This window comes from Moheibacter lacus (assembly GCF_014042165.1).
GTDB classification, from domain to species: Bacteria; Bacteroidota; Bacteroidia; order Flavobacteriales; family Weeksellaceae; genus Moheibacter; species Moheibacter lacus.
The window spans coordinates 115,344-173,014 of sequence record NZ_JACDZE010000003.1; the positions used below are offsets into that span (position 1 = coordinate 115,344).

Consider the following 57,671-nt stretch of genomic DNA (forward strand, 5'->3'; position numbering starts at 1 on the left):
AATGGTGTAATCAGTGCAATTCCCGTTCCTGTAAGTGCTTTCATCTCTGCAAATTTAGATTGTAATAAATAAATAATAAAAGATTTTCAAGATTTAGAATTCAACTAAATCTCAATAAAAATTAGGCTCAAATTTAGCGGTAAAAAACTGAATATACCTAAAGCTTTTTGAGAATGTTCCATTTCATTCTTTTGAAACTAATGGCGCAGGATTTAATTAGATTTTGTCATGATTTTTGATCGTTTCACATCAAAAATACACGCCAAATTTTTAATTAGGGTTAAGATTTTATTAGGCCATTAACCAATTACTCCTCTGGAATATCGCTTTATTTTTTGATGACTTTTTCAGTCTTTGTTTTTCCTTTTGATTCGATGGTAATAAAATATACTCCTTTTGGATAGTGCGTAAAATCGATTTCTATTTTTGGAGCATTTGCACTTTGTTGGAAGATGTGTTTCCCACTTGCATCGGTGATTTTGATAGATTCAATTTCCAGTTTCGGGTTTTCGATGGTGAGTTTGTCGAGAACGGGATTGGGGTAGATGGAAACAGAATTTGAGGGCAAATCATTTGTATTTAGTACTTCAGTTGTGAATTCGGCACCCATAAAAATGTCATTTGAAACCAAAAGTTTGTAAAAACCATTTTCTTCTGTGATGGTGTAATCGTATTCGCCATTCATGGCACATTGGAAGCCTACTTCATAGTTTTGGTTTATGGGATTAACACATTCCTCACCTTCCGTATTTGTGATGTCAAAATTAATTTCTGTATCATTCATTTCAACTGTTCCATCAATGGATTGGCACATTTCAGTATGGAAGGACAGATTTCCGCTTTCTTCTGAAAAAGTCAAAAGAATATTGTTCGGGTCAAATTCACCATCTTCTATTGGACCAAAGCCAAAACATTCATTATCAAAACTGATTAACCGCCATGTATGATTCAAAAGAATTTCTGAATTGGTTTGAGCGCTGACGAAATTGATACTGGAAAATAGGAATAGAATAAATAAATATTTCATGATGAAAGGTTTTAAAATTGAGAGAATTAAAGTTAGGATTTAAAATTTGAAATTGAAAATGAATTAATTTTAACTTGAAATTTATTTTAAACCAAATAGATTGCTGAAATTTGTCAAAGATTTGATTTACATGAAAAAATTATCTTTTTCTTTATTGTTCGTTTCAATTTTATTCAGTAGTTGTTCTAAACAGCTTTATCAAGTTCAAAAAGCGAATTTTACTGAAAACACTTCCATTAATTCCAATTTAAAGGAAGATCAAAAAATGAATACCATGATTGCTCCTTATAAATTAGAGCTCGAACAAACGATGGACAAAGTCATCAGTTATACGCCGATTGATTTGCCAAAAGACGGATTTAACAGTGCACTTGCCAATTTGAGTTGTGATATGGTTTTGGAAGAATCCAATTTGATTTTTGAACAAAAACATGGAGAGGAAATCGATCTTTGTGTATTGAATTGGGGTGGAATCAGAAGAAGTTTTACCAAGGGGGATTTGACTGTGAAAAATGTGTATGAGCTGATGCCTTTTGACAACGAAGTAGTGGTAGCTACAGTTTCCGGAGAAAAAATAAAAGAAATGTTTCAATTCATGTCCAACGCAAGTTTGGGGCATCCGCTTTCCGGAATTCAATTCATTTCAAACGATGAAAATTCGATTTTGATCAATGGTGAAAAATTGGATTTGAATAAAAATTATACCGTCGTAACCAACGATTTTCTTTTAAAAGGAGGTGATCAGATGAATTTTTTTATCGATCCAATTTCGGTTGAAAACCTTAACATCAAACAACGTGATATCATGATGCAGTATTTTGAAAAATATGATACGGTTCAGGTAAATTTGGACAAAAGAATTTTAGATAAGTGATTCTTGAGGAATTAGTAAAATTGATTAGTAATTAGAAACATGGAAAATCGTAGAACATTTTTGAAAAAAGCCGGAGCTGCTTCATTATTGACGATGATGCCAGTGGGAAATCTTTTGGCGGAAGAATTGAATGCAACACAAAAAATTACGATTCTTCATACAAACGACCAACATTCTAGAATTGAGCCGTTTGAAGTTTCAACCGATGAGAAATATTCGAACAAAGGCGGATTTTCACGTCGTGCGGCTTTGATTCAAAAAATTAGACAAGAGGAAGAAAATGTTTTGTTGCTTGACGCCGGTGATGTCGTGCAAGGAACGCCTTATTTCAATATGTTTGGTGGAGATTTGGAGTACAAATTGATGTCAAAAATGGGTTATGATGTGGGAACGCTCGGAAATCATGAATTTGACAATGGTCTGGAAGGAATTCAAAGCAGAATTCAACATGCTGAATTTGAAATCGTCATTGCGAATTATGATTTTGAAAATACAATTCTGGAAAATCTGTTCAAACCTTATAAAATTATCAAAAAGTCGGGTGTTAAAATCGGGATTTTTGGTGTGGGTGTGAATCTTAACGGTTTGGTTTCAAAAGATGCTTATCGTGAAATGAAATATTTGGATCCGATCGAAATTGCACAGGAAATGAGTCAAAAATTGCGGGAAGAAGAAAAATGCGATTTGGTGATTTGTTTGTCACACATCGGTTACGAATACAAACACGATGAAACCATCGTTTCCGATAAACATTTGGCAATAAAAACTTCCGGAATCGATTTGATCATCGGCGGACATACGCATACCTTTTTGCCTCAACCTGAAGAATTTATGAATAAAGAAGGAAAAACGGTTTTGTACAACCAAGTCGGTTGGGCAGGATTATTTCTGGGACGAATTGATTTCTATCTTCAAAACGGAAAAATCAAACAAACAACAGCGTATCAACTGAGTGATTTTGAAGTAGATGGGAAGTTGGGGTGAATTATTCCTTATCCTCACATTTACTCTCATCTTTTTCCAGTAAAACTTCGCCTTTGTGTAAATCCGTGTCTTTTCCGGGGTTGGTAACGACTTCTGTATGTTTTACGAGAACAGCGTAGGGGGAAGGTTGAATTCCGTTTTCATAAAATTTCGCATGTTCTTTGGTAAATTCCGCTCCGAAATAGAGAATCGCTGCCGAATAATAAATCCAAACCAATAAAATGATCACCGATCCCGCTGCTCCAAATGCACTTGCTGTAGCATTATGTTGCAAATACAAGGAAATCCCATACCGACCCAACATAAATAAAATCGCTGTGAAAACCGCCCCACCTACGATGTGTTTGGTGTTTACTTTTGCGTCCGGCAACATCTTGAAAATCAAACCAAATAGTAAACTTATGACCAAAAATGTGATGCCCATATTGATCCAATTCAACATATTGACTGTCATATCCGGTAAAATCCGATTGATATAGTTCATCAATAATTGAATGATAGAATTGATCAATAAGGAAGCGATTAATAAAAATCCCAATCCCAAAACCATCGAAAAAGAAAGCAATCGGTCTTTGATGTATTTCAACCAACCTTTTTTTGGTTTGGGTTTCACGCCCCAAATCGTATTGATCGAATCCTGAATTTCGACAAAAATGGTGGTAGAAGTAAAAATTAAAGTAGAAACTCCGATGATGATGCCTATGGTTCCGGAATCCTGCTGACTGATTTTATCGATGTAGGTTTGGATTTGTATGGCGACTTCAGGTCCAAATAATTTGACCAATTCTTCAAAAACTTCAGCTTGGGCAGTGGATCCTTCTCCTTTGATTTGTTCACCATAAAAAAAACCGATGCACCAAATCACAATTAATAACAGTGGACCGATGGAAAAAGTAGAATAATAAGCCAGCGAAGCGCTGAGTTTCATGCATTTATCATCGCTAAAACTGATAGCCGCCTTGTAAATCAGTTTGGCAGTATTTTTCCAAAAATCAAGCGTAAATTTATTTCGTATCATTTCATTCATCTTTCCATTTGGTTTTCATTTTTAAAAAACACATGATGACAAAACTCATGCAAAATGAAGCGCCCATCGCGAGGGTCGAAACCTTCATTCCATCTGTCATTTCGATAATCACACCGAACAAGAAAAGTCCCAAACACAATGCCAGTTTTTCAAAAACATCATAAAAACTGAAATAAGTCGTATGATCATCAGTAGGCGGTAGCAATTTAGCATAAGTCGAACGAGAAAGCGCCTGAATTCCACCCATCACAAGTCCCACCAAAGCTGCCATGATGTAGAATTGCATTTCTACAGTTGGACTGTTTTTTTTGATCAAATATCCTATGATACAGACTATTACCCAAATGAAAATACCGATTAAAAGTGTGTTCCGGTTTCCAATTTTTCCCGAGAGAAATGAAAACAACCAAGCACCCAAAATCGCTTCCAATTGAATCAATAAAATCGTCATGATCAATTTATCGGTCGTCAACCCGATTTCCGATTGACCAAACAAAGCTGCGATTAAAAAAATCGTTTGCATGCCCAAACTATAAAAGAAAAATGAGCCGAGGAAAATCCGCAGTTGTGAGAATTTATTGAGTTCGTTTGCAGTATTTCGTAATTCTTTAAAACTCGATTGGATGATATTTTTTGGGATTTTTTTGTTGTGAATATTATTGGGAATTCTTCGAAATGTAATTTGCGCAAAACCCATCCACCAAAGGCCCACGAACACAAAACTCAATCGCGTCCAGAACCCTTCGTTTCCTTTTCCTACGATTTGAATCAAAACCAAACAAATGACCAATAAAATCACAGAACCGACATATCCGACCATAAATCCCTGAGCAGAAACTTTGTCCATTTTGTCTTCCGAAACGATTTCAGGTAAATACGAATTGTAAAAAACCATACTTCCCCAGTAACCCAACGCCGCCAAAAGATTAAGCAAAAGTCCCAACCAAATGTTTTCTTCCGTAAAGAAAAACAATCCCATACAACTCAGAGAGCCGAGATAACAAAAGAATTGTAAAAATCTTTTTTTATTGCCGATTGTATCAGCAATCGAACTTAAAACCGGCGACAAAAGGATGACCAGGAAAAAACAAATCGCCAAAGTAAAATTAAATGCGGCATCTGGATGAAATCCTAAAAACGTAATCCGAGTTCCGCTGTCGGCAACGGTGGTTACTGCACCATAATAAATTGGGAAAATCGCCGATGCAATCACCAACGAATGAACCGAATTGGCCCAATCATAAAATTTCCAAGCATTGACGATTCCTTTGTCGTTTTTTTGAATCATATTCCCGTTTTAGCGTTGTAAATATAAACAACCCTATATTTATTTGGGATTAAATTATGTGGAAGAATTCAATTCTTGAAAAACTTCAGCCGTAATTTTCAACGAATTCAATTTTGCTTCGAAATCAAACATATTGGTATACACCATAATTTCGTCCAAATTCAAATCGGTTACAATTCTTCCGATTTTTTCTTTCAGAATTTCCTTATTTCCAATCATACTCAAAGCCGTCATCCGATGAACGCCGGCTTGCAATTCCGGACTTAAATTCTCCAAATTTGTATATTCAGGTGAACAAAGTGGCTTTCGATTATCGGTCAATAAATTCACAATCGCTTGAAATTGCGGAAGCGAATGGTAAACCGCTTCGTCTTCCGTTTCGGCCGCAAAAACGCTCAAACAAAGCATGGAATAGGGTTTATCCAAATACTGACTCGGCGTAAAACGACTTTGGTAGATTTCAAAAGCTTGTTGGAATTGTCCCGGTGCAAAATGTCCGGCAAATGCATAGGGTAAACCTAGTTTTGCAGCAAGAAAAGCACTATCTGTACTCGACCCGAGGATGTAAATCGGAACATTTGCGCCTTCCCCCGGAAATGCGCGAACTTTTGAATTCTCATTGTCAAAACTGAAATACCGAAACAATTCTTGAATATGAAATTCGAAATTATAATTCAAATTTTGGTCACCACGACGCAAAACGCTCGCGGTCAAAGGATCTGTTCCCGGCGCACGACCCAATCCCAAATCAATTCTACCCGGAAACATCGCTTCTAGTGTTCCAAATTGTTCCGCAATGGAAAGCGTAGTGTGATTGGGCAACATGATGCCGCCTGAACCGACTCGAATTTTTTTCGTTTGTTGGGCTACATGACCGATAAGTAGGGAAGTGGAGGCACTGATCACGCTTGGCATATTGTGATGTTCTGAAAACCAATAGCGTTCATAACCCAAATCTTCTGCAAACTGAGCTGATTTTACACTTTTATTAAAGGTCTCCTTGTAAGTGTCTCCTTCTACAACTGAAGCCAAATCAAGGATGGAATATTTTATGGAAGTGGAATTCATTTTTATAATTTGACACAAATGTATCGTCAAAGATTGATTTATTCTTTAAATTCAAATTAAAAGAATCAATTTCGAAATAAAGTTTGGCTATGAAAGAAATTCTGACTTTGTGATTCTGTACAAAACTCCCGGATGAAGTGCGCATTCCATTTCGCTTTCGTATTTCATCCCAATTTTCTCCAAAACTCGAATCGAAGCATGATTCTCGTGCATAGCTCGTCCTATGATTTCTTCTAAATTTAATTTGGTGAAACCAAATTCTAAACAAGCTTTTGCACTTTCCGTGGCAAATCCTTTTCCCCAATGCTCTTCAAAAAAGCGGAAACCGATATCCGTTTCTTTTCCGTCAAATTTCAATCCGCACCAACCGAGAAATTCTCCGGTTTCTTTTTCGATTACCGCCCATCGACCGTAGCCGTATGCTGCATAAGGTTTGTAGTTTTTCAAAAATTCCTCAGCCTCAGAAATGCTCTGAAATGGTGGATCACCTGTGTATTTTACCACATTGGGATTTGAATTTAATGCGTAGAAATTTTCTGCATCATCAACGGAAAGTTCACGTAAAATCAATCGAGGAGTTTGGAGGATGGTTTTCATAATTAACTAATCCAAGACATATTTTGATCAATCAATTTCCATTTTCCATTTATCTTTTTGAATAATAAGGTGTTTCCAGAACCGCATAAAACTCCACAATTAATATCAATTTGAATTATCGCAGTATTTCCATCACTTGAAAGTATAGGCATGGAAATAGCAACGTTTGATGGTGTTATTTTTGTATTTTTTTGAACTAATCCATCTCCTGTTTCATCTTCCCACTCAAAATCACATTTATTAAGAATCTTTGAAAAATGTTTCTCTCCATTTTCGTTTGAATACTTAATTTTTTTGGGTTTTATTTTGTTTATTTTCCAGTTTCTAAAATCTGAAAAACTTTCAAAGAAATTTTGAATCCAATATTGAAAATAAACGGAAGGTTTGTCAATTAATGAAAACTGATTAAATTGTTCAGTATGAGAATAGACATACGTTTTGTTAATGCATATATAATCATAATTATAATTTAGATCTGAAAAAATTTCATTCAGAATTTCATATTTCTTATTTTCAGAATGATATGAATAAAGATAATATCCTGCGAAAATAACAAAAGAAGAAAGAAATATTTTGGATTTAAATTTTAACTTTTTCATCTCTCCAAATTTAGTCATTTATTAAAAAAGACCTCACAGGTTTCAAAAACCTGTGAGGTCTAAATTTTCAAATTACCTAATTTTCAAATTATTTTTTATACGCTTCATTGTGCACATTGGCAACCGCACGCCCCGAAGGATCGTTTAGATTTTGAAATGCGGCATCCCATAAAAGTGCTTGTGGTGTAGAGCAGGCGACCGATTTGGCATAGGGAACGGTTAACGCAGCCGTATTGGATGGGAAATGTTCTTCAAATATACTTCTGTAGAAATATTCTTCTTTGCTCATCGGCGGATTGACTGGAAATCTTGATTCTGCATTTAGCAATTGATTGTCAGACACTTTTTCGTTGACCATTTCTTTTAGCGTATCGATCCAACTGTAACCGACACCGTCGGAGAATTGTTCTTTTTGTCGCCAAGCGATTTCTTCCGGTAAATAATCTTCAAATGCTTTTCGGACCACCCATTTCTCCATTCGTCCGTTTTTGATCATTTTATCGTCAGGATTCAGACGCATCGCGACATCGATAAATTCTTTATCCAAAAACGGAACGCGGGCCTCGATGCCCCAAGCTGCCATGGATTTGTTGGCACGCAAATTATCATACAAATACAATTTGCTCAATTTCCTTACGTTTTCTTCGTGGAATTCTTGCGCATTGGGTGCTTTGTGGAAATACAAATACCCACCAAATAATTCATCAGAACCTTCACCCGAAAGCACCATTTTGATTCCCATGGATTTGATGACACGCGCCATCAGATACATCGGAGTAGAAGCGCGAACTGTCGTTACATCATAGGTTTCCAAAAAATAAATCACATCACGGATGGCGTCAAGACCTTCTTGAATGGTGAAATGAATTTCATGATGAATCGTTCCGATATGATCGGCAGCTTTTCTCGCCGCTTTTAAATCGGGAGAACCTTCCAAACCAACTGCAAATGAATGCAATTGCGGATACCAAGCTTCATCTTGATCACCTGATTCGATCCTTTTCGATGCAAATTTTTTCGTAACTGCTGCAACAACAGATGAATCCAAACCTCCCGAAAGCAAAACACCATAAGGAACATCTGACATCAATTGTCTGTGAACCGCTTTTTCCAATGCATCTTTTAATACCGGAATTTCAGTTGAATTGTTTTTTACATTTTCAAAATTTTCCCAATCGCGGCTGTACCATTTTTGCGGTTCCAAACCTTCCGGACTGTAAATATAATGGCCGGGAGGAAAGGTTTTGATCGTAGAACAAATGCCTTCCAAGGCTTTCAACTCAGAAGCGACATAAAATTGTCCATCATTATCGGTTCCGTAATAAAGCGGGATGATGCCCATGTGGTCGCGTGCGATGAGAAAAGCATCTTTTTCTTCGTCATACAAAGCAAATCCAAAAATTCCATTCAAATCATCTAGAAAATCTTTTCCTTTTTCTTGGTACAATGCTAGAATGACTTCGCAGTCTGATTGGGTTTTAAAAGGATAATTGGGGAATTGATTTCGGAGTTCATTATGGTTATAGATTTCGCCGTTTACGGCCAAAATAAATTGGTTATTATTGCCAAAAAGAGGTTGTTTTCCAGAAGTTGGATCTACGATTGCCAAACGCTCATGCGATAAAATCGCACGATCATTGGTGTAGATTCCAGACCAGTCAGGACCTCTATGCCGAATTCTTTTCGACATCTTCAAAATTTGAGGGCGGAGTTTATCCAAATCGTCGTTTATTAAAAACGCTCCTACTATTCCACACATAATTGTAAAAAGTTAAATTATTTTAAATCTTAATTAAATAAATCAACGCAAATTAAGAATTATGTTAGGATATTATCAAAATTATTGTCAGGAATTTTTCTTTTTCTGAATTGGTGTTTTCCTGATGGATGCTTTAGAATTGAATTCATCATTTTCTTTATTAAATTTGTGAAACTATACACAACAATATGCATCGTTATTTTTTTCTTTTTTTAATTCTATTCACAACTAACCTTTTTTCTCAAATCAATTTCGAATCCGATAAATTAACCAAAATCACTTATTTGGTCAGCAGCAACGGAAATACGGATGAAAACCAAAATCCGATTTGGGTTTTGGCGGATAAAGAAAAAACTTTGATTACTTCACGAGACAATTTTCAAGGCAATGGAAGTTTTCCGTTTGAGATGACTTTTATTCAGCCGGATGTAAAATCCTATTCTCAATTTGCTTTTCTTAATTCAACTGAATCCATTTCGATGAAAGATTTGGAATCCATTGGAAAACAAGAATTTGAGTTGATCGATGAAACGAAAAAAATACTCGGTTACAATTGCAAAAAAGCCAAAACGATGATCAATTCCAATACGATTGAAATTTGGTATACAAATGATTTGAGAATCAAAGGAGGACCAAGCGTTTTAGGAGCTGATTTGGGATTGGTTTTGGAAATGGTTCGAAATGGAAATTATGCAATACAAGCGATTGAAATCAAAAAGGAAAAGGTGAAAATTCCTGAAATTATTTTGAATTCGAAGCCAATTCAATTGGAAAAAATCGATTATCAGGATAAAATTTGGAAAAGTAGATTTACCACCATTCCGGTTTTTGAAAATCAATTGATCCATTGGTCGGAAGAATTTGAACCAAGAGAAAATGTCATGCGTTTTGCCAACGGAACCATTGCGGTTAAAAAAATAAAATTCCCAAAATTGAATACTAAGGACCAAATTTTTGTTCAACTCATCGAACAATCCAACGGCGATGCTTATGACCGTACAGGAACGGTTTTTTTGATTCCGACTGACAAGAAACAATCTTTTCTTGACGGACTTCAAAACGGAGCAAAATATTTACCGGTTTTTTCAAATGGAAACGGAAAAGAATATCAGGGAGTTGTGGCAACTGAAAATTTTGAACCTTTGGTAGAATTGATGCGTTTTTTTACGCCTTTCGGTGTGAAGCATTTTAATGACCGATTGACACTAAAAGGTAAAGTTTGGCAAGATTCTGTGATGTATAGACAAGATATCGCTCATTTTGCTGATTTGATGAGTGAAAAAGAAGCATACATCGGGGTTTTTATAGGGAATTATGACAAAGGAGGTCATCAAATTTCCATGGAAATTACGATTCACAAAGAGGAAGCATCGAATAGTCCGTTGAAAAAAATCGTGCCTTTATTCAATACGTTGAATGTGATGGAAATGGCTGGGCAAGAGTATGGGACGATGTTTGATTCCGAAAATGGGTTGATTGTGGAATTTGAATTGAAAGAAAATTTGAAAAACACAAAACTCCGCTATACAACGACGGGTCATGGCGGATGGGAAAACGGAGATGAATACCTTCAGAAGAAAAATACGGTTTCATTGGACGGGGAAATTGTTTTTGATTTGACTCCTTGGCGAGAAGATTGTGGTTCTTATCGTTTGTACAATCCGGTTTCCGGTAATTTCCCAAACGGACTTTCTTCTTCGGACTATAGCCGTTCCAATTGGTGTCCGGGAACGGTTACCAATCCGTTTATCATCGATTTAGGAGATTTGAAAAAAGGAAAACATAAGATTCAAGTACAAATTCCACAAGGTAAGCCGGAAGGAAGTAGTTTCAGTGCTTGGAATGTTTCAGGTGTTTTGGTTGGAGATTAGGATTTGTTTTCAAAGAGTTTTTCAAAAAAACGTTCACAATTATAAACGGGAATTTCTGAAAAATAAAAGTCTGAAATATCTTCTGTTACGATTGTTTCGCAGCCTGAATTTATGGCCGAATAATATTCCAAACCGTCTTCGAAATCATTGATTTTCGGATTTTTGATAGTTGATTTTACGGTAGAAGCATCTGTGTTTGTAATTTGGATATTTTGGGAAATCAAATCCATTTTTTCCTTTGCGCGCTGGGTTCCACATTTTTTCTCTGCAAAATAAAAAGCGATGGCCAGACAAATAGGAGAGGTGTAGATTTGAAATTTAGGATTGGAACTTAAACTCAAAATTCTGGCGGCATTTGGATATAAAGGATATTGACGATTCAATACCGCCACCAAAACATTGGCATCCAAAAAAACTTTCATGTGTTTATTTTTTGGAATCAAAGAAGTCGGATTTCATTTTTTTACGGGAAAAGGATTTTCCATATTCCGGTTTTTCTTCTGCAATTTGATTTACCCAATCTGCAATGGGAAGATCTTCTAGATTTTTATAATTGTTTGAAGTCATCTGTCTATAAATGAATTCGGTAAGACGCGACAAACTGATGTTGTTCTTTTCAGCAAATTCTTTGGCTTGTTTGATGACTTGTTGGTCAAAAGATAAAGTGATTTTTGCGTCCATGATGGTAGATTTAGTTATACGACAAAGATATTAAATCTATACGTATAATTAGAGATTTCAAAGAATTAATAAATAATTAGAAAAATAATAAGTTTTCACCCAAAATTATTTACACAAAATATTTTATTTAAAGCATTGAAAATTAGCCTAAAAAACGTTTTCAAACAATTATAAACGACTGTAAATATTTTCTTACCGACTAAATTTTGGTAGAAGTGAAATCTTTGCATCAGAGATTTGAGTTGGCAAATCGATACTCTGATCTGAATGTTTAATTTTTTAAAATCTAAAGCCATGTCACTAAGAAACAAAGTTACCCTAATCGGTAGAACAGGAAAAGAAGTCGAAACCGTAAATTTTGAAAACGGATCACTCGCAAAAGTAAGTTTAGCTACTTCGGAACATTACACCAATGCCAAAGGTGAAAAAGTTGAAGAAACCCAATGGCATAATTTGGTAGCCTTCGGGAAAACAGCCGAAATCATGCAGAAATATGTAGAAAAAGGCAAAGAAATCGCAATTGAAGGAAAAATTATCTATAGAAATTATGATGATAAAGACGGTCAAAAACGTTACATCACCGAAATCAAAGTAGATGAACTCGTGATGGTCGGTGGAAAATAACCTCTCTAATTCCACTAACTAACTTTAACCAAAAAGCCATTCTGAGAAATTTCTCAGAATGGCTTTTACACTTATACAATGAAAAATTAATTCAAATCATATCGATCTGCATTCATCACTTTCGTCCAGGCTTTTACAAAGTCTTTTACAAATTTTTCTTGGTTGTCATCTTGCGCATAAACTTCTGCATAGGAACGCAAAATAGAATTGGATCCAAATACCAAATCTACTCGGGTTGCCGTCCATTTGGTTTCACCTGATTTTCGGTCTACGATTTCATAGAGATTCTTTCCCGTAGGTTTCCAACTGTATCGCATATCGGTCAAATTCACAAAAAAATCATTGGTCAAAATTCCTTCTTTATCTGTAAATACACCATGTTTAGTTCCGCCATGGTTGGTTCCGAGCACACGCATTCCACCGATTAAAACGACCATTTCCGGCGCAGTAAGTCCCATCAATTGGGCTCTGTCGAGCAATAATTCTTCTCCATTGACAGCATAATCTTTTTTGATCCAGTTTCGGAAACCATCATGAACCGGTTCCAAATCCTCAAACGATTCGATGTCGGTTTGTTCTTGCGTTGCATCGCCTCTTCCGGCTGAAAAAGGAACTTTTACATCATATCCGGCTTCTTTTATCGATTGTTCAAGCGCTGCACTTCCACCGAGAACTATCAAATCTGCGATGCTCACTTTTTTTGACAAACCAGACTGAATTTCAGTCAATTTAGACAAAACTTTTTCCAGTCTCGCAGGTTCATTTCCTTCCCAGTTTTTCATGGGCTCTAATCTGATTCTCGCTCCATTAGCTCCACCGCGGAAATCCGAACCTCTAAATGTTCTCGCCGAATCCCAAGCCGTATTGATCAAATCTATTCTCGAAAGACCACTGTTCAGGATTTTAGATTTTAATTCTTCAACTTCATTTTCAGATAAAGTATAATCGACAGTTGGAATCGGATCTTGCCAAATCAAATCTTCAGTAGGAACATCTGATCCCAAATATCTTGATTTTGGTCCCAAATCTCTATGAGTCAATTTGAACCAAGCTCTTGCAAAAGTTTCAGAGAAATACTCAAAATCATTGTAAAATCGCTCCGAAATCTCTCTGTAAATCGGATCCATTTTCATCGCCATATCGGCATCGGTCATTATTGGATTTCTGCGTATCGATGGATCATGCGCATCAAAAGGTTTTTTATGTTCAGGCATATTGACTGGTTCATATTGCCAAGCTCCGGCAGGACTTTTTTTCAATTCCCAATCAAAATTTAACAATAAATCAAAAAATCCATTGTCCCATTTCGTAGGATCTGTCGTCCAAGCACCTTCAATTCCACTGACCATAGTATTTCCACGATTTCCAGTTCCTTCTGAATTATGCCAGCCTAATCCTTGGTGTTCAAATTCGGCTAATTCTGGGTCACCACCCAGAAAATCAGCTTTACCATTTCCATGACATTTTCCTAAAGTGTGTCCTCCAGCTGTCAATGCAACTGTCTCTTCATCATTCATCGCCATTCTTTCAAAAGTAACACGAATATCAGCAGCAGTTTTTAAAGGATCGGGTTGTCCATCCACGCCTTCCGGATTGACATAAATCAATCCCATCATCACGGCAGCCAAAGGATTTTCCAAATCTCGATCACCCGAATAACGTGTTCCTTCACTTCCTGTCGGTGCCAACCATTCTTTTTCAGATCCCCAATAAATATCTTTTTCCGGATGCCAAATTTCTTGTCTTCCACCTCCAAACCCAAAGGTTTTTAGTCCGGCAACTTCATAGGCAACCGTTCCTGCCAAAACGATTAAATCCCCCCAGGAAATCTTGTTTCCGTATTTCTTTTTGATCGGCCAAAGCAATCGCCTTCCTTTGTCAGTATTCACATTGTCCGGCCATGAGTTTAGTGGTGCAAAGCGTTGATTTCCAGTGTTGGAACCGCCACGGCCATCCGCTTTCCGATACGTTCCGGCTAAATGCCAAGCCGTACGGACAAACATTCCGGCGTAACTTCCCCAGTCTGCCGGCCACCAGTCTTGACTGTCGGTCATCAATTCCCGCAAATCTTGTTTGACTGCATCCAAATCCAATTTGGCAAATTCTTTCTTGTAATCAAAATCCTCCCCCAAAGGATTGGTTTTTGAATCGTGTTGTGAAAGAATGTCTAAGTTTAATGATTTTGGCCACCATTCCGTTACCGAATCATGATTGGTTGCATTGGCGCCATTGAAAAAAGGACATTTGTTGATGTCTCCTGAATTGAAATCCATTGTATTAAATTTATTGAGTTACGAAATTATTTTTTTCAGTTTCGTAAAGTTAAATGTTAATACTTTAAAAATTAAGATTTTAAATCTATAGTTTTAATTTTAAAATAAATTTAATTTATAGCAACACTTCCTTCTATAAATTAAATCAATTATTTACTTCAATTCTAAATAGGAGTCGATTTTATCATTTGGAACCAAAACCGATAAAATATAATGTTGGATTTTCCATCCGTCTTTGGTCAGGATAACTACACCTGAACCGCGACAAGATCCCATCCAAGTGTCCAGATTTTCGTCAAACCATGCCAATTTTCCATCAGCATATACATTGATGTTCCGTACTTTCTTTTTAAAATCCCAAGCTTTCCCTGCATCGAAATAGGGTTTTGCCCAAACCCGCATTTCTTCACGTGTCCAGTTCTCAGATTCATCCGTTCCTAAATAATGCGCATCTTCTGTCATTGCTCCAAAAAATGCATCGGAATTGGCTTGTGTTGCCGCCAAATGCCAGTTATCCAATAAAGTATTGATTTTTTCTTCGGCAGTTTGGGCAATTGAAATGGAAAAGAAAATGACAAATAGGAGAGTTGAGAAAGTGAGTTTCATATTTTTAAGATTTGATCAAATTTAACTCAAAAAATCCATCTGCAATTTTTCGGTCGTTGGTCAATCGGGGCACTTTATTTTGACCTCCGAGTTTTCCTTGGGATTTCATGTATTCGTTAAATCCATTTGGTTTTACAGATGAAACAACCAAGGTCCGCAACATATTTCCATCGATCAAATCTTGATAATAGGAATTCAGTTTTTGTAGATTTTGATCCAATTCTTCTGCAAATTCTTCTAAATTTTCTGGTTCTTTAACAAACTCAATCAACCATTCATGATAGGGAAGGCCTTCATTTGGATTCACTTGTGGAGCGACGGTAAATTCGGAAACTTGAATTTGAAATTTTTGAGCAGTTGATTTCATCGCTTGTTCGACTTCGTGCGCAATAACATGTTCGCCAAATGCAGAAGTATAATGTTTGATTCGTCCTGAAACGACAATTCGATAGGGTTTTAAATTGGTAAACCGAACGGTATCGCCGATGTTATATCCCCAAAGTCCAGCGTTTGTGTTGAGAATGAGGACATAATCTTTGTCCAATTCCACATCTTTAAGCGAAATCCGAGTTGGGTTTTCATCAAAAAATTCGTTAACAGGAATGAATTCGTAAAAAATACCATTGTTCAAAAGCAGGAGTAAATCGTTGGCTTGAATGGAATCCTGATAGGCAATAAATCCTTCTGAAGCGGGATAAGTCTGGATTACATCCAAATCCTCACCGATGAGTTCGATCATTTTTTCTCGGTAGGGATTATAATTCACGCCTCCGGTGACCATCAATTGGAGGTTGGGGAAAATTTCTTTGATGGTTTTTTTACCAGATTTTTCGATTAGTTTTTCAAAATAATTGACCAACCAAGGTGGAATTCCGGAAATAAGCGTCATGTTTTCCGGTAAAGTTTCTTCTACGACTTTGTCCACTTTTGTCTCCCAATCTTCGATGCAATTGGTTTCCCAAGTCGGCATTCGGTTTTTTTGTAAATATTTGGGAACGAAATGCGCTACGATTCCAGATAGACGTCCGATGTTGATTCCGTTTTTTTGTTCCAATTCAGGGCTTCCTTGTAAGAAGATCATTTTTCCTTCTACGAAATCTGCTGTTTTTTTTTCCAGCATATAGTTCAATAAAGCATTTCGAGCCGATTTAATATGCGAAGGCATTGATTCTTTGGTGATGGGAATGTATTTGGTGCCTGAAGTCGTTCCGGAAGTTTTGGCGAAATAAATCGGTTTTCCTTCCCAAATAATGTCTGATTTTCCTTCTTTGATCAGTTCGATATAGGGTTTCAAATCTTCATAATCTCGAATGGGAACTTGTTTTTTGAAATCTTCGTAGGATTGAATTTTTTCAAAATGATGGTCTTTTCCAAATTTGGTTTCAGTCCCAACAGAAATTAAATTATGAAATATTTTAGTTTGGAATTCGATTGGATTTTCGATCCATTTTTTTTCCGATTTGGAAATAATTTGGGCAAATATTTGGGCGATTTTGGCTTTTAATCCCATCAGAATACGATGTATTGTTGCGGATCTACAGGAGTTCCATCGATCCAAAGTTCAAAATGCAAATGCGGACCGGTGGTGAGTTCTCCAGTATTTCCAACGGCAGCAATCACTTCTCCTTTTTTCACGACATCACCCATTTTTTTATAAACGGTAAGGGCGTGTTTGTAAACTGAAATCATTCCTTGTTGATGCTGAATGACCGCTACATAACCTGTTTCTGGTGTCCAATCTGTAAAAATAACGGTTCCCGATGCAACGGATTTGATGGCTTCTCCTTGTTGGGCTGCGATGTCGATGGCCAAATGATTTTCTTCTGTGCTGTAGCCTGAGGTCATGATGCCTTTGAGTGGTGTAAATAACAGGCTACCAGACTCTTGATTATCTTGAGTTCCTGCGACGCTGAATATTTCTTCTTGTTCCACTTCTTTTCTCAATTCTAAATCATCCTCAGTTGGCGCTAAATCAACTTTACTTAAATCGACAGAAGTAATTGGATTTTGCGTCGTATCAATTTCGGGAATGGGAACTTCTCCTGCCAAAATAATGCGAAGGTTTTTGATGTAAAGATCGTTGGCTTTGCTACGATTTTCTAAAACCTCGACTTGATTGGTTAATTTTAAAATTTCTTCCTTGTCCATTACGCCTACATGTTTTTCAGATGGTAAGATGTAATCATGTAAGGGTGTGTACAGCAAAGTCAGCGTAGTGCAAGCGATGGTAAAGAAGGTTAACAAAGCCAATACTACCAAGACATTCATCCGGTTTAACCGAAATGAGAATTGTTCTTCCTGTGATTCTTCATTGAGAATGATCAAGGTATGTTTTTGGAACAATTTCCTGAAAATATTTTTTTTCTTTTTTTTCATTTATTCAATTGCAAATATCTAAATAGATTTTAAATGTACCATACAAGATTTTTTTAAATCCTACGTTTTTATTGTAGTTTTGTCGGGATTGGATACTTATGAAAAAGAAATTACTCTTATTGGCTTGCTTAGGATTGATGGTCAGCTGCTCTGTGAAAAAAGATTCAGCAAAAAACCGGGCATTCCATAATTCAACTGCTTGGTTCAATACTTTGTTCAATGCAGAAGAAGAAATGGACAAAAAGATTGACGAATTGGAAATCAGTTATAAAGACAATTACTCCGAAATCCTTCCTGTTGATCCTCGACCTGAAATCGTTCAGCCTGAATTAAGTGAAGATTATATCGATCAAATGTCTGCAGGATTTAAAAATAAAACCGGCGGAAGTTCCAGTAAAGATGCTCCTCAGGTTACAGGATTTGATTTGGTAGAAAAAAAAGCATTGAAAGCGATTGAAAATCACTCAATGTTGATCGATGGTAGAGAGCGCAACAAAACCATGACGCGTGCTTATTTGGTACTTGGGAAGGCGAGATACAACAATGGAAAAAGTTTTGAAGCTTTAGAAGCTTTAAATTATATGCAAAATAAACTTCCATATAATAAGAAGTTCACACCTGAAGCTCGTTTGTATACTGCATTGGCCAATTTTCAAACCGGAAATTATTTTGAAGGAGAAAGGATTTTGGAGAATTTGAATAAAGATGATGGTTATAAAAAGAAATACCAAGAGAAATTTGCCAAATACTATGCAGAAAACATGATCAGAAATGGTGATTATGAAGAAGCCATCGAGTTACTTGATAAAACCATTGAGAATACAAAAAACAAAAAACGAAAAGCCAGGTATTATTTCATCGAAGGGCAATTGTATTCGTTACTCGGAATGCAAAATGAAGCTGGAGAAGCATTTACTAGAGTTTATAAAATGAAGCCGGGTTTTGAAATGGAAGTAAAATCCCAATTGGGAATTGCTGCTAATTTTGATCCGGAGAAAAATAGTTACAATTCTTACAAAGAACATTTGCTTGATGTTTCAAAAAAAGGAAATTATGTTTCGCGTAAAAACGAATTCTTCTATGCTATCGGTGACATGGCCATCAAAGAAGGAAAAGTAGAAGAAGCTCGAAAATATTTGAAGGAAAGTTTTGTAGGGCCAGCTTCTGATCCTTATGTAAGAGGAAGAGCATATGAAAGATATGCCGATTTGGAATTTGACCAAGGAAATTACGTTCATGCGTCGGCTTATTATGACAGTGCACTTTCCGTGACGCCTTACGATAAAGATATTGCCAGAATCACAGAAAGAAGTACGTCATTAAAATTTTTAATGGAGAAATATTATTTGGTGAAAAGAAACGATAGTATTTTGAAATTGGCATATATGACACAGGAAGAAAAAGACAAATTCTTTGGAGATTATATTGCCAAATTAAAAATTGAAGATGCAAAACGTCAGAAACAAATAGAAGAGGAAGCCACCATATTCCAAACCCAAACCAAAGGTGGTGGGAGTTTCGGTGGGTCGTTTGAAGGAGGCGGAAGTACTTTTTATTTTTATAATACCTCTTTAAAATCCAATGGTGTAAATGAATTCAAAAGAATATGGGGAAATGTCCGTTTGGGAGACAATTGGAGAAGTTCTACCGGAGGTGCTTTGAGCATTGAAGATCAAGAAGCAGAAATGCTGGGACAAGCTGATGCTCAAAACCCAAGACGATATGAATTGGATTTTTATTTGGAACAAATTCCAACCAAGCAAAATGAATTGAACAAATTAAAAATTGAACGGGATACGACGGAACTTTCACTCGGAATTGGTTATTATGATTTGTTTAAAAATGCAAAATCGGCAACTGAAACCCTAGAACATTTGGTGTCAACGCCTCCAAAAGAACAAGCGACAGAAGCACAAGCTTATTATCAGATCTATAGAATCAACCAAAAGGAAGAAAATTTAGCGAAAGCTGATGAATACAAAAATTTGATTTTGTCCAAATATCCAAATTCTATTTATGCGGAATATATTTTAAATCCGGAAGTAAATTTCATCACGCCGACTACAAAAGAAGCACTCGCTTATTATGAAGAAACCTATGATTTGTACAAAGCAGGGAAATATGATGAAGTGAAATCGAGGACGGTGGAAGCCGTTGAAAAATATCCTACGGAAGCCATCATTGCCAAATTCTCATTGGTCAATGCATTGGCAATCGGGAAAACTGAAGGAAGGGAAAACTTTGTTTCAGCTTTAGAGTTGATTACCGTTGCGTATCAAAATTCAGATGAAGCTAAAAAAGCGCAGGAAATTTTGGATTTATTGAACGGGGTAACCAAAAAAGAGCAGGAAACAGAAGGGGAAGAAAGCAATAAAAACCCAGAAACTAAAAGGGAGGGAGATGCCAAGCAACGACCCGGTCAAGGCAATGTTCGCGGAAATAATCCCAATTCAAATCCGAACTCAAACCCCAACCAATCCGGCACATCTCCAACTAGACCTCAGAAAAAAGAAGATGGTTCTGTGCAAAATGGTCCCGGAACTCCGGGTGACGCTGATGACGATTGATCTTTCCATTAGAAGATTATAAAAGCCCAAATTCAAAACAGTATTTGATGAGTTGAGCCGTGTTTTTGGATGCGGTTTTTTCCAACAAACTTTTGCGGTGACTGATGACCGTAAGTTGGCTGATGAATAATTTATCCGCTATTTCCTGATTGGTCAAACCCTCGGCAATCAACGCCAAAACTTCTTTTTCTCTTTTTGTAAAAACCGGAGTCTTGGAAGTAGAGGGAATGTTATTGCTCAAAATTTTCCGGATAGAAGGTGGTAGAAATTTTTTCCCTGATGAGACTTTCTCTATAGTTTCAACCAGTTCATCGGAATGCGTATTTTTCAAAAGATAGGAATCGGCACCGTTTTCCAACATTTTATGGATGATTCCGGCCTGATTGAAAGTACTCAGCGCGATGATTCCCACTTCGGGAAATCGCTGTCGGATGGTTGCGCAGAATTCAATTCCGTTTCCGTCCGGCAGATTGATGTCCAGCAAAATGATGTCGGTATCGGGATTTTGTTCCAGAAATTCGATTCCTGCATTTCCTTCGGAAGCATGTGCTACTTTTTCAACATAATTCAGATCATTGAGCATCGAACTGATTCCCTGCGCCACCACCTGATGGTCTTCAATCATGAGTATTTTCATCTAAATTAATTTTAGCATTATCCAACCGGTATTTCCACATGAACGGCGGTTCCTGATTGGCCCGAATCAATTTCCAGTTTTCCTTTCCAATAATTGACCCTGGATTTGATCCCGGTCAATCCCATGCCGCTTTCTTCTGCAATTGATTGGGAATCAAATCCTTTTCCGTTATCTTCCACGTCCAGTACCAATAAATCTTCATCTTTTCTTACCTGAACCAGAATTTCCGTCGCACCCGAATGTTTGATGACATTGTTGACCAATTCCTGAATGATCCGATAAACCGAAATATCCAATTGTTTTCCCATTCCGTTTTCTATGTGATAGGATTGATAAATGATGTTCAGTTCTTCGTTCTGAATACTTTGAAGAAATTCACCGATGGCGCCATCCAGCCCAAATTTAAGGATGCTCTCAGGCATCAGGTTGTGCGCAACTCTTCGCAATTCGCTGATGGATTCGTCCAAGAGATGAATGGATTTCTCAAACGCTGCCCCATCTTCTTCTGTGATAATCAGTTTTTTATGCATATTGTTCAAATTAATTTTTACGCCACTCAATAGACCTCCCAGCCCATCGTGAAGTTCTTTTGCCAATCGGCTTCTTTCATCTTCCTGGCCTTGTAGTAGAGCCTGAGTAGCAGAAAGCTGTTTTTCGGTTTCCAACTCGTGAATACGCTGAGCTTGTAGTTTTTGTTTGTTCTGATAATTTTTATAAGCTAAAAATCCGATGATTCCTGCCACTAAAAGAAGGCCGGCAAGCCCAAAGTTGAGGGAGTTTTTCTGTTTTATTTTTAGGGTTTGGGCTTCTTTTTCAGCATTTAAACTTCGGATTTCGGCTTCTTTGGTTTCAAACCTGTATTTCGTTTCCAAGGCGATCATCCGGTTTTTGTTTTCTTCTATTTGGATTTCTTCGCTTAGTTTTTCATGTTCCCGTATGTGGATCAAGGCATTTTTTAAATCCCCTGATTTTTCATAAGCTTCAGATGCTTTTTTATGAAAATCCGCCAATTCGTATTTGATACCCAGTTCTTTGGCAATCGGGATTCCTATTTTTAGATTTTCAATGGCTTTTTGATATTGTTTTGTATCGAGATAAATGTCTGAGAGATATAAATATCCATAAGCTTCACTTTCAGGAAAACCGAAGTTTTTTGCTTCATCCACTGCTTGATTCAGATAATAAATTCCTTGTTCAGGTTTCATTTTACCAATGATAGAACCTTTGGCTAAAAGCGCATCCACACGATCGTAATCATCCCCGATTTCTAGGATTATTTTTTCAAATTCTTCAATATATTTCAGAGCTTCAGGATAATCTTTTTTATAATAATAAAGCATGGAGAGATTGTATAAAGGAGAAATCTGCTTGGATAAATCATTCATTTCTCTTCCTAATTTCAAAGCTTCAAATCCATAAGGTTCGCCTTTGTCGTACTCTTTCATATCGAGAAACAGCGCAAATAGATTGTTGTTGGTAATCCGCTGCGTGGATTTATCCTGAATGGAATCTGCAATTTTTTTAGCCATCATATAATTTTCAGCAGCTCGTTCAAAATCGGAAAGCTTTCTCCATTCTTTTCCTAGATTGATATAAGCAATGGCTAATTCGGTTGGAATATTTAACTTTTTGTACAATAAAAGACCTTCTTGTGCAAGTTCGAGTGCTTCCTGAAATTTTCCTTGTGTGTTCAAAACACTGATGGCATGGCGTGCGTATTTGGCTTCACCTTCAAGATAATTATTTTTACGAGAAAATTCCCTGCCCAAATCATAATAAAGTAAGGCAGAATCAGGGTTTGAGCTTTGATACAAATCACCCAATTCATAATAATAAGCGGTTTTTTTACTCACTTCTTTTTCCGAATTCAGAAGAGTCTTCAAACTATCTACTGATTGTTTTTCCTGGGCAAATCCCATGGTGAAACACCCTAATAAAATCGAGAATAAAAATTTCTTTATCAAATCTGAAAATTTTGAGATTGAACCTAACTTAAAGGTTTGGAAAGCGGTGATATTCAAATATAATTAAAAAAATCAAGGACAAATTATTTTGTCCCTGATTTAAAGATTCATCAGAATTTAAAAGTTAGGCCGGCATTCAATACCGAAACGCCATAACCCAATTCTGCATAAACGCCGAACATATCGGTAAAAAACCAGCGGGCTCCCGCGAATCCGCTTACGCCAATTCCGCTGCCATAGCTTTTACCGAAATAGTCTTCGTCCAAATCTGAGGTATATTTGACAATGTTATATCCGACCATTGCTCCGGCATACAAATCCAAATCGGGAAGGTTTTCAAAACCATTGTAATGATAAGCGCCACGAACCCCGACGATGATATAATTCCATTTGGCATTATAACTGGAATCGGAATATTTATAACCGGTTGTACCAACATATCCGCCCAAACTTACCACACCCGGTCCCCCAACTTCCCAGATTCCGTGGTCAACGGAAAGACTGATGGCCGGACGAACTTTTCCGTATCCGCCCAAAGCGGTTCCGACACCCACACCTGCATTGATGGCAGTTGTTCCTTTTTGGAATGCTTGTGCTTTTGTTTCTGTATAAATAATTGAAAATAATAAGGAGAATAAAATGATAAATGATTTTTTCATGATTTTTAAATTTGATTTAGAAAAACAAGAGCGCATGAGGACGCGCGCTCTTGCTATAAAAACACTAATTAATTTGCAGCGTACAAAATATTAGGACCATTTACCCAATGAGTGTTTGTACCACCATCTGTAACTCTAAAACCTTTCCAGTCACCATTTGCAGGTGTGGTGGTGTTCCCATCTCCATTTGTGTCTCCACCATGCGTATCGTCTTTATAAGAAGTAAGGATGGCCGTAGGATCCAATTGAACGCTGCCATTGTAGGATTGAAGCCCACCTGTCGGGTATGAAAATTTTACGATTACATTGGGTTTGATATTGATTGTGGCGGTGGGAGTTCCTCCAATTAAATTAACCTGTTCATAAACATAAGGTACTTCCGTATTGTCCCAATTAACTGATAAACCGGCACTTCCACTATTTATGTCAATATAAATTCCATTGTATTTATTTTTTACCGAAGGTTCCTCAGGGTTGTGGAATACATTGCTTTGGTGTAACTGATAGTACCCCTGAAAATAAATAGGCTTTCCATTGTCGTACAAAGCGTTATTGGTAAATTTACTCACAGTTGCATCTTTCATATAAGAACTCCCATAGAACGCATAGGAACTGCTACCTGGCTGATAGAATGTATGGGCGATTCTACAATTGTCAAAAGTAAAGGCAACAGACTGTTCCCATCCGATTGATACAGCTTGACTACTTCCGCCACTGGGTTGACCGGCATAGAAAATATCTACATATTTGAATACCGAACCAATGGTTCCACGAAGATCCAAATCCACCCAATCCCCTTTTTCTGCTTGTGTCGCATTTCCATCTCCATTTGTATCGCCACAATATCGGTCATCAGCCAGAGAAGTGAAAACAATACGTTTGTCAGCCGTTCCTTCTGCCAAGATTTTTCCTTCTTCATAAATGCTGATACTTGCATTTCTGATTTTAATGATGGTTCCCGGCTTGATGGTCAGAACTGAACGCACCGATAAATCAGATCCAATCACATACACAAAACCTTCTTCCCAAACCGTAGGTTCGTTGATGGTTCCTGAAACTTCAATTACATCACAATTCGCAACCGGTTCTTCTTGGTCTTCCGGCATTCCACTGTCATCATCTGTACTTGTACAAGCCGTAAAATATAATCCGGCAAATAATAGAATTAATAATTTTTTCATCTTGAATTAATTTGATTTTTATTGATGACAAAATTATCGGCAGAACAAAAAAGGGACAATCCTTATAAATGAGGATTTTTTAAATTTAGATTATAAATCAATGAATTGGCTTCGAGAACCTCAGCAATCGAAAACAAAAAATCCCGCAAACTGCGGGATTTCTTTTGTCTAAAATCTACTATCTAAATCAATTTTCCAACCAACTCGTTTTATAACTATCATCCTCCAAATCCAATGCAGCTTGTGTCAATTTTAAAGGATGAAATGGATCTACCATCACAGCCAATTCTTCCGTTTCCTTTTGACCGACGCTTCTCTCCATCGCTCCGGGATGTGGGCCATGCGGGATTCCGCCCGGATGTAGTGTAAAATAGCCTTGTTCGATGTGGTTTCGACTCATAAAATCACCGTCAACATAATACAAAACTTCTTCCGAATCAATGTTACTATGGTTATATGGAGCCGGAACAGCGTCCGGATGATAGTCATACAAACGCGGGCAGAATGAACAAATTACAAAATTATTGCCCTCGAAATTTTGATGAATCGGAGGTGGTTGATGGATTCTTCCCGTAATCGGTTCAAAGTTATGAATGGAAAATCCATACGGATAAAAATAACCATCCCAACCTACTACATCAAATGGATGAGTTGCATATGTAATCGGATGGATCATTCCGGCTTTTTTAACCTTGATGAGGAATTCACCTTTTTCGTTTTTTGGCTCCACGTATTCGGGAACTTTGATGTCACGTTCACAAAATGGCGAATGCTCCAATAGTTGTCCGTATTTATTGCGGTAGCGTCTTGGTGTTTCGATTGGAGAAAAGGATTCCAAATAAAGAATTTTATTTTCCTCTGTATCAAATTCCATTTGGTAAATTGTTCCGCGTGGAATGATCAAATAATCTCCATATTCAAATGTAATATCACCTAGAAATGTTTTCAGTTTTCCACTTCCTTTGTGGATGAAAAGCATTTCGTCGCATTGTCCGTTTTTATAAAAATAATCGGTCATGGACTTACGCGGAGCTGCAATTCCCATGATCAAATCATTATTGAAAAACAAAGGTGTTCTGGCTTCGAGGAAATCATCCGTCGGTTTGGCTTTGAACCCTTGAACCAATCTCGGTGTGATGTTTTTCTCTATGGCAGCCTTTGGACTTACGTCATAAGGTTCGTCAAAACGAATCATCTGCGTAGGTCGGTGGATGTGGTAAAGTAAAGAAGAAACCCCAGAAAACCCTTCTGTTCCAAACAATTGTTCGTAGCGGTGTTTCCCATTTTCATCTTTGAAAACCACGTGTCTTTTTTTTGGAATATCCCCTAATTTATGGTATCTCATTTCAGTTTGCTTTGTTTGGCTAAAAATACGCAAACTTTGAAAGATAAAAAAAGGATGTCCAATTTTTTGATCGATAGAAAATTACCTTTTAAGTATCCATTAAATAATTAGATGAAATTTAGACTGGCTCTAATTAAAACCAAAGTTTCAATTTATCCCAAAATCCCATTTTACGCTGAACCCGATTCATTTCATTGACCAACATCGTATGAAAATCTTTATTGAAATTCATTTTTTGAGCTAATTGATAGGTGCGAAAAGCTTGTGCATAATTTTGTTGATGTTCCGCGATTTTTCCTTTTTGGTAAAATAAGGTCGCTTTATCGGCGCCGGGAACCAGAAGACCTTCTTCAATGATTTTTAAGGCTTCCTCCAAATCTCCAAATTCAATCAACAAATAACCATAATTGACAAAGACAACCGGATAAGTACCTTTGCAAAATTTAATGGCCAATTCATAATGGCGTTTGGCGCGTTTGAAATCTTTGATTTTGGTTTCGTAAATCCAACCCAAATGATTATGTGCACGACCATAACCCGGATCGATGAGTAGAATTTCTTCCAAAAGTGCTTTGGCAACGGAAATATCCCGATCATCGATGGCTTTGCCAACCTCCAAAAAAAGATTCTCTACGTCTTGCATTTCACAAATTTATACTTTTTCCATATACGCCATATAAAATCCATCAAATCCACTCTGAGAAGGCAATATTTGTTTTTCTCTAACCAATTTAAATTCCGGATGGTTTTTTAAGAATTTCTCTACTTGAAGCTGATTTTCACTTGGCAGAATAGAACAAGTCGCATACACCATCGCACCGCCCGATTTGACCATTTTACAATAATCATTCAAGATTTTTTCTTGTTCTTTTTGTATCGACTCTATAAAATCCAAACTCAATTTCCATTTGGCATCAGGATTCCGGCTGATGACACCGAGTCCGCTACAAGGCGCATCTATGAGCAATCGGTCGGCAGTTCCTTCCAGTTTTTTTATCACTTTGGTCGAATCAATTACTTTGGTTTGGATGTTTTGCGCTCCGGCGCGTTTGGCGCGTTTTTTCAATTCGAGTAATTTCCATTCGTGAATGTCGAGCGAATAAATCTGTCCCTTATTTTCCATCAAAGCAGCGAGATGTAAGGTTTTTCCGCCCGCACCTGCACAAGCATCCACTACACGCATTCCGGGTTTTACGTTCAGATACGGAGAAATCAATTGTGATCCGGCATCTTGGATTTCAAAAAATCCGTCTTTAAAAGAATGCGTTCGGAAAACATTCGTTTTCTCTTTCAATTGTAAAGCATCCGGAAACTTTGATAAAACTTCTGTATCAATTCTTTCTTGCCGTAATTCATTTTTCAGACCTTTTCGGTCAATCTTTAGGGTATTTACACGAAGTACAGTTGGTGCAGGAATATTCATCGCTTCCACTTCTTTTTTCCATTGGTTGCCCAATTCTTTTTCGCCCAAATCATGCATCCACTGCGGAATCGACTCCCGTACCGCAAAATTTTTATCGGTCGCCGCATGATTTCGTTTCAAAATTTCTTTCGGACTCAATTTTTTAAATTCATCCCAAAAAGGTAATTTTTCATCTTGCAACACAAACCAAGTTCCCACAAACTCCCATAGATTGTCTTCCGCCACATCTTTTCCCATCGAAGCCTCGATCATCCGCTTCCATCGCACCGTATCATAGACCGTTTCAGCGATGAAGCCACGGTCTTTGCTGCCCCATTTCGGATTGGATTTTAAGGTTCTTTCCAGTTCCCGGTCCGCATATTTGTTATGAAAAAAAACTTGGTTCAAGGTATCGGTGATCCCGATGAACAGATTTTTATAAGGAAGAAGTTTCATCAATTCGATTTAGACTGCAAAACTACGATTTAATGAAGAATTTCGAAGCATTTTTGAAGCCAATCCGGCTGTCTGTTCTATCTTTTTCCGTTTTCTCGTTTTTTGCTGCTTGGAAAAAGGAGTTCACTATCGTTCCACTCTTTTTCCAAGGCAAAAAATCTCGCCTCCGGAAAAAGGATGCCACTGCCATCCGGGCTATTAAAAAAAAGCTAAATATTTAAAACGTTAAAATTTAGTTTGTTTTTATGCCTAAATTGCTTTCAGTAATCAATCCTTAGCTAATAATTTACGCCTAGATCATTATAGGTTTTGATTTTATTTAAGCATTAAAGATTGATTTAAGCTTATCCAAAACCTTTAAGAAGTTTCAAGAACATTATTGAAATGAAAAAATAAATTCAAACTAAAAAACATAAAATGAAAGCATTAGTAAACAAAGTAGCCATTGTCACAGGTGGCGTTTCCGGAATAGGAAGAGCATGTGTAGAATTATTTGTAAAAGAAGGAGCAAAGGTCGTGGTGACGGATTTAAACGAAACTTTGGGCAATGAAATAGAAAAAGAATTTTCCGGTGATATTTTATTTATCAAAGCAGATGCTTCATCTCCTGAAGACAATCAAAAGGTGGTAGAAAAAACGGTAGAGAAATTTGGTGCTTTGCATATTGCGGTCAACAATGCCGGTATAGGTGGGGAAGCCAATAAAGTAGCAGATCTTTCTTTAGAAGGTTGGGAAAAAGTAATTAATATCAATTTGAATGGCGTATTTTATGGCATGCACTATCAAATACCTGAAATCAAAAAAGTAGGAGGTAGCATCATCAATATGGCGTCGATCTTAGGTGCGGTTGGATTTGCCAATTCTTCTGCTTATGCAGCTGCTAAACATGGTGTTTTGGGTTTGACACAAACTGCTGCATGGGAATACGCAACTGAAAACGTACGCATCAACGCTGTAGGGCCGGGATTTATTCTAACGCCCTTGATCGAAAATGAATTATCTTCAGAAACTTTGAAATATTTAGAAACCCAACATGCTTTTCAACGTTTAGGAAAAGCAGAAGAAGTTGCTGAATTGGTGCTTTGGTTAGCATCTGAAAAATCCTCTTTTGCAACCGGAACTTATTATCCGATTGACGGTGGTTATTTGGCGAAATAATTTTTCGATTCAAAATTTGAAAGGAACAAACATAATCTTTGGTTTTCTTTCCGAGAGAATCAAAGTTTATTTTTTTAATTTTGCCACAGTTTTCTATCAGATGTACAAAATCTTCATTCGCCCATTATTGTTTTTATTTGACCCTGAACAAGTACATCATTTTACTTTTACTTTTTTAAAATGGAGTTGCAAAATTCCATTGGTCTCCCAAATTTTGAGAAGTTGTTTTGTCGTGAAAAATGAAAAATTGGAACGCGAAGTTTTTGGGTTGAAATTTCCAAATCCAGTCGGATTGGCTGCCGGATTTGACAAAGATGCCAAATTGTACAAAGAACTCACCCATTTGGGGTTTGGATTCATCGAAATCGGAACCGTTACACCCAAATCCCAACCTGGAAACGAAAAACCGAGATTGTTTCGACTGAAAAAAGACAAAGGCATCATCAACCGCATGGGTTTTAACAACCATGGCGCTTGGGAAGCGGCCAAACGATTGAGAAAGAACCAAAAGGTTTTGATCGGTGGAAACATCGGGAAAAATAAACTGACGCCAAACGATCAGGCGATTCATGATTATGAACTCTGTTTTGATGCGCTTTACAGTGTGGTCGATTATTTTGTGGTCAATGTCAGCAGTCCCAACACGCCGAATTTACGTGAATTGCAAGAAAAAGAACCCTTGACCGATTTGCTTTTGGCATTGCAAAAGAAAAATGAATCGAAACCGAAAATTCGTCCCATTTTATTGAAAATTGCCCCGGATTTGACCGACGAACAATTATGGGACATCATCGACATCGTGAAAACCACAAAAATTTCTGGCGTTATTGCAACAAATACAACGATTTCAAGAGAAAATTTAGACTCAAAAAATCAAAAAGAAACAGGTGGTTTAAGTGGAAAACCATTGACCAAACGTTCTACCGAAGTCATCCGATTTCTTTCAGAAAAAAGTAACAATGCTTTTCCAATCATCGGTGTCGGTGGCATTCATTCGGCTGAAGATGCAATTGAAAAATTGAGTGCCGGTGCGAGTTTGGTTCAGATTTATACCGGATTTATTTATGAAGGACCGGGTTTAGTCAAAAAAATAAACCGAAAAATTCTGGATTCTCAATCCAAATAAGTGGTGATATAGCTGTCTATGATGGTTTGAAGTTCCGTGTAGGCTTCTACGCTCCAATCATTTCCATGACTTCCTTCGTAAATGCGTAAATCGTTTTGGATTCCATTTTGATCCAATTTTAACTTCATATTCTCCCCATTTTCTTCCGGAACAAGTGGATCGACCGTTCCATAAAACATACAAGTTGGCGAAGTCATATTTCCTACATGCGTAATCGGGCTCAATTCAGTTAAAAAATCGGTTCCGGCCGGATAAGCATTTTGATCCACCAATTGATTCAAATGTTCTTCGATTGGGAAATTATCCACATAAAAAGGATCGTTAAAATCGGTGGGACCGACGATGTCAGCCACAAACACGACTTGATTTCCGTTGTCAAATTTGCTATCGTGCATCATCGCCAAATGTGCTCCCGCACTGGTCCCAATCATCCCAAAAGTCGGATTTATCTGCAGTTCTTCCCTTTCAGAAGTCAGTTTTTGAACGATGGCTTGGATGTCGTTAAATTGATTGGGGAATGCAAAATGTGTTTCGTCTGCCAATACATAATTCACATTGACAATGGCTTTATCAGGGTGATTGGCTTGGATATACTGCACAAACGCAATCATATCGTTTTTATCTCCACCGGTCCATCCGCCGCCATGAATTAAAAAAACCAGTTTTGTGTCAGAAGTATTTCGGTTAGCCGGTAAATACAAATCATAAACCTGCTGCGGATTTGAGCCATAAGCAACATTCATCCGTGTTTCGGCTTCGAGTGACGGATTTTCAGAACCTCCTTCGTCGTCATTACTGGAACAAGAAGAAATTGAAAGTAAAAGAAAACTATAAAATAAGATTTGAAATTTTTTCATCGGAATTGATTTCAATTAAAACGAAAACTAAAGAGAAATATTTTTTAGAACCTGTGTAGCCGATGCCTGGGCTTTCGGTAAAATTGTAATGTCAGCGAGTTGTACGTGTTCCGGCTGCATCAAAGCAAAATAGATCGTTTCCGCTAAATCTTCCGGCTTCAATGGTTGATAACCCGAATAAACCGTTTTGGATCGATCTTCATCACCTTTGAACCGAACTATGGAAAATTCGGTCTCGACCAATCCGGGCGCAATGTTCGTGACTTTGATTCCATCGTTCAACAAATCCATCCGCATTCCTTTGCTCAATGCTTCGACTGCGAATTTGGATGCGCAATACGTCGTTCCGTTGGGGTAGACTTCTTTTCCGGCGATGGAAGAGAGATTCACGATATGTCCTGAATTTTTGGTCAAAAACGGCAAAACCGCTTTGGTGACATAAATGATGCCCAGCGTATTTCCCAGGATCATCGCTTCCAGATCTTCTAAATCAGCATCCTGAAAACTCGCCAATCCATGCGCATTTCCAGCGTTGTTGATGAGGATATCGATTTGTCTGAAGTTTTCCGATAAACTTTGAATAGCATTAAAAACTTCATGTTTTTTCCGGACATCAAAGTTCAACGTCGTGATTTCGGTAATTTTTTCCAATTCGGATTTCAATTCATCCAATTTCTCTTGTCTTCTTCCACAGAGTATCAGACGAAAGTCTTTGGCCAATTTCTTTGCAGTAGCTTTTCCGATTCCTGAAGTGGCTCCGGTAATCAATACGGTTTTCATATTTTTAAAATTTCATTTCCAAATGTATAGCGTTTTTAGGCTTTCTTTCCTATTTTTGAGAGATAACCTTATGAAATGCAAAAAAATTACTTTCTCTCACTGATTTTTTTCCCCCTAATTTTATTGGCCCAAAATTACCATCAATATGTCAATCCTTTCATAGGAACAGGAGGCCATGGACATACTTTTCCTGGTGCGACTTTGCCGTTTGGGATGGTACAGCTCTCACCCGATACGCGCATTGATGGAAGTTGGGATGGATGCAGCGGTTATCATTATTCTGATAATTTGATTTATGGTTTTTCACATACACATCTAAGCGGAACGGGAGTTTCAGACTATGGCGATATTTTATTGATGCCTACGATGGGCGTAGAATCTTTTGTTCCAACGGAATATTCGTCTCGATTTAGCCATGTAAATGAAAAAGCATCGGCCGGATTTTACAGCGTTCATTTGGACAAATACGATGTGGATGTTGAATTGACGACTTCAACACGTGTTGGGTTTCATAAATACAAATTCAACAAAGAAGGAAAAGCCAATATCATTTTGGATTTGAACCACCGAGATAAATTATTGGACGGAAAAATTAAAATTATTGATAACAAAACAATTGAAGTTTACCGTAAAAGTGAATCTTGGGCTACCAACCAACAGATTTGGGCGAGAATTGAGTTTAACCAATCGATGAGTTTCGGGAAGGTACAATCGCATCAAAACTGGGAAAACCTGAATTATGCGAGTAAAATCATCGACAATGGATTGATCATTTCTAGAAATGTAAAAGAAGGCGATGAACTTATGGTAAAAGTTTCGCTGTCCTTTACGGGTTTTGAAGGCGCTAGATTAAATACTATGGAGATCAAAGACTGGGATTTTCAAAAGGTTAAAACCAAAGCTGAGGAAATTTGGAACAAAGAATTATCCAAAATAGAAGTAAAATCCACCGACAAAAATAAATTGACCATTTTTTATACAGCGCTTTACCATACGATGCTCCAGCCCAATGTTGCTCAGGATTTGGATGGAAAATACATGGGGCGGGATTTCAAAGTTCATCAAGCGAAGGATTTTGAATACTTCACGGTTTTCTCGCTTTGGGATACATTCCGAGCGGCGCATCCGCTTTATACTTTGATCCAAAAAAGACGTACGGTGGATTTTATCAAAACATTTATCAGACAATATGAAGAGGGTGGAAGGCTTCCTGTTTGGGAATTGGCTGCGAATGAGACTGATTGCATGATCGGCTATCATTCGGTTTCAGTGATTGCAGATGCGATGATGAAAGGATTTGAATTTGATTATGAAAAAGTATATGAAGCTTCCAAACATTCTGCAATGTTGAATCATTTGGGATTAGAAGCTTATAAAAAGAATGGATTTATTTCTATCGATGATGAACATGAAAGCGTTTCGAAAACGGTCGAATATGCGTATGACGATTGGTGTATAGCTCAAATGGCGTTAAAACTTCAAAAAATGGAAGATTACCATTATTTTATGGAACGCTCGCAGAGTTGGAAAAATCTTTTTGATCCGGAAACGAAATTATTTCGACCCAAAAAAAACGGTGCTTGGTTGACGCCTTTTGATGGGCGAGAGGTAAACAATCATTTTACGGAAGGAAACAGCTGGCATTATTCATTTTTTGCTCCGCATGATATTTATGGACTGATTCAATTTCACGGAGGAAATAAAAATTTTGAAAAGAAATTGGATGAATTGTTCAAACTTCCAACGCAAACTACCGGCCGAAATCAAGTGGATATTACGGGATTAATCGGCCAATATGCGCATGGAAATGAACCGAGCCATCATGTGGCTTATTTGTACAATTATGTAGGGAAACCGGAAAAAACCAAACAAAGAGTGCATCAAATTCTCGATACTTTTTATACCAACTCGCCCGATGGATTGATTGGGAATGAAGATTGTGGACAGATGAGCGCTTGGTATATTTTAAGTACGATGGGGATTTATGCCGTAACGCCGGGTGAAATAGGCTGGCAAACGACAACACCTTATTTCGATGAAATCAAAATCAATTTTGAGGATGGAACGTCTCAAATTATTACAAAAAATACTTCAAAGGTAGATTTGCATAATTTGGGATTTGGAAATGTCCAGAAGTTGATTCAAAAAGACCCACAACCGATCGTTCCGGTTCCTTATTTTCAATATAAAAATCGCTCATTTGCTGATGAAATGATCGTGGAAATCAAATCGTTGAATCCTGAGGATACGATTTATTTCATTAATTATATTGATGGAGTAACTTATAAATTGGGCTATACTTTATATTCAAATCCTGTATCCATTTACGCTACATCGGAACTTTCATCGTATATTGAAAGAGACGGCGTAAAAAGTAAAATCGTTTCCGCACAGTTTTACAAACGTCCTCATGATTATTCGATTCAAATCAAATCAAAAGTGCATCCGTTGTATACGGCCGATGCGCCGGAAGCTTTGCTTGATGGAATTCAAGGAACGGAGAATTGGCGGAAAGGGGATTGGCAAGGTTATCAGGGGACGGATTTTGAAGCGGTAATCGATTTGAAAAAAATGACCGAAATTTCTTTTGTTTCTGCCAACTTTTTACAGGATGCGCGTCCCTGGATTCTGATGCCGAAAAGTATGAAAGTTTATACTTCAACAGATGGAAAGAATTTCCAATTATTGGGTGAAATCGAAACTTCGGTAAAACCGGAAGATGAAAAACTCCAAATCGAAACGCTGAAAGTGGATGGGAAAACGACGGCAAGATATATAAAAGTTATTGCCGAAAATTATGGGGAGCTTCCGGAATCACACATCAGCGCAGGAGAACCTGCTTATATTTTTGTGGATGAGATTTTGGTTGAATAATAATTTGAGTTTAGGTGTATGGCGTAAGATTGCTTCGTACCTCGCAATGACGGTTAAATTAAATCACCAAAACGGTTTGTTTTAAACCTTGCTGAACGCAATTCCAGAAGAAATTAAAAAAGGAACGGTCTTGGTTACGCGTAACGGTTTCGATGCGTTCTTCTTTGTATTGGTCTTTGGTATTGGATTTCACGACAAAATTTCCAAGTGTGGACATTACTTTCCGGACTTTTCCAGTGTCTTTATTGTAAAGAGTAACTTTCAGATCATCATATTTCACACCAAAATCACCGCTTGCATTCACATCATTTCCTGTAAAATTAAAACGTACTTCCCGCATATTTCCTTCTACTGTAGCATGAAGATAAGGTTTGATGAAAGGTGTCATCTTCCGGGCATCGAAATTGAAAATGCTTCCTTTGATATTGAATTTTTCCGTCCGATTCATGGGATTAAAAGTCCAAATAGCAGTGAGTTTGGAGTCTTTCATAAAATTGGTTGTAATATCCGCTTTTACATCCGGAACACTTGATTTTTGACGTCCGCTGTAAACATTTTGGATGTTGGCATTGAAATTAGAGAAAGTCAATTTTCCGGCTCCTGAACTTTCTAGTGTTTCTTCTTCATATTCGACTTGAGAATTTTTTAAATCGATGTTTTTTACTTCCAGAATAATCGGCAAATCCCGAAGCAATTTACTGTATAATAATTTCTTTTTTAAATCATCTGGCGGGATTTTACTTCGGAAAACATTGGCATGAACCGTTTCCAAATCCATTTGAGGGATTTTAAAGAACAAATCATTTCCTTGAAAACCAAAGTCTAAATCTGAAATCCCAATTGATTTTGCGGTAATAGTGTACAAATCTTTTTCTTTTTTCAAACTATTGACAAATTGTCTTCGTGAAATTTTGGGTTTCATTTCAAATTGATTCAATTTAAAATCATCCTTTTCAAATGAAATGTTTTGGGATTTTAATTGATAAACCGAATTGGGATGATAGTCCAAATTTTTGGCAGAAAATTGAACGGTTTTATAAATGATTGGGATTTGCTCTGAAAAGGTTTGAGGATTCATTTCGATGTTTTCCATCAAAAAATTCACTTGATTTACAGCCAAAATATTTTTTTGGTTTTGAAGCTGATTCAGTTTAAAATCGGCATTTTTGATTTCCAATTTTTTTAATTGAATGATATCTCTGAAGATCGTTTTGGCTGTTTTATTTGTTTTTTCTTTGTTTTTTCCTGAAAAAGTAGTGACTTGCGGGTGTTCGATGATGAAATTCTCGACGGTTAGTTTTTTTCCTATTTCATTTTTGATCGATTCGATTTGAACATTTAGATTTTTGGCATCAAGTGTATTTTGTATGCGCAAACGTGAATCGTTGATTAGAACTTTTCCTATATCCAATTTAAATGGAATTAAATTCCCAAAATCCTTTTCAATTTCTGCAGGAAGTTCGTTTTTATTTTGAATATGAACATCTACCGAATCAAACTTTAAGGTCAAAGCTTTGAAATTAAAATTTTCTCTATGATCAAAATGCCAATCCAAACCTGTAAACGTCACAGTTGGTGCTTTTACTTCAGGTAAAAAGCGATAAGGTTTAGAATTGGGTTTTAGGTGAGTAAGGCTGTCAATGGTGTTGATTTTGAATCCATTGAGGATAAATAAGTTGTTGTTGATTTTGAAACTATTGCTTTTTAATTCTTGTGATGGATTCAATTGGAAGAAAACCTCACCGCAAGTCAATTCAAAAGTAGAGTAGGTGAAAGGAATGTTTTTTTCCAAAGTTCTTTCAGAAAGATTCACACCATCCAATTCGATATCGAGATTATCGATTTGAGAGATTTTGGTTTTTCGGTCTTGGGCAAACATTGTAAAAAATCCATCATGGATCCCGAAGTTGCTGACTTGAATGACCGTCCCCAGTTTGGAAGAACTTTTGGTTGTGTCTTTTTCAATGGGTTGAAAATAAGTGATTTCGGGGCGATTGATTTGGATGGAATAAGCACTTAAATTCTTTTTTCTTAGTAGTTTAATGAAGTTTACGCCCACAACGTTGATTTCTCCGACTTTTGCTTCGAAATCAATTGGAACTTTTTCAGGGAAATTTTCTTTGGGCTTGATGCTGATTCCCTCTAGCGACAAACTATTGGTCAATAAAGAAAAACTTAAATTTTCATAAGTAAATTCATAAGCCGTATCATTTCTTTCCTCTATGATGGCTGGAACTTTTGCTTTGATCCAAAAATTGATACCAAAATGAAAAAGGATTAAAACCAGAAAAAATCCGCCGATCCAGTATAGGTATTTTTTTTTGGGCTTGAAGTTCAATTTCATTTTGTTTAGATATTGGGCTATTCTTGATAGTAGCCAATCCTTCCATTTGGTCCGGTCAGGTATACTTTGTTGCCATTTTTTGCTTTTTTGCAACTATGGTAACCGGTACCGCTGATGTTGGTCCAGTTTTGACCTCGATCTTTCGTTATGTCAACGCCTGTCAATCCGCATACCAGTGCATGAGTTCCGTTTAAAATACTTACACCGCTTTTGTAGCCTTTGGGTGAACTTACTGGAGTGGAGATGATCGGGGTTTTCATTTCTTTCAATTCGAAAACAAATAAATTGTTTTCAGAAGAATTGGGCTTCTCGAAATCTCCTCCAACAATCAATCCAAAATTTTCCAATGAATAATAATCGAGTCCATTTGCGCCGGCCATTTTGGATTCAGATTTTGGCAAGGCTACTTTTACCGGTGGTACGGAATTGTACATAATGGAAGAATGTTCACCGCCTGTAACTGCGATAAAAGTATTTTCGTCCAAAAGTTTTACATTGGAATTACTCGCCGCAAAAAAAGCTTCTCCTTTGGCAAAAACCGGTAGATTTTTTGGGTCAACTTTTTTCCAAGTATCTCCTCCATCCACGGTTTTTAAAACATAAGGTTCGCCATTTATGGGATCCCCTACTACAACACCTAAATTCTGATTGTATACCGAGAAATCGATGGCGTCCAAAAACACTTCTGGCGATTCATCTTTGTACACTTCTTTCCAATTGGCTCCTCCGTCAGTTGATTTGATGATGATACCGGGTGAGCCTATTGCAACTGCGATGACATTCATGGCATCCAATGCGTAAATGGAACGAAAATCCAATTCTTTGTATTGATCTAAATTGATCCAGTTGAATGTTTTTCCGGCATTATAACTTACACCGATTGTCCCATTTGTACCACTTACCCAGAGCACATAATTGTCTACAACTGAAAGTCCGCGGAAAGAAACAGTTGGTTTATCTAAATTGAGAATTTTAATTTGTTGTGCATACGAAAAACTGAGAAGGCTTAAGGTGAAAATGGTTAGGAGTTTTTTTTTCATGTTTTTTTGGTTGTAGGTTTAAAGCATGGGTTTTACGATAAAAATACCGGTAGAAGTGACAGAATCGACTCGTATTTTGGTGCCGGATTTCACATCATGGTCAAAGTCGGTCATGGCATCCATGATTTTCAATACACCATTGATATGGATTTGAATTTTACCGGAACTGCTTCTTTTTCTTCCTATATCACTGATGACTTCTCCGATCGAATTGACATTTTGAGTGGCTTCTGGGGTTTGATTTTGTTTTAATTTTTGAATGAAATAAAACAGAACAGACATCACCGCCATCAAAATTATTCCACTTAAGACACCTATAATCAGAGATGTAGATAAGCCAAATCCTTGGTAAAGACTTGAAATACTGACCCAACCAAACATGGAGAAAAACGCCGCAATGTTTTTAAATGCCAGAAAATTGGAAAAAATGTATTTTCTTTTTTTATCGGGCTTTCTTTTGATGATGGTGGAAATAATTTGGTAGAAAAATATAAAAGTAGATACGATGGACAAGATCCAAAGTACCTGTTCGTACCAATTTAATATTTCAAACCAATCAAGCATACAACAGTTATTTTTTTATAAAAACAATAATAATTTGGACAACACAGCTTTATTGGGCTACATTGTCATCTGACAAATCTTTCTCTTCAGTTGAGTCTGTCTTGCTTAAGTTTTGAGTAGGAGGGATAGGTTGAGTTGGCGCAATTTCATTTTTTTCTTCTCCTTTCAGATATGAAGGCAATTGCATTCCAGCCATATTGAACATATCTTCAAGCGGCGGAACGGCTTTATAAATACCGGAAATAAAATTGGCAGTTGAGGTTTTTCCGTCTGCGTTGTTTCCATTTCCATCCCAAACCGTAACCTTATCGATTTTGATATTTTTGATGGCTTCTGATTGTGTTTTTACCAATTCCGGTAATTTATCCGCAATCAATAACAATACTGCATCTTTCGGGTCATCACCGGCTGATTTTACGATCTGTTCCAAACCTTGGGCTTGTTTGGTGAGGATTTCATAGAGTCCTTTTGCTTCTGCTTCTTTTTTCAAAAGAATCGCATCTGCTTCACCTTTTGCTTTTTGGCGGATCATTTCTGCTTCTGCTTCTGCTTCGATGACCAATTTACTTTTTGCGATTTCTGCCGGTATCACGACATTGGCATGTTGGGTGGCCTTGTCTCTTTCTGCCCGTTTGTTTTCTGCCAATTGCTCTGCTTCATAAGCTTCTTGTAAAGCTCGAGCGCTTTGTACTTTTTCAGATGCCGAAGCTAGTTTTTCTGCTTCCGCTTGTTTTTGTCTTCGCAATGCATCTGATTCTGCGATTTCGATTTTGGCTAAATTCTCTCCTTCAACTGCTTTGGCATTGGCAGCTGCAATTTGAATTCTTTCGTTTTGAAAAGCATTGGCTTCCCCAATTTTGGCTTCGGCCAAAGAAGCGGCAACTTGCGTACGTTCGTTTTGTTCAGCAAGTGTTTCACCAATTTTAGCTTGTGCAAACAAACTCGAAACCCTCGTTCTTTCATCTTGTTGCGCATTTGCCTCACCGATGGCTCCGTCTCTGTTTTTTTCGGCAACCGAAATTTTGGCAGCATTGATCGCATGAGCTGCAGCTTCTTTTCCAAGTGCTTCGATATAACCAGATTCATCCTGAATGTCCGTAATGTTTACGTTGATTAATTTTAAACCAACTTTTTGTAATTCTGCTTCAACGTTATCGGTAATGTTTTGTAAGAATTTATCACGGTCAGAATTGATTTCCTCGATATCCATGGAAGCTACCACCAAACGCAATTGGCCAAAAATAATTTCTTGAGCTAAATCTTGAATGTTTTGTAATCCCAGACCCAATAAACGTTCGGCAGCATTTTGCATCACACCGGGATCTGTAGAAATTCCGATCGTAAAGCGAGAAGGGACATTGACACGGATGTTCTGTCGGCTCAGAGCATTGGTCAAATTTACTTCAATGGACATCGGCGTCAAATCCAGAAATTCATAATCCTGAATGACCGGCCAGATAAAAGCTGCACCACCATGGATACATTTGGCAGATTGTCCTTTTCCGGTTTTTCCATATACAACTAAAATCCGGTCAGAAGGACAACGTTTGTAACGTCTGATGATGGAAAAAAACATAACGATCACAAACAACATGGCGACAATCAACCCAATGATTCCTGCGAATTGGGCTAAACTGTTGGATTGTGAAAAAATAACGGTATAAATCATAGGGAAAGTGGTTTAATTATCAATACGCCGTTTTCTGTTACGGACTCAACTTTAACTAAAGTTCCTCTTTTTATATCTGTGTCTAAATCTGTAATGGCAGTCATTTCTCTTAGGGTTCCTTGGACGTTAATTTGGACTTTTCCGGCTTTTGATCTGTTTTTTCCTACTTCCAAATAAACTTCTCCGGTTGCATTGACAGCATTCTGGTATTCCAATGTTCCGCTTTCCGACATTTTGTTTACATAATAAAATAATGCAGCCATGATGCCCATCATGATGAAACCACAAACTGAAGCAATGATGGTAGAGGTTATCAAACCATAACCTTGGTGAAGGCAAGCGATACCAACCCAACCAAATATGGCGAAAAATGCTACACAATTTTTAAAGGTGAAAAATTGAAATCCTGCACCATCCAAATTAACGTCAGTTTCTGCATCACCACCAGCAAAAGTGCTGATGAGTATGAACAAAAAAATAGTGGATGCAATGATAGCCAATGCCCAAAAAACCTGTTCAGGTGAAGTTAATCCATAGAACCAATCTAGCATACCCAAAAATTTACCCTTTAAGAATCCGCAAGTTAAAACATTTTTTTGAATTCTTTAACATTTCAATAGAGTTTCATTAACCTAAACAATTGAAACTGAATCAGAAAAATGTCAAAATTTATTTTCAATTCCAGCTGCTTCCAGCATGAAATAATGAATATCTGTGTTTTTAATAAATGGTTTTAAATTTTCACTTCCCGGTCCAAACATCGCCAATTCTACATAATCAGCCGAATGATCCATGCTGATCCATCCTATGGAATTATGGTTTTTTTGGATTTCAGAAAAAGTTTTAAAAGGTAAATTTTTATAATTGTACAATCCATCTTCTTTTACCAAACCACTGTAATAAGATTTAATCAATTTGATCTCTTCAGAATTTAGAGAAAATCCATTTTCTTGCTCTACCAATTCTTTGATTTGTTTTTCAGAAGAATCTGGATGGATTTGGTTGAGTAAATATTCATTGGTATGGGAATATTGCTGTAAACTTTCAAAATTTTCGTTGGCATTTTTCCCATAAATAACACCCGGATTGGCATTTCCATGATCTGTGGTTACGATGACCAATGTGTTTCCATCTTTTTCTGCAAAATCCATGGCAACTTTCAGTGCTTCATCAAAAGCAATTTGGTCGTGAATCAGTCCGGCAATATCGTTGGCGTGAGCCGCCCAGTCCACTTTTCCACCTTCTACTTGTAAAACAAAACCTTTTGGATGAGTTTTCATACAATCGATGGCTTTTTGGGTCATTTCAGCAAGTGTAGGAATTTTATTTTCTAATTCTTTTGAGGAATTTCGGTCGATGGTGAAAGGCAGTCCATCATGATCAAATACACCCAAAAGCGGTTTGTCATTTGGAGAATTCATCAATTGACCTCTAGATTTTACAACTTTGTAGCCCTTTTTTTCATATTCCTCATAAATATTTTTTCGGTCCTTTCTTTTTTGCGAATTAAAATATTGGTCACCACCGCCCATCAAAACATCAAATCCTTGTTTTAAATATTCTTCCGCTATTTCAGACTGGGCATTTCGGCTGTCATTGTAAACACAAAATCCTGCCGGCGTAGCATGTGTAATCGGAACGGTTGTAACGCAACCTGCTTTTTTACCTTTTTGTTTAAACTTTTGCCAAATGGGTAGATTTTCTTTTCCATTTGGACTGATGTTCAGCGATCCGTTTTTAACCCTGATCCCACCTCCAAATGCTGAACTTGCAGCAGCAGAATCAGTTACGATGGAACTTGCCGAAGCCGTATCCATCAATGCGCGGGAAACTTTATTTTCTTTGTACAAAGACATCCAAGTGGAACTTTTTCCATGAATTCGGTTGAGATACAAATCGGCCATATTGAGCGTCCCGGTACTCATACCATCGCTGATGAGCATGATGATGTTTTTTGCTGTACCACCTTTGTTTACGTAATCGATTTCTTTTCCGAAAACATCAATCGGTGAAAGGATGGCTGTTCCTGCAGCAGCTAAACTACCATATTTAAAAAATTTTCTTCTGTCCATAATTATAAATTGGCCGAAAGGTAAAAATTTTGAAGTTTCTTCTCGTTAAATTTCAATTAAGAATGAATGTCTTTATGAAATTTCTTGTTTATTTGTGGTGAAGAAATGAAATAGAATGAGGATGCGTTGGTTGGTTTTTTTTGGAGTCATTTTATTGATTGAATGGTACGCTTTCCAAGCGTTTAAAACCCTTTTTGACAACCGTTGGTTGCAAAGAGGATATCTTTTGGTTTCTGTTTTGATTTTGGTTTTTATCATCGTTACTTTTTATAATTTTGATCGATCCATCGGTCAAAACCGACAATTTTTAACGGCATCCGGATTATTGTTATTGGTTTATTTACCTAAAGCGGTCATTGCAGTTTTCTTAATGGGCGAAGATATTTTGAGGGTATTTACCGGTATTTTTAATTTCTGTTCGGGAAGTGCCGGCGCTGATGCGCAATTGTTGCCAACTCGACGTAAATTTTTAAGTACAATTGCGCTTGGAGCTGCATCAATTCCATTTATTTCCGTTTTATATGGTATCGTTCAAGGTCGTTTCAATTATAAAGTGATCAAACAAACGGTTTATTTTGATGATTTGCCGGAGGAGTTTGATGGGATGAAAATCATGCAATTGTCTGACATTCATAGCGGTAGTTTTGATCATCGGGAGAAAATCCAGCATGGTATCGATTTGATCAACGATCAGGATTTTGATTTGTTGGTTTTTACGGGAGATTTGGTCAATAATTTTGCGTATGAAATGGACGACTGGATCGAGATGTTTTCAGAGATAAAAAATCCTAAATTTGGTAAGTATTCGGTTTTAGGAAACCATGATTATGGTGATTATTCTACTTGGAATTCAGAAAAAGAAAGGAATTTGAATTTTCAAAAAATCAAGGCCATTTTTCCTAAAATTGGATTCAAATTATTGTTAAATGAATCGGTTTCATTGAAAAATGAACATTCAGAGATCAAATTGGTTGGGATTGAAAATTGGGGAGCCGGAAGATTTCAGAAATATGGAGATTTGAAAAAGGCTTCAGATAGTTTGCAACCGACTGATTTTAAAGTCCTTTTGTCACATGATCCATCTCACTGGGAGGTTCAAGTTAGGGAAAATGCGATGAATTATCAATTGACATTAAGTGGTCATACGCATGGGATGCAGTTTGGGATAGAGATTCCGGGATGGATCAAATGGAGTCCGGCGGAATATGTTTACAAATATTGGGCAGGACTGTACCACACCGCCAATCGCTATTTGTACGTAAACCGCGGATTTGGTTTTCATGCTTATCCGGGTAGAGTAGGGATTTGGCCGGAAATTACCCTTCTTGAATTAAAGAAGAAATCAAATTCGTAATTTGGCAGCATGAATTCATTTACGGAAGAAAATTATTTAAAAGCCATGTTTAATCTTTCAGAGAAATCTGGAGAAGTAACGGTAAAAGAATTAAGCGAATCTTTGCATATCAAAATGCCGACGGTTAACAGCATGGTAAAAAAATTAGCTGCAAAAGGTTTTTTAAATTACGAATCCTATAAACCGATTCAATTGACAGCATCGGGTACAAAAGAAGCACTTTCCATCATCAGAAAACACCGCTTAACTGAAATGTTTCTGGTGGAGAAAATGGGTTTTGGTTGGGAAGAAGTGCATGAAGTTGCTGAGCAAATCGAGCATATCCATTCGCCTAAATTTTTTGCAAAAATGGACGAATTGCTTGATTTTCCGACGGTTGACCCTCATGGTTCGCCGATTCCAGATGCTTCAGGCGTGATCAGGTGGAATACTTATGAAACTTTAAGTCAATTTGAGCCGGGCGACATGGTGAAATTGGTCGCTGTAACTCATTCTAACGATGATTTTTTAAAGTATTTGAATTCAAAAAATATCACGTTGGAGATCCAAATCGAGATTTTGGAAAAAGAAAAATTTGATCAAAACATGACCGTAAGGTTCAATGGTGAAATTGAGGTTTTAAGTTCAAAAGTATCTGAAAAACTATTGGTAGAAAAATCAATCTAAATGCTCTATAGTCAATCCTTCATGTACAATTACCAAAGATTCGATTGCAATTTTAGAATCATTTGCTTGAAGGATAGGTCCCAAATATTTCGTAGGAAAACAGTTTTTTAGTTTCCACATCACTACCGGTTCTTGCTTTTCGTTTAGTAATTTAATCGTAATATTTCGTCTTTCTATTGTGCCTAAATCTTTAGTGCTGATCCAGTTGTAAAAATCGTTGTCGCTTTTTGAAATTGCTCTTTTGAAAATAACTTCCGAATAGTTTTTCTGACCAGGGATGATCATTTCCGTACCTTCTCTGAAGTCGCCATTTCGAACTAATATGGGTTCGATTTCGATATTGAGTCCTGAAATTTCTGAAACACCTATTTGTTTGCCTCCCCAATCTACCAAAAAATTATAGCGGTTGATGAATTTGTCATGCATGATGTATCGTTTTAGTTTTGAGTTAAATATAAGCTTTTTTCTCAACCCATTTTACCCTGAGCGACTAATTCTTGTTTTTAAAAATTCACCCGTAAATAATTCTTAATTTTGCCAAATGTTTCAAAACGATACGATTTGTGCTACTGCAACGGCTCAGGGTGTTGGCGCTCTTGGAATCATCCGCATTTCCGGTCCGGATTCCATTTCCCTTGTCAACCAAATATTTAAAGGAAAAGACTTGACAAAAGTTGATTCTCATACGGTACAATATGGATTTATCGTAGATACAAAACAGGAAACGCAAAAGAATGTAACCAATATAGATGAAGTAATGGTTGCCATTTTTAAAGCACCCAAAACTTTTACTGCAGAGGATTTGGTGGAAATCAATTGCCATGGATCTCCTTTTATTCAGCAAGCCATCATCGATTTATTGATTCAAAAAGGAGCGAGATTGGCGGAACCAGGCGAATTTACCCAACGCGCGTTTTTAAATGGTCGAATTGATTTGTCACAAGCGGAGGCTGTTGCAGATTTGATTTCTGCAGAAAATAAGGCTTCCCATCAAGTCGCGCTCAACCAAATGAGAGGTGGGATTTCAACTGAATTAAAAGATTTGAGAGAAGAATTGATCAATTTTACGGCTTTGATCGAACTGGAATTGGATTTTTCGGAAGAAGATGTGGAATTTGCAAATCGTAGCGAATTGGAAGAATTGATTCAAAATTTGAAATATAAAATTCGAAATTTATTGGCAACTTTCGAATACGGAAATGCGATCAAAAATGGTGTTCCGGTGGCGATCATCGGTAAACCCAACGCCGGAAAATCAACTTTGCTCAACGCACTTCTGAACGAAGAACGCGCCATCGTTAGTGATATCGCCGGTACGACTCGTGATACGATTGAAGAAACGATCACCATTGATGGGATCACTTTTCGGTTCATCGATACGGCCGGAATACGGGAAACGGAAGATGTGATCGAGGCCATCGGAGTTGAAAAAGCGAAAGAAAAAATCAGACAAGCGAAAATCGTTTTGCATCTCTATGAAGAGGATATTGATTTGCTTCGCGAATTGGAATCAGAATTACAAGACAAAATTGTTTTCAGTCTTTTGAGCAAAATCGATAAAAACGACTGGGCCACCGATCGATTTGAAAAATATCTTCAAGATCACTATCCAAACATGCATCATTTCGGGATTTCGGTTAAAACGGGTTTTAATTTTGATAAATTAAAGTCAGAATTGGTGAATTCCATTAAATCGGGTGTCGATGAAAATGCGGTGATCATTACCAATCTCCGTCACAAAGAAGCACTTCAAAATGCAATGGAATCTTTAGAAAGTGTAGAGTCGGGAATGAAGATGGGATTAACGGGAGATTTATTGGCATTTCATCTTCGGGAGACTTTGAAACACATCGGCTCTATCACGGGACAAATCGATGTGGATCAGGATATTTTGGGAACGATTTTCGGGAAGTTTTGTATCGGGAAGTAAGTTTGGTATATTGATAGTATCAAATAATATTATCAGCTATTCCCTTTGCGGAGAAAAAACACTTTAATCACCGCAAATTTAAGGAGAATAATATGTATATTCACTGCATAATTCAGAATTGTGGCAAGATATATCCATCAAAATAAGGATTGGACAAATTTTACATGGCAGGATAATGTCATAAATGGCATATTTGGAGAAGTCCGAAATCTGCAAGGAAGAATTTTAGGTCAAATGAATTCTTTAGGTTTTTACATAAAAGAAGAAACCAATCTTACAACACTAACGCTTGATGTCGTAAAATCATCTGAAATTGAGGGAGAACAACTCAATTATGACCAAGTCCGTTCCTCTATTGCAAGACGTTTAGGAATGGATGTCGCAGGATTGGTCCCAAGTAGTCGGGATGTTGAGGGTGTGGTAGAAATGATGTTAGATGCTACTCAATATTATATGCAACCACTTACGGAAGACCGTCTTTTTGGTTGGCATTCTGCACTTTTTCCATCAGGTAGAAGTGGAATGTATAAAATACAAGTTGGCACATATAGAACAGGTGAAATGGTTGTTGTATCGGGAGCAATGGGCAAAGAAAAGATTCATTATGAAGCACCTTCTCCCCAATTGATGGATGCTGAAATGTTTAAATTTCTCAAATGGTTCAATGAAGAAAATGAAATTGACCCAGTTTTAAAAGCGGCAATTGCACATTTTTGGTTTATCATTATCCATCCATTTGATGACGGAAACGGTCGTATTGCAAGAGCAATAACCGATTTAATGTTGGCTCGTTCTGATAAGAGTTCTGAACGTTTTTATAGTATGTCCAATCAAATTTTAATAGAACGAAAACAGTATTTTGCAGTATTACAAAAAGTTCAGCATAGTTCGGGCGATATTACAGAATGGTTGGTTTGGTTTCTTCATTGTTTAAAAAATGCATTGGTAGAAACCGAAACTATATTTCAAAAAATTCTATATAAAACGGAATTTTGGAATAACCACGAAAATACAGCTATAAACGAACGCCAAAGAATTGTATTGAATAAACTATTAGATAACTTTAAAGGCAATCTAACAACGTCTAAATGGGCGAAAATAACTAAGTCCTCACAAGATACTGCATTAAGAGATATAAATGATTTAGTAGATAAGGAAATTTTAATCAAAGCAGGTTCAGGCGGAAGAAGCACACATTATTTGCTAAAATAATCAATCCTTAATTTTTCCGATTTTAGCCAATATTTTCGCTTATTTTCCCAACTTTAAACTCAAACAAAGCACAATCACTATTGAAACACTGAATTTTTCAGGTTGTTTCATATTTTGTATCGAATACTATAAAGGTTTGTATATCCAGAGAAGTTTAAAATCCATTTACTGGATTAGACTTTGAATTTTTTCTTGATGCTTTTCATCACTTACTTTTAAAATATCTTCCAGCAAATCCGTCGAAATCGGTTTTGCATTCGGGTATTTGTGTTTTTCAAGAAAGTTTTTCAATGCCAAATTCAATTTTTTCTCTCCAATCAATTCGCTTAGTTCCACAAAAACGATGGCGCCTTTGGAATAGGAAACAAAGGCGTTTTCCTTGGTTGATTTCAACAAAGAAAGATCTTCGCTAAACCCTTTTTCCGCATCATAAATTTGTTGGTGAATCGCAAGGCGTTCCATCATTTTTTCTTTGCCGTACATTTTTTTATAAATCATCATTTCGGTGTACATCGCCAAACTTTCCGTGAGCATCGCATACCCTTCCCGATAATCCGGATCAATCTGATTGGTGCCCCACCAAAAATGCGCCACCTCGTGCCCCGCCAATTCATTCACCACATCTTGGTTGTAGTCGACACTGATGTTCGCATTAAACGTCATATTTTCGGTCATAAAAATTACGCAAGGATAAGCCGTTCCCGCAAATCCTTGTGTGAACGACGAAACTTCTGCAAAACGAACGGATTTAAACGGATACGGACCGAAATTTTCTGTGCAATAATCCAGCGTCAGTTGGGTATTTTCAATAAGATGATCGACGTTGTTTTCGTGCAACGGATAATACAAAACTTCAATCAAAATATCCTTGTGTTGCTTTCGTCGAACTTTGTATTGAGCGGAAGAAACCGCAAACCGAAACGGAACCGCATTCGCTGCGAATTGATAATAATTTCGACCTTCATTTTGCCAATATTTTTTCAATTCGCCGGTGCCGACTGCGATTTGATTTTTAGGTGTGGATATTTGCATATTCAAACTGATGAAAACGTCAATTTTATTTTTCTCTTCCTCTAATTTTTTCATTTGAGTTTGAATTCCCAAATGATACTTTTCACGAAGATTTTTATCGGGAATTTCATTTTCAGCATCGTACCCAAATTGCGGAAAATAACGGCTGATTCGCATAAATGAACCATCCGCAATAATGGCGTTGAAAGGATCATGACCATTGACCGCATTCCATCGGTATTCCAATTCAAATTCCAATTTTGCCGAATCTTGCGGTTGCATCGCTTGTTTTAAATTCAATTCAGAGATGGAATTTTTTAGGTTAAATATTTCATTTTTATAGTGAAATACGAGCGAATTAATTTTAAAATCATTGGGAACACTCAAAAGCAGCGAATCAATGGGTTGATTGTGAAGGTTTTTAACCCAATAATTTCCTTTGATGCGATACGAATGCTTTTCGGGAAACAAATCAATTTCAGTCGAAACAGATTTAATCGTAGGTTGCCGAATATTTTGGTATTTCCGATACTTTTTTTCATAGGTCGCTTTCTCTGAAATAAAGGTCTGTTTGTCTTTTTTCTCGTAGCCTTCTAAAAAATTGGAAGCACCAACAAATCCAAAAATCAAACAAATTCCAATGCCCGAAATGGTTACTATTTTTTTGTTTCGAGTGAAAAAGATTTGGTACAGAAAAAAGAAAATTCCAATTAATGAAATTCCAAAAAGTAAACGCCACAAAAATTTGGGCAAATACGCTCCATAACCGATGAAATCACTGTATTGGCCTTTGTAACCTGACAAAACGCCGAACAAAGGATTTGGAATAACGTTTTTCAAAATCGGTGTTACCAACAGTAAGAAAACCAAAAAGGAAAGTCCTAAAGCAACGTATTTATTTTTGCTGATGAAATTGACAAAAAGCAAAAGAATGGAAAGCACGAAAAGTGGAAAAGTATTGAAAACGACCAATCCAAAATACGCCTGCCAATCGAAGTGTGGAAAATTAAATAAAAATTGAAAAATGATGGCTTCAACGAGCATTAATCCGGAAAGAAAAAGAATCAAAACCGTGATGCTTCCTAGGTGTCCCAGCAATTTTTCCTTGGCGTAAAACGTGGTATTTTGAATAATTGAAAACCCCGAAGATTGGCTTCTCCAAAAAATATCGTTCGCAAAATAAACCACCACCAAAGTTCCGATGAAATAAAAGCTTTCGTTGATGGTTTGCGCCAATAATCCCGAACTCGCATATTGCTCTGGAAGCCTGATACCCATGTCAATATCGCCGAACATTTCCACGCCCAAATAAAACAAAAGAAGCAGCGAAATCACCACGAGCGGAATGCTTTTAAACAAATAAATGACATCCATTTTCATAAAAGAAAAAGCTGCTTGCCATTTGGTTTTTAAGGTAAATGAAGTAGCTGCCTTCATAAACGGAATTGATTGATTTTCCGTTGTTTTCAAATGTTTTACTTTCTTATTTTTTCTTTTGTAAATGGGTACAAATGAAAACGATTGAATCCCCAAATGCACCATTCCAAAAGAAATTAACGTGATGAAAATTCGATTCAACACTAAAAAATTTCGGAAGGGAACAACGCTGCTGTTTCTTTGCTGAACGCTTAAATCTTTGGCTTCAAAAAAATAGCCTGAAAGTCCGAAAACATCAACCAACGCTGAAACCCTTTGTGCAAAGAGCGATTGTGGAAGAGACTGTGCCATAAACGGTGCGTTGGAAAACATCAACACAATCATATACAGAATGTACAAAAACAAGCCCGTGATGGCTACCAATAATTTGTTGTGAAATTTTTGGGCAACGAAAAAGAGAATGCTGCACACCAAAAAACTATTGATGACACCAAATATCAAAAATGGATAAACGAAATGCCAAAGGTTGAATCCAGGATTCATATCTGATTCCGTTTGGAAATGCAATCCAATGCTGTAACCGTAAATCAATACAAGAAAACTTAACAAAGTGAGCACGTAAAACGATAAAAATCGGGCGAAAGCAAAATCCTTTTTTTTGATAGGTGTTGAAAAAACAATCAATCCAAAATCGGCATCTTTTTCTTTAAATAAAATGGAAAACGCCAAAAGCGTTGCGATTAAAATGAGCACTAAACTCAGCAAACCCGTCATAAAACCAATGGAGTAGGGCGCATTGGCAAGAATCTCCTCACCAATGGAAATATTGAGTTGATAACCTACAAAAAATCCCAAAACCAAATAAGCCAACAGCGTGAAAATAGTCGTTTTTTGCTTCAGTGCCGTAAGTAAATCGTTGAAAAAAACCGCTTTCATTTGTGACTATTTTAAATGATTGAAATAAACTTGTTCTAAACTCGGGGCTACGGCTGCAAAACCATTTGGACAAGTTTCTGCAAAAATCGTAACGTATAAAGCCTTCTCAATCAATTGTTTGCTGATAACTTTTAACTTGGTTTCCAAATCGGACAATTCTTCTTTATCAACTGCTTTTTGCCAAAGTTTTCCTTGAAGTTCAGCGATGAAATTTTTCGGAATTCCTTCTGCGACGATCTCTCCATTTTTGATGATCGCCATTTTGGAACAAAGATTCCGAACATCCTCGACCAAATGCGTGGACAAAATGATGATGACCTCCTCACCGATTTCACTCAACAAAGTGTTGAAACGGTTCCGTTCTTCGGGATCCAAACCTGCAGTTGGTTCGTCCACGATGATAATTTTTGGTTCGCCCAATAAGGCTTGAGCCACGCCAAACCGCTGTTTCATTCCTCCGGAAAAGGTGTGGACTTCCTTGTTTTTAGCATCAATTAAATTTACTTTTTCTAGCAGATTCATAATTTGATTATGGCGTTCTTTTTTATTATGGATTCCCTTTAATGTCGCCAAATGTTCTAACAAATCATACGCAGAAATTTTTGGGTACACACCAAAATATTGCGGCAAAAACCCCAAATGTTTTTGAATTTCCAATGGATTTTTCACGATATTATTTTCGTTAAAAAGCAACTTGCCTTCGGTCGGTTTTTGCAGACCCACGATGGTTTGCATCAGGGAGGATTTCCCGGCTCCGTTTGGGCCTAAAAGTCCGAAAATTCCGTTGTTAATTTCTAAATTTATGGCAGTAAGCGCCTGGTATCCATTGTCGTAAACAAGAGATACATCGTTGATTTTCAATGTATTCATTGGGTGATATTTAAGAAAAACTATGCTACATAGTCGATGATGTCTCCGGGTTTACAATCCAAAGCTTTGCAAATGGCTTCAAGGGTTTCAAAGCGTACGCCTTTGGCTTTTCCATTTTTCAAAATGGATAAATTGGCAGGTGTAATGCCGATTTGTTCAGCTAAATCCATACTTTTCATCTTCCGTTTGGCAAGCATTACGTCTAAATTGATGATGATCGGCATAATCTAAATGTATAAATCTTGTTCGTTCTGTAAATTTAGTCCTTGGCTGAAAATCTCGGACATAAAAAAAGCAAAAACCCCGAGAAAGAGATGCAACATGACAATCGAAATGATTTCTTTTTCAACCTCAATAAAAAAGGATGAAAAAATGATGAGGGTCGTGGGTAAAAAAATGTTGGTGAGGTAAAACCGTCTCAGGTGAATGATGTTTTCTTGGGTAAACAATTTTTGTTGATAAAACACTTTAAAAACATTGGACAACAACCAGAAAAACAAGGCGTAACACAATACCGGAATGAGGAACGCAAATACAAAATACGTCATGTTGTCTTCCAAAATGAGAAAAGATTTTTCCGAAAATGGATAATTGATGATGGTTTGGTTTTGCTCCAGTTCTAAATTGGTTTGGGTAAACCAACTAAAACTTCCGTAAACAACCGTCATTACATATACCCAAGCCAAACTTCTCGTAAGGTAAAACAGAAATTTGGAAATGGTTTTGGATTTTTTCATCGCAGTAAATATAAATTATTACTGCAAATATAAATAAATTATCGTAAAACGATAATATATTATTATTTAATTGAATTTATATAAGTTGTGAACAGAACATGATTAAATGAATTTCACTTCATTTGATCCTATTTTAATACGTCAATTTCTTAAGGGAAAATGTAACGTTTTCAGTGTTTTTATGGAATTTATTTCAACTACTTTAAATGGGTTGCGTATGACAACTGATGGCAATTCTGTCCCAAGCATTGATGGTGATTACCACCAAAATAAGTTGTGCTAACGTTCACATGTTCTAGCATTTGTTATAGCGTATTTTTAGTCATTTGATATTAAGAGGAAAAGCATAGCTTCGGTTGATAGGCAATTTTTGCAGTCGAAATCGGGCATATTCGGCGAAAAAATAAACATTCCTGCCGAAGAGGCAGGAGCGCAGACAAAAAGACGCATAATAAAATAAATAGATGAAATTTAAACAGGCTCTTATAAAGTTAGAAAATAACAACAGATTTATGGTGGGCTGACAGTAAACAAAACCTTTTGATTAAATTTGGCGAATGAATAGAAGCGGGAAATAAATTGGAAATTCTGATGTTTGGAACGCTTTTATAAATCAATCACATCCTATGTCCAACCGCAAAGAAATCATCCAAAAAATCCATCAAATCGTTGAAACGAAAATAGCAGATCTTCAATCCTTAATCGACGATTTGCGCAGTTCCAATACCGAAACCAAAAGCAGCATGGGCGACAAATACGAAACATCTCGCGAAATGCTGCAACAAGAAATTCGTCAGATTCAAACCCAATTACAAGTCTACCAAAACCATCAAAATTTAGTCAACCGAATCAAAGAAAAACCATCTGAAACCATCACATTTGGAAGTATTGTGAAAACTTCATTTGGCAATATTATGATCGTAACCAGTTTAGGCGAATTCGTAATAAAAGGAGAAAAATACATCAGCATTTCAGAACAAACACCTTTGGCACAACAACTTTTGGGTAAAAAAGTCGGTGATGCATTTGAAATCAATCAAAACCGATTTCAAATTTTTGAGTTGGCATAAACAGATTATGGTTTTACTTCTAAATTGATTATTTATATTTACAAATTCTATACTAAAAAAGTAAATGGTAGCCAACCAAAACCCTGAACAAATCGCCCGCGACCGCATCGATGAGATGTTGTGCGCTTCCGGTTGGGTGGTGCAGTCTAAAAATGAAATTGATTTTAGTGTTTCCAAAGGAATTGCGGTTCGGGAGTACCAAACTTCTGTTGGTCCGGCTGATTATGTGCTTTTTGTGGATCAGCAACCTTTAGCGATTATCGAAGCCAAAAAAGAAAGTGAAGGACATCGCTTGACGGTGGTGGAAGAGCAATCTCAGAATTATGCTCAGGCCGATTTAAAATATTTTAAAAGTACTGAAGGGATTCCTTTTGTGTACGAAAGTACGGGAACGGTTACCCGCTTTACCGATTACCGAGATCCAAAATCCCGAAGCCGAAATATCTTTTGGTTTCATCAACCGGAGACCTTATTGGAATGGTTCAGAAGCGGAAATTCATTGCGTCAAAGATTACAGGAATTACCGAATTTGGATACGGATGGATTGCGTCCTGCGCAGATAAAAGCGATAAACGAATTAGAAAAATCCTTTAAAGCCAACAAACCGCGTGCTTTAATACAGATGGCGACGGGCGCAGGGAAAACCTATACTGCCGCAACTTTTGTGTATCGTTTGCTGAAATTTGCAAAAGCCAAACGGATTTTATTTTTGGTGGACACAAAGAACTTAGGCGAACAGGCGGAGCAGGAATTTATGGCGTATCAACCGAAAGACGATAACCGCAAGTTTACAGAATTGTACAATGTCCAGCGTTTGACTTCCAGTTATGTTGCGAGTGACAGTCAGGTGTGTATTTCGACCATACAGCGGATGTATTCCATTTTGAAGGGAGAGGAATTGACCGATGATGCTGAAACGGAAAATCCCAACGAGCAATCGTCTTGGTTGCAGAAAAAATTGTCCGAGAAAGATCCGGTACCGGTGGATTATAATTCAAAGGTTCCGATTGAACAGTTTGATTTTATCATCATTGATGAATGCCACCGTTCCATTTATAACCTTTGGAAGCAGGTTTTGGATTATTTCGATGCGTTTCTAATTGGGCTTACCGCGACGCCGGACAAACGAACCTTTGGTTTTTTCAATGAAAATGTGGTATCCGAATACACCTATGAAGAATCCGTTTTGGATGGGGTGAATGTGCCGTATGAAGTTTATTCCATCGAAACAGAAATTTCGCAAAACGGCGGCGTGATTGAATCCGGTTGGTATGTCGATAGAAGAGACAAACTCACCCGAGCCAAACGATGGCAACAGGAAGATGAAGACACGGAATACCGCCGGAACGATTTAGACAAAGCCGTGGTGAATATTTCCCAAATCCGAAACATTATTAAAGAATACAAACGGGCGTTGGAAACTACAATCTATCCCGACCGCAAAAATGAAGATGGTAGTTATGAAGTTCCTAAAACTTTGATTTTTGCCAAAACCGACAGTCATGCAGATGACATCATCCAAATGGTGCGGGAAGAATTTGGTGAAGGCAACGATTTTTGTAAAAAAGTAACCTACAAAATAGACGAAGATCCCAAGTCGGTGCTCAACCGTTTTCGGAACGATTATCATCCGAGGATTGCCGTTACGGTGGATATGATTGCAACGGGAACCGACGTAAAACCTTTGGAAGTTTTACTGTTTATGCGGGATGTGAAAAGCGCCAATTATTTTGAACAAATGAAAGGACGCGGTACACGAACCATCAACGTTGATAAACTGCAATTGGTAAGTAAAACCGCACGCAACAAAAACCATTTCGTCATTGTTGATGCTATCGGTGCAACCAAATCCAAAAAGACGGACAGCCGACCTTTGGAACGCCAACCTTCGGTATCTATGAAAGATTTATTGGGTGCAGTAACCATGGGCGTGAAAGAAGAAGATGTTTTTCTTTCTTTGGCGAACCGTTTGATTCGTCTAGACAGACAAATTACCGACAAAGAACGCGAACATGTGGTGGAACTGAGCGGCGGAAAAGATTTAAAACAAATCACGCGTGAACTGATTGAAGCTTTTGATCCCGATAAAATTGAGGCATTGAGCCAAACCAAATTAGCAGAAGTTCCAGAACAAGATTTAACCCCGCAAAAAAAAGAAAACGCCAGAGCCGAAGCCCAACAAGAATTGGCAAAAAAAGCCTCGCTCAATTTCAATGGAAAGTTGAATGAATACATCGACAATGTGCGGAGACAGCACGACCAAATCATCGACCATATCAATCTGGATACCGTTACCAAATCCGAATGGGACACCACTTCTGTGGACAAAGCCCAAGGTTTGATACAGGATTTTACAGCGTACATGGAAACCCATAAAGACGAGATCAAAGCGCTCAGCATTTATTATAACCAACCCTACAACCGCCGGAACATTACCTTTAAAATGATCAAAGAAATTATGGATCAGTTGCGGATGGATCAACCCAGTTTGGCGCCGCTAAATGTGTGGCAAGCTTACCAAACCTTGGGCGAAACCCAAAGCGATGCACCCAAAGATGAATTGACGGCTTTGGTTTCCCTTATCCGAAAAGTCTGCGGAATAGATGAAACCCTGAAACCCTTTGATAAAACCATCGACGAGAATTTTAAACAATGGGTTTTTAAACAAAATGCCGGACAGCACAACCGTTTTACGCCAGAACAGATGGATTGGTTGCGGATGATCAAAGACCATGTCACCAGTTCGTACCATATCGAGATGGAGGATTTGGATTATACGCCTTTTGATGCGCAAGGTGGACGCGGCAAAATGTACCAACTCTTTGGCAACGAAATGGAACAAATTATTAATGAACTAAATGAAGTATTGGCAGCATGATGCAAGAAGATTGGGTGGAGTGTAGGTTGGAAGAAATTTCAACAAGAATTACAAAAGGTGCAACACCGACAACTTATGGTTACAAATTTCAAAAAAGCGGAATTAATTTTTTGAAAGTTGAGAATGTAAAAAATGGAGTAGTTGATTTGTATTCAATAAGAGATTTTATAAGTTTAGAAGCAAACGAGAATCAAAAAAAATCACAATTAGAAACAAACGATATTCTTTTTTCAATTGCTGGAACAATTGGAAATATTGCTTTGGTGAAGGAAAGTATTTTGCCTGCAAATACAAATCAAGCATTTGCAATTTTGAGAGGAATAAATCAATTTGCTTATCCAATGTTTATAGTTTTTCAATTAAGTCACTTTGTTGAAAAATTGAAAATAAAATCACGAGGTGGAGCAATGTTAAATGTTTCTTTGCAAGATTTAAAAGATTTTATTGCATTAATTCCCCCACTTCCCATTCAGCGTGCGATAGTAAAAAAGATAGAAGGTTTGTTTTCGGCATTGGATGCGGGCATTGCGGATTTGCAAAAAGCCCAAAGCCAACTCACGCTCTACCGACAAGCCGTTTTGAAAAAAGCGTTTGAGGGGGAGTTTGAAATGGTGAGAATTGGAGATAAGTTTAATTTCGTTGGAGGAGGCACACCAAGCAAAAAAAATGAGAGTTTTTGGAATGGAAATATTCATTGGGCTTCAATTAAAGATATCAAGGGAGATTTTTTAAATTCAACAACTGATTTTATTACGTCAGAAGGTTTAAATAATAGTTCATCCAATTTAGCATTGGAAGATGAAGTTATATTAGCAACTCGGATTAATCCAGGAAGAACAATTATTTCAAAAATTGAAACGGCAATTAATCAGGATTTAAAAGTTATAAAACCATTAAAGCCAACAGATTATAAATATATTCATTATTTATTCAAATCAATTGAATATAGATGTTTAAAGGCTTCAAGTGGAACAACAGTCTTAGGTATTAGTCTGCCCAATTTAAAAGATTTGGAAATTCCTTTTACAGAAGATTTAGAACAACAACAGCAAATCGTCAAAGCCATTGAAAGCCGTTTATCGGTTTGCGAGCAAGTAGAAACGCAAATAAAAGACAGCCTACAAAAAGCAGAAGCCCTGCGTCAAAGCATCCTGAAAAAAGCCTTTGAAGGAAAACTACTCTCCGAAGTAGAAATCGCCGCCTGCAAAAAAGAACCGGATTATGAACCGGCGGCGGTGTTGCTGGAAAAAATAAAAGCAGAGAAAACAAAGAAAACAACGA

49 protein-coding genes (2 of these 49 cut by a window edge) are annotated in these 57,671 nt (G+C 37.2%); 15 read left to right on the forward strand and 34 right to left on the reverse strand.

Annotated elements, in window-relative coordinates; all coding sequences use genetic code 11:
• Together dapA and HU137_RS10030 are read right to left on the reverse strand one after the other, a co-directional pair.
• Window positions 1-44: the 5' portion of a 4-hydroxy-tetrahydrodipicolinate synthase gene (gene dapA / locus HU137_RS10025; RefSeq protein ID WP_182043713.1), read on the reverse strand. The gene continues 832 nt to the left of window position 1, outside the view; only the first 44 of its 876 coding nucleotides appear in the window; its start codon is at window positions 42-44; its stop codon lies beyond the left edge, outside the window.
• A gap of 284 nt (window positions 45-328) precedes the next feature.
• Window positions 329-1,027: a T9SS type A sorting domain-containing protein gene (locus tag HU137_RS10030; protein WP_182043714.1), complete on the reverse strand. Its 699-nt coding sequence runs from the start codon at window positions 1,025-1,027 to the stop codon at window positions 329-331.
• Between the two features lie 130 nt (window positions 1,028-1,157).
• Between HU137_RS10030 and HU137_RS10035 the strand changes: the two genes are divergently transcribed.
• Complete coding sequence (locus HU137_RS10035) at window positions 1,158-1,901, forward strand: 5'-nucleotidase C-terminal domain-containing protein (protein WP_182043715.1); 744 nt, start codon at window positions 1,158-1,160, stop codon at window positions 1,899-1,901.
• Between the two features lie 39 nt (window positions 1,902-1,940).
• Window positions 1,941-2,885 (forward strand): bifunctional metallophosphatase/5'-nucleotidase, encoded by a 945-nt coding sequence (locus HU137_RS10040; protein WP_182043716.1) that lies wholly within the window; start codon window positions 1,941-1,943, stop codon window positions 2,883-2,885.
• A gap of 1 nt (window position 2,886) precedes the next feature.
• Here the strand turns inward: HU137_RS10040 and HU137_RS10045 are convergent, their stop codons facing one another.
• The 6 genes from HU137_RS10045 to asnB all read right to left on the reverse strand — a co-directional run bounded on the left by HU137_RS10045 (window position 2,887) and on the right by asnB (window position 9,223).
• Window positions 2,887-3,912 carry a YihY/virulence factor BrkB family protein gene (locus tag HU137_RS10045; RefSeq protein ID WP_220457216.1) on the reverse strand — a complete coding sequence of 342 codons (1,026 nt, stop codon included), beginning with the start codon at window positions 3,910-3,912 and terminating at the stop codon, window positions 2,887-2,889.
• Window positions 3,905-5,200, reverse strand: coding sequence for an MFS transporter (locus HU137_RS10050; RefSeq protein WP_182043717.1), 1,296 nt, complete (start codon window positions 5,198-5,200; stop codon window positions 3,905-3,907). Before HU137_RS10050 ends, HU137_RS10045 begins: the two co-directional genes overlap by 8 nt.
• 54 nt (window positions 5,201-5,254) lie before the next feature.
• Complete coding sequence (locus tag HU137_RS10055; RefSeq protein WP_182043718.1) at window positions 5,255-6,268, reverse strand: LLM class flavin-dependent oxidoreductase; 1,014 nt, start codon at window positions 6,266-6,268, stop codon at window positions 5,255-5,257.
• 87 nt (window positions 6,269-6,355) lie between these two features.
• Window positions 6,356-6,865 carry a GNAT family N-acetyltransferase gene (locus tag HU137_RS10060; RefSeq protein ID WP_182043719.1) on the reverse strand — a complete coding sequence of 170 codons (510 nt, stop codon included), beginning with the start codon at window positions 6,863-6,865 and terminating at the stop codon, window positions 6,356-6,358.
• Window positions 6,866-6,867: 2 nt separating this feature from the next.
• Window positions 6,868-7,464: a hypothetical protein gene (locus HU137_RS10065; RefSeq protein ID WP_182043720.1), complete on the reverse strand. Its 597-nt coding sequence runs from the start codon at window positions 7,462-7,464 to the stop codon at window positions 6,868-6,870.
• An 88-nt stretch (window positions 7,465-7,552) separates the two neighbouring features.
• Window positions 7,553-9,223, reverse strand: a complete 1,671-nt coding sequence (asnB, locus tag HU137_RS10070; RefSeq protein WP_182043721.1) for an asparagine synthase B — start codon at window positions 9,221-9,223, stop codon at window positions 7,553-7,555.
• Window positions 9,224-9,411: 188 nt separating this feature from the next.
• On the opposite strand from asnB, the gene HU137_RS10075 reads away from it, so the two are divergent.
• Complete coding sequence (locus HU137_RS10075) at window positions 9,412-11,094, forward strand: GLPGLI family protein (protein ID WP_182043722.1); 1,683 nt, start codon at window positions 9,412-9,414, stop codon at window positions 11,092-11,094.
• On the opposite strand, the gene HU137_RS10080 is transcribed toward HU137_RS10075, so the two are convergent.
• Window positions 11,091-11,516 (reverse strand): PIN domain-containing protein, encoded by a 426-nt coding sequence (locus HU137_RS10080; protein ID WP_182043723.1) that lies wholly within the window; start codon window positions 11,514-11,516, stop codon window positions 11,091-11,093. The genes HU137_RS10075 and HU137_RS10080 overlap by 4 nt on opposite strands.
• Before the next feature lie 4 nt (window positions 11,517-11,520).
• The gene (locus tag HU137_RS10085) at window positions 11,521-11,775 is read right to left on the reverse strand and encodes a DUF6364 family protein (RefSeq protein ID WP_182043724.1); all 255 of its coding nucleotides are present in this window, start codon (window positions 11,773-11,775) and stop codon (window positions 11,521-11,523) included.
• Window positions 11,776-12,069: 294 nt separating this feature from the next.
• Between HU137_RS10085 and HU137_RS10090 the strand changes: the two genes are divergently transcribed.
• Window positions 12,070-12,399: a single-stranded DNA-binding protein gene (locus tag HU137_RS10090; protein ID WP_182043725.1), complete on the forward strand. Its 330-nt coding sequence runs from the start codon at window positions 12,070-12,072 to the stop codon at window positions 12,397-12,399.
• A gap of 86 nt (window positions 12,400-12,485) precedes the next feature.
• On the opposite strand, the gene katG is transcribed toward HU137_RS10090, so the two are convergent.
• The 4 genes from katG to HU137_RS10110 all read right to left on the reverse strand — a co-directional run bounded on the left by katG (window position 12,486) and on the right by HU137_RS10110 (window position 17,654).
• Window positions 12,486-14,672 (reverse strand): catalase/peroxidase HPI, encoded by a 2,187-nt coding sequence (gene katG / locus HU137_RS10095; protein ID WP_182043726.1) that lies wholly within the window; start codon window positions 14,670-14,672, stop codon window positions 12,486-12,488.
• Window positions 14,673-14,825: 153 nt separating this feature from the next.
• Window positions 14,826-15,278 carry a nuclear transport factor 2 family protein gene (locus HU137_RS10100; protein ID WP_182043727.1) on the reverse strand — a complete coding sequence of 151 codons (453 nt, stop codon included), beginning with the start codon at window positions 15,276-15,278 and terminating at the stop codon, window positions 14,826-14,828.
• Between the two features lie 4 nt (window positions 15,279-15,282).
• On the reverse strand, window positions 15,283-16,788 hold the full coding sequence (locus tag HU137_RS10105; RefSeq protein WP_182043728.1) for a GH3 auxin-responsive promoter family protein: 1,506 nt from the start codon (window positions 16,786-16,788) through the stop codon (window positions 15,283-15,285).
• Entirely contained in the window at window positions 16,788-17,654 is an 867-nt protein-coding gene (locus HU137_RS10110; protein ID WP_182043729.1) for a M23 family metallopeptidase, read from the reverse strand. The genes HU137_RS10105 and HU137_RS10110 overlap by 1 nt, the downstream gene beginning before the upstream one ends.
• A 98-nt stretch (window positions 17,655-17,752) precedes the next feature.
• Between HU137_RS10110 and porW the strand changes: the two genes are divergently transcribed.
• The gene (gene porW, locus HU137_RS10115; protein WP_182043730.1) at window positions 17,753-20,221 is read left to right on the forward strand and encodes a type IX secretion system periplasmic lipoprotein PorW/SprE; all 2,469 of its coding nucleotides are present in this window, start codon (window positions 17,753-17,755) and stop codon (window positions 20,219-20,221) included.
• Between the two features lie 16 nt (window positions 20,222-20,237).
• Here porW and HU137_RS10120 read toward each other — a convergent pair whose 3' ends face one another.
• The 7 genes from HU137_RS10120 to HU137_RS10150 all read right to left on the reverse strand — a co-directional run bounded on the left by HU137_RS10120 (window position 20,238) and on the right by HU137_RS10150 (window position 27,865).
• Window positions 20,238-20,858, reverse strand: a complete 621-nt coding sequence (locus HU137_RS10120) for a response regulator (protein WP_182043731.1) — start codon at window positions 20,856-20,858, stop codon at window positions 20,238-20,240.
• 17 nt (window positions 20,859-20,875) lie between these two features.
• Entirely contained in the window at window positions 20,876-22,822 is a 1,947-nt protein-coding gene (locus HU137_RS10125; RefSeq protein ID WP_182043732.1) for a tetratricopeptide repeat-containing sensor histidine kinase, read from the reverse strand.
• Window positions 22,823-22,932: 110 nt separating this feature from the next.
• On the reverse strand, window positions 22,933-23,481 hold the full coding sequence (locus HU137_RS10130; protein ID WP_182043733.1) for a hypothetical protein: 549 nt from the start codon (window positions 23,479-23,481) through the stop codon (window positions 22,933-22,935).
• A 68-nt stretch (window positions 23,482-23,549) separates the two neighbouring features.
• Window positions 23,550-24,662, reverse strand: a complete 1,113-nt coding sequence (locus HU137_RS10135) for a hypothetical protein (protein ID WP_182043734.1) — start codon at window positions 24,660-24,662, stop codon at window positions 23,550-23,552.
• Between the two features lie 187 nt (window positions 24,663-24,849).
• Entirely contained in the window at window positions 24,850-26,007 is a 1,158-nt protein-coding gene (locus tag HU137_RS10140; protein ID WP_182043735.1) for a homogentisate 1,2-dioxygenase, read from the reverse strand.
• Window positions 26,008-26,140: 133 nt separating this feature from the next.
• Window positions 26,141-26,650: a tetratricopeptide repeat protein gene (locus tag HU137_RS10145; RefSeq protein WP_182043736.1), complete on the reverse strand. Its 510-nt coding sequence runs from the start codon at window positions 26,648-26,650 to the stop codon at window positions 26,141-26,143.
• Between the two features lie 9 nt (window positions 26,651-26,659).
• A complete protein-coding gene (locus HU137_RS10150) occupies window positions 26,660-27,865 on the reverse strand; it encodes an RsmB/NOP family class I SAM-dependent RNA methyltransferase (protein ID WP_182043737.1) in 1,206 nt (401 codons plus the stop codon).
• A gap of 417 nt (window positions 27,866-28,282) precedes the next feature.
• Between HU137_RS10150 and HU137_RS10155 the strand changes: the two genes are divergently transcribed.
• Both HU137_RS10155 and HU137_RS10160 read left to right on the forward strand, forming a co-directional pair.
• Window positions 28,283-29,023: an SDR family NAD(P)-dependent oxidoreductase gene (locus HU137_RS10155; RefSeq protein WP_182043738.1), complete on the forward strand. Its 741-nt coding sequence runs from the start codon at window positions 28,283-28,285 to the stop codon at window positions 29,021-29,023.
• Between the two features lie 100 nt (window positions 29,024-29,123).
• Window positions 29,124-30,149 (forward strand): quinone-dependent dihydroorotate dehydrogenase, encoded by a 1,026-nt coding sequence (locus HU137_RS10160; protein WP_182043739.1) that lies wholly within the window; start codon window positions 29,124-29,126, stop codon window positions 30,147-30,149.
• On the opposite strand, the gene HU137_RS10165 is transcribed toward HU137_RS10160, so the two are convergent.
• On the reverse strand, window positions 30,137-31,006 hold the full coding sequence (locus HU137_RS10165; protein WP_182043740.1) for an alpha/beta hydrolase: 870 nt from the start codon (window positions 31,004-31,006) through the stop codon (window positions 30,137-30,139). The two genes, HU137_RS10160 and HU137_RS10165, sit on opposite strands and share 13 nt — an antisense overlap.
• Window positions 31,007-31,033: 27 nt before the next feature.
• Window positions 31,034-31,786, reverse strand: coding sequence for an SDR family NAD(P)-dependent oxidoreductase (locus tag HU137_RS10170; RefSeq protein WP_182043741.1), 753 nt, complete (start codon window positions 31,784-31,786; stop codon window positions 31,034-31,036).
• Window positions 31,787-31,861: 75 nt separating this feature from the next.
• On the opposite strand from HU137_RS10170, the gene HU137_RS10175 reads away from it, so the two are divergent.
• The gene (locus HU137_RS10175; protein WP_182043742.1) at window positions 31,862-34,660 is read left to right on the forward strand and encodes a GH92 family glycosyl hydrolase; all 2,799 of its coding nucleotides are present in this window, start codon (window positions 31,862-31,864) and stop codon (window positions 34,658-34,660) included.
• Between the two features lie 58 nt (window positions 34,661-34,718).
• Here HU137_RS10175 and HU137_RS10180 read toward each other — a convergent pair whose 3' ends face one another.
• From HU137_RS10180 to HU137_RS10205, 6 genes are all read right to left on the reverse strand, one after another.
• On the reverse strand, window positions 34,719-37,004 hold the full coding sequence (locus tag HU137_RS10180) for a hypothetical protein (protein WP_182043743.1): 2,286 nt from the start codon (window positions 37,002-37,004) through the stop codon (window positions 34,719-34,721).
• 17 nt (window positions 37,005-37,021) lie between these two features.
• A complete protein-coding gene (locus HU137_RS10185; RefSeq protein WP_182043744.1) occupies window positions 37,022-38,044 on the reverse strand; it encodes a WD40/YVTN/BNR-like repeat-containing protein in 1,023 nt (340 codons plus the stop codon).
• A gap of 18 nt (window positions 38,045-38,062) precedes the next feature.
• Complete coding sequence (locus HU137_RS10190) at window positions 38,063-38,608, reverse strand: hypothetical protein (RefSeq protein WP_182043745.1); 546 nt, start codon at window positions 38,606-38,608, stop codon at window positions 38,063-38,065.
• A gap of 49 nt (window positions 38,609-38,657) precedes the next feature.
• Complete coding sequence (locus tag HU137_RS10195; protein ID WP_394367612.1) at window positions 38,658-40,202, reverse strand: flotillin family protein; 1,545 nt, start codon at window positions 40,200-40,202, stop codon at window positions 38,658-38,660.
• 71 nt (window positions 40,203-40,273) lie between these two features.
• Window positions 40,274-40,828: a hypothetical protein gene (locus HU137_RS10200; protein WP_182043747.1), complete on the reverse strand. Its 555-nt coding sequence runs from the start codon at window positions 40,826-40,828 to the stop codon at window positions 40,274-40,276.
• Window positions 40,829-40,939: 111 nt separating this feature from the next.
• Entirely contained in the window at window positions 40,940-42,349 is a 1,410-nt protein-coding gene (locus HU137_RS10205) for an alkaline phosphatase (protein ID WP_182043748.1), read from the reverse strand.
• Window positions 42,350-42,464: 115 nt separating this feature from the next.
• On the opposite strand from HU137_RS10205, the gene HU137_RS10210 reads away from it, so the two are divergent.
• Together HU137_RS10210 and HU137_RS10215 are read left to right on the forward strand one after the other, a co-directional pair.
• Window positions 42,465-43,703, forward strand: a complete 1,239-nt coding sequence (locus HU137_RS10210) for a metallophosphoesterase (protein WP_182043749.1) — start codon at window positions 42,465-42,467, stop codon at window positions 43,701-43,703.
• Window positions 43,704-43,712: 9 nt separating this feature from the next.
• Complete coding sequence (locus HU137_RS10215; protein ID WP_182043750.1) at window positions 43,713-44,369, forward strand: metal-dependent transcriptional regulator; 657 nt, start codon at window positions 43,713-43,715, stop codon at window positions 44,367-44,369.
• Here the strand turns inward: HU137_RS10215 and HU137_RS10220 are convergent.
• Window positions 44,361-44,795, reverse strand: a complete 435-nt coding sequence (locus HU137_RS10220; protein ID WP_182043751.1) for a phage tail protein — start codon at window positions 44,793-44,795, stop codon at window positions 44,361-44,363. The genes HU137_RS10215 and HU137_RS10220 overlap by 9 nt on opposite strands.
• Before the next feature lie 115 nt (window positions 44,796-44,910).
• On the opposite strand from HU137_RS10220, the gene mnmE reads away from it, so the two are divergent.
• Together mnmE and HU137_RS10230 are read left to right on the forward strand one after the other, a co-directional pair.
• Window positions 44,911-46,299: a tRNA uridine-5-carboxymethylaminomethyl(34) synthesis GTPase MnmE gene (mnmE, locus tag HU137_RS10225; protein WP_182043752.1), complete on the forward strand. Its 1,389-nt coding sequence runs from the start codon at window positions 44,911-44,913 to the stop codon at window positions 46,297-46,299.
• A gap of 120 nt (window positions 46,300-46,419) precedes the next feature.
• The gene (locus tag HU137_RS10230; protein ID WP_182043753.1) at window positions 46,420-47,511 is read left to right on the forward strand and encodes a Fic family protein; all 1,092 of its coding nucleotides are present in this window, start codon (window positions 46,420-46,422) and stop codon (window positions 47,509-47,511) included.
• A gap of 165 nt (window positions 47,512-47,676) precedes the next feature.
• Here the strand turns inward: HU137_RS10230 and HU137_RS10235 are convergent, their stop codons facing one another.
• The 4 genes from HU137_RS10235 to HU137_RS10250 are packed head-to-tail and all read right to left on the reverse strand — an operon-like array spanning window position 47,677 to window position 52,442.
• On the reverse strand, window positions 47,677-50,835 hold the full coding sequence (locus HU137_RS10235; RefSeq protein ID WP_182043754.1) for a M1 family aminopeptidase: 3,159 nt from the start codon (window positions 50,833-50,835) through the stop codon (window positions 47,677-47,679).
• A gap of 6 nt (window positions 50,836-50,841) precedes the next feature.
• Entirely contained in the window at window positions 50,842-51,705 is an 864-nt protein-coding gene (locus HU137_RS10240; protein WP_182043755.1) for an ABC transporter ATP-binding protein, read from the reverse strand.
• A gap of 20 nt (window positions 51,706-51,725) precedes the next feature.
• Window positions 51,726-51,929: a helix-turn-helix domain-containing protein gene (locus tag HU137_RS10245; protein WP_182043756.1), complete on the reverse strand. Its 204-nt coding sequence runs from the start codon at window positions 51,927-51,929 to the stop codon at window positions 51,726-51,728.
• 3 nt (window positions 51,930-51,932) lie between these two features.
• Window positions 51,933-52,442 (reverse strand): DUF2975 domain-containing protein, encoded by a 510-nt coding sequence (locus HU137_RS10250; protein WP_182043757.1) that lies wholly within the window; start codon window positions 52,440-52,442, stop codon window positions 51,933-51,935.
• Window positions 52,443-53,068: 626 nt separating this feature from the next.
• Between HU137_RS10250 and HU137_RS10255 the strand changes: the two genes are divergently transcribed.
• From HU137_RS10255 to HU137_RS10265, 3 genes are all read left to right on the forward strand, one after another.
• A complete protein-coding gene (locus tag HU137_RS10255; RefSeq protein ID WP_182043758.1) occupies window positions 53,069-53,512 on the forward strand; it encodes a GreA/GreB family elongation factor in 444 nt (147 codons plus the stop codon).
• A gap of 64 nt (window positions 53,513-53,576) precedes the next feature.
• Complete coding sequence (locus tag HU137_RS10260; RefSeq protein WP_182043759.1) at window positions 53,577-56,390, forward strand: type I restriction endonuclease subunit R; 2,814 nt, start codon at window positions 53,577-53,579, stop codon at window positions 56,388-56,390.
• Window positions 56,387-57,671, forward strand: partial view of a restriction endonuclease subunit S gene (locus tag HU137_RS10265; protein ID WP_182043760.1) — the 5' portion only. The gene runs 11 nt beyond the window's last position; 1,285 of the gene's 1,296 nt are visible here — the first part of the coding sequence; it begins with the start codon at window positions 56,387-56,389; its stop codon lies off the right edge, out of view. Before HU137_RS10260 ends, HU137_RS10265 begins: the two co-directional genes overlap by 4 nt.

Excerpts from the sequence above, each read along its gene's own strand:
- HU137_RS10030 (WP_182043714.1), bottom strand. The coding sequence starts at position 1,027 with ATGAAATATTTATTTATTCTATTCCTATTTTCCAGTATCAATTTCGTC.
- HU137_RS10035 (WP_182043715.1), top strand. The coding sequence starts at position 1,158 with ATGAAAAAATTATCTTTTTCTTTATTGTTCGTTTCAATTTTATTCAGT.
- HU137_RS10040 (WP_182043716.1), top strand. The coding sequence starts at position 1,941 with ATGGAAAATCGTAGAACATTTTTGAAAAAAGCCGGAGCTGCTTCATTA.
- HU137_RS10045 (WP_220457216.1), bottom strand. The coding sequence starts at position 3,912 with ATGAATGAAATGATACGAAATAAATTTACGCTTGATTTTTGGAAAAAT.
- HU137_RS10050 (WP_182043717.1), bottom strand. The coding sequence starts at position 5,200 with ATGATTCAAAAAAACGACAAAGGAATCGTCAATGCTTGGAAATTTTAT.
- HU137_RS10055 (WP_182043718.1), bottom strand. The coding sequence starts at position 6,268 with ATGAATTCCACTTCCATAAAATATTCCATCCTTGATTTGGCTTCAGTT.
- HU137_RS10060 (WP_182043719.1), bottom strand. The coding sequence starts at position 6,865 with ATGAAAACCATCCTCCAAACTCCTCGATTGATTTTACGTGAACTTTCC.
- HU137_RS10065 (WP_182043720.1), bottom strand. The coding sequence starts at position 7,464 with ATGAAAAAGTTAAAATTTAAATCCAAAATATTTCTTTCTTCTTTTGTT.
- asnB (WP_182043721.1), bottom strand. The coding sequence starts at position 9,223 with ATGTGTGGAATAGTAGGAGCGTTTTTAATAAACGACGATTTGGATAAA.
- HU137_RS10075 (WP_182043722.1), top strand. The coding sequence starts at position 9,412 with ATGCATCGTTATTTTTTTCTTTTTTTAATTCTATTCACAACTAACCTT.
- HU137_RS10080 (WP_182043723.1), bottom strand. The coding sequence starts at position 11,516 with ATGAAAGTTTTTTTGGATGCCAATGTTTTGGTGGCGGTATTGAATCGT.
- HU137_RS10085 (WP_182043724.1), bottom strand. The coding sequence starts at position 11,775 with ATGGACGCAAAAATCACTTTATCTTTTGACCAACAAGTCATCAAACAA.
- HU137_RS10090 (WP_182043725.1), top strand. The coding sequence starts at position 12,070 with ATGTCACTAAGAAACAAAGTTACCCTAATCGGTAGAACAGGAAAAGAA.
- katG (WP_182043726.1), bottom strand. The coding sequence starts at position 14,672 with ATGGATTTCAATTCAGGAGACATCAACAAATGTCCTTTTTTCAATGGC.
- HU137_RS10100 (WP_182043727.1), bottom strand. The coding sequence starts at position 15,278 with ATGAAACTCACTTTCTCAACTCTCCTATTTGTCATTTTCTTTTCCATT.
- HU137_RS10105 (WP_182043728.1), bottom strand. The coding sequence starts at position 16,788 with ATGGGATTAAAAGCCAAAATCGCCCAAATATTTGCCCAAATTATTTCC.
- HU137_RS10110 (WP_182043729.1), bottom strand. The coding sequence starts at position 17,654 with ATGAAAAAAAAGAAAAAAAATATTTTCAGGAAATTGTTCCAAAAACAT.
- porW (WP_182043730.1), top strand. The coding sequence starts at position 17,753 with ATGAAAAAGAAATTACTCTTATTGGCTTGCTTAGGATTGATGGTCAGC.
- HU137_RS10120 (WP_182043731.1), bottom strand. The coding sequence starts at position 20,858 with ATGAAAATACTCATGATTGAAGACCATCAGGTGGTGGCGCAGGGAATC.
- HU137_RS10130 (WP_182043733.1), bottom strand. The coding sequence starts at position 23,481 with ATGAAAAAATCATTTATCATTTTATTCTCCTTATTATTTTCAATTATT.
- HU137_RS10135 (WP_182043734.1), bottom strand. The coding sequence starts at position 24,662 with ATGAAAAAATTATTAATTCTATTATTTGCCGGATTATATTTTACGGCT.
- HU137_RS10140 (WP_182043735.1), bottom strand. The coding sequence starts at position 26,007 with ATGAGATACCATAAATTAGGGGATATTCCAAAAAAAAGACACGTGGTT.
- HU137_RS10145 (WP_182043736.1), bottom strand. The coding sequence starts at position 26,650 with ATGCAAGACGTAGAGAATCTTTTTTTGGAGGTTGGCAAAGCCATCGAT.
- HU137_RS10150 (WP_182043737.1), bottom strand. The coding sequence starts at position 27,865 with ATGAAACTTCTTCCTTATAAAAATCTGTTCATCGGGATCACCGATACC.
- HU137_RS10155 (WP_182043738.1), top strand. The coding sequence starts at position 28,283 with ATGAAAGCATTAGTAAACAAAGTAGCCATTGTCACAGGTGGCGTTTCC.
- HU137_RS10160 (WP_182043739.1), top strand. The coding sequence starts at position 29,124 with ATGTACAAAATCTTCATTCGCCCATTATTGTTTTTATTTGACCCTGAA.
- HU137_RS10165 (WP_182043740.1), bottom strand. The coding sequence starts at position 31,006 with ATGAAAAAATTTCAAATCTTATTTTATAGTTTTCTTTTACTTTCAATT.
- HU137_RS10170 (WP_182043741.1), bottom strand. The coding sequence starts at position 31,786 with ATGAAAACCGTATTGATTACCGGAGCCACTTCAGGAATCGGAAAAGCT.
- HU137_RS10175 (WP_182043742.1), top strand. The coding sequence starts at position 31,862 with ATGCAAAAAAATTACTTTCTCTCACTGATTTTTTTCCCCCTAATTTTA.
- HU137_RS10180 (WP_182043743.1), bottom strand. The coding sequence starts at position 37,004 with ATGAAATTGAACTTCAAGCCCAAAAAAAAATACCTATACTGGATCGGC.
- HU137_RS10185 (WP_182043744.1), bottom strand. The coding sequence starts at position 38,044 with ATGAAAAAAAAACTCCTAACCATTTTCACCTTAAGCCTTCTCAGTTTT.
- HU137_RS10190 (WP_182043745.1), bottom strand. The coding sequence starts at position 38,608 with ATGCTTGATTGGTTTGAAATATTAAATTGGTACGAACAGGTACTTTGG.
- HU137_RS10195 (WP_394367612.1), bottom strand. The coding sequence starts at position 40,202 with ATGTTGTTTGTGATCGTTATGTTTTTTTCCATCATCAGACGTTACAAA.
- HU137_RS10200 (WP_182043747.1), bottom strand. The coding sequence starts at position 40,828 with ATGCTAGATTGGTTCTATGGATTAACTTCACCTGAACAGGTTTTTTGG.
- HU137_RS10205 (WP_182043748.1), bottom strand. The coding sequence starts at position 42,349 with ATGGACAGAAGAAAATTTTTTAAATATGGTAGTTTAGCTGCTGCAGGA.
- HU137_RS10210 (WP_182043749.1), top strand. The coding sequence starts at position 42,465 with ATGAGGATGCGTTGGTTGGTTTTTTTTGGAGTCATTTTATTGATTGAA.
- HU137_RS10215 (WP_182043750.1), top strand. The coding sequence starts at position 43,713 with ATGAATTCATTTACGGAAGAAAATTATTTAAAAGCCATGTTTAATCTT.
- HU137_RS10220 (WP_182043751.1), bottom strand. The coding sequence starts at position 44,795 with ATGCATGACAAATTCATCAACCGCTATAATTTTTTGGTAGATTGGGGA.
- mnmE (WP_182043752.1), top strand. The coding sequence starts at position 44,911 with ATGTTTCAAAACGATACGATTTGTGCTACTGCAACGGCTCAGGGTGTT.
- HU137_RS10235 (WP_182043754.1), bottom strand. The coding sequence starts at position 50,835 with ATGAAAGCGGTTTTTTTCAACGATTTACTTACGGCACTGAAGCAAAAA.
- HU137_RS10240 (WP_182043755.1), bottom strand. The coding sequence starts at position 51,705 with ATGAATACATTGAAAATCAACGATGTATCTCTTGTTTACGACAATGGA.
- HU137_RS10245 (WP_182043756.1), bottom strand. The coding sequence starts at position 51,929 with ATGCCGATCATCATCAATTTAGACGTAATGCTTGCCAAACGGAAGATG.
- HU137_RS10250 (WP_182043757.1), bottom strand. The coding sequence starts at position 52,442 with ATGAAAAAATCCAAAACCATTTCCAAATTTCTGTTTTACCTTACGAGA.
- HU137_RS10255 (WP_182043758.1), top strand. The coding sequence starts at position 53,069 with ATGTCCAACCGCAAAGAAATCATCCAAAAAATCCATCAAATCGTTGAA.
- HU137_RS10260 (WP_182043759.1), top strand. The coding sequence starts at position 53,577 with ATGGTAGCCAACCAAAACCCTGAACAAATCGCCCGCGACCGCATCGAT.